This window comes from Streptomyces sp. NPDC055815 (genome assembly GCF_053616475.1).
In genome coordinates this window covers 1-54,857 of the sequence record NZ_JBSHDU010000050.1, presented here as the reverse complement: position 1 = coordinate 54,857, position 54,857 = coordinate 1, and the positions used below count along the sequence as shown (strand labels likewise).

General features: G+C 71.9%; 50 protein-coding genes and 1 pseudogene (1 of these 51 running past the window's edge). 17 read left to right on the top strand and 34 right to left on the bottom strand.

Annotated elements, in window-relative coordinates; translation table 11 throughout:
• Window positions 1-1,468, top strand: partial view of a transporter gene (locus ACWGN5_RS27795; RefSeq protein WP_453520044.1) — the 3' portion only. Its footprint begins 173 nt before the window's first position; only the last 1,468 of its 1,641 coding nucleotides appear in the window; the start codon falls outside the window, past its left edge; it ends in the stop codon at window positions 1,466-1,468.
• Here ACWGN5_RS27795 and ACWGN5_RS27790 read toward each other — a convergent pair.
• Together ACWGN5_RS27790 and ACWGN5_RS27785 are read right to left on the bottom strand one after the other, a co-directional pair.
• Complete coding sequence (locus ACWGN5_RS27790) at window positions 1,455-2,360, bottom strand: aminoglycoside phosphotransferase family protein (RefSeq protein WP_453520042.1); 906 nt, start codon at window positions 2,358-2,360, stop codon at window positions 1,455-1,457. The two genes, ACWGN5_RS27795 and ACWGN5_RS27790, sit on opposite strands and share 14 nt — an antisense overlap.
• 499 nt (window positions 2,361-2,859) lie before the next feature.
• Complete coding sequence (locus ACWGN5_RS27785; RefSeq protein ID WP_453520039.1) at window positions 2,860-3,459, bottom strand: recombinase family protein; 600 nt, start codon at window positions 3,457-3,459, stop codon at window positions 2,860-2,862.
• Between the two features lie 267 nt (window positions 3,460-3,726).
• On the opposite strand from ACWGN5_RS27785, the gene ACWGN5_RS27780 reads away from it, so the two are divergent.
• On the top strand, window positions 3,727-4,206 hold the full coding sequence (locus tag ACWGN5_RS27780; protein ID WP_453520036.1) for an NUDIX hydrolase: 480 nt from the start codon (window positions 3,727-3,729) through the stop codon (window positions 4,204-4,206).
• A 7-nt stretch (window positions 4,207-4,213) separates the two neighbouring features.
• Here the strand turns inward: ACWGN5_RS27780 and ACWGN5_RS27775 are convergent.
• Window positions 4,214-5,090 (bottom strand): annotated as a pseudogene (locus ACWGN5_RS27775) (IS5 family transposase).
• 280 nt (window positions 5,091-5,370) lie between these two features.
• Between ACWGN5_RS27775 and ACWGN5_RS27770 the strand changes: the two are divergent.
• On the top strand, window positions 5,371-5,892 hold the full coding sequence (locus ACWGN5_RS27770) for a hypothetical protein (protein WP_453520033.1): 522 nt from the start codon (window positions 5,371-5,373) through the stop codon (window positions 5,890-5,892).
• A 181-nt stretch (window positions 5,893-6,073) separates the two neighbouring features.
• Here ACWGN5_RS27770 and ACWGN5_RS27765 read toward each other — a convergent pair whose 3' ends face one another.
• From ACWGN5_RS27765 to ACWGN5_RS27755, 3 genes are all read right to left on the bottom strand, one after another.
• Window positions 6,074-7,246 carry an IS701 family transposase gene (locus ACWGN5_RS27765; RefSeq protein ID WP_453520070.1) on the bottom strand — a complete coding sequence of 391 codons (1,173 nt, stop codon included), beginning with the start codon at window positions 7,244-7,246 and terminating at the stop codon, window positions 6,074-6,076.
• A gap of 92 nt (window positions 7,247-7,338) precedes the next feature.
• The gene (locus ACWGN5_RS27760; RefSeq protein ID WP_453520031.1) at window positions 7,339-8,226 is read right to left on the bottom strand and encodes a PhzF family phenazine biosynthesis protein; all 888 of its coding nucleotides are present in this window, start codon (window positions 8,224-8,226) and stop codon (window positions 7,339-7,341) included.
• Window positions 8,227-8,427: 201 nt separating this feature from the next.
• Window positions 8,428-9,156 (bottom strand): SDR family oxidoreductase, encoded by a 729-nt coding sequence (locus ACWGN5_RS27755; protein ID WP_453520067.1) that lies wholly within the window; start codon window positions 9,154-9,156, stop codon window positions 8,428-8,430.
• Window positions 9,157-9,288: 132 nt separating this feature from the next.
• Here ACWGN5_RS27755 and ACWGN5_RS27750 point away from each other — a divergent pair, with 132 nt between their 5' ends.
• The 4 genes from ACWGN5_RS27750 to ACWGN5_RS27735 all read left to right on the top strand — a co-directional run bounded on the left by ACWGN5_RS27750 (window position 9,289) and on the right by ACWGN5_RS27735 (window position 11,386).
• The gene (locus ACWGN5_RS27750) at window positions 9,289-10,170 is read left to right on the top strand and encodes a sigma-70 family RNA polymerase sigma factor (RefSeq protein WP_453520029.1); all 882 of its coding nucleotides are present in this window, start codon (window positions 9,289-9,291) and stop codon (window positions 10,168-10,170) included.
• Between the two features lie 93 nt (window positions 10,171-10,263).
• Window positions 10,264-10,734, top strand: coding sequence for a carboxymuconolactone decarboxylase family protein (locus tag ACWGN5_RS27745; RefSeq protein ID WP_453520027.1), 471 nt, complete (start codon window positions 10,264-10,266; stop codon window positions 10,732-10,734).
• 93 nt (window positions 10,735-10,827) lie between these two features.
• Window positions 10,828-11,214 carry a DoxX family protein gene (locus ACWGN5_RS27740; RefSeq protein WP_453520025.1) on the top strand — a complete coding sequence of 129 codons (387 nt, stop codon included), beginning with the start codon at window positions 10,828-10,830 and terminating at the stop codon, window positions 11,212-11,214.
• Between the two features lie 43 nt (window positions 11,215-11,257).
• A complete protein-coding gene (locus ACWGN5_RS27735) occupies window positions 11,258-11,386 on the top strand; it encodes a hypothetical protein (RefSeq protein WP_453520022.1) in 129 nt (42 codons plus the stop codon).
• 13 nt (window positions 11,387-11,399) lie between these two features.
• Here ACWGN5_RS27735 and ACWGN5_RS27730 read toward each other — a convergent pair whose 3' ends face one another.
• The gene (locus ACWGN5_RS27730) at window positions 11,400-14,612 is read right to left on the bottom strand and encodes a Tn3 family transposase (protein ID WP_453520019.1); all 3,213 of its coding nucleotides are present in this window, start codon (window positions 14,610-14,612) and stop codon (window positions 11,400-11,402) included.
• Window positions 14,613-14,806: 194 nt separating this feature from the next.
• On the opposite strand from ACWGN5_RS27730, the gene ACWGN5_RS27725 reads away from it, so the two are divergent.
• A complete protein-coding gene (locus ACWGN5_RS27725) occupies window positions 14,807-15,376 on the top strand; it encodes a GNAT family N-acetyltransferase (RefSeq protein ID WP_453520016.1) in 570 nt (189 codons plus the stop codon).
• A gap of 29 nt (window positions 15,377-15,405) precedes the next feature.
• Window positions 15,406-15,942 carry a hypothetical protein gene (locus ACWGN5_RS27720; RefSeq protein ID WP_453520013.1) on the top strand — a complete coding sequence of 179 codons (537 nt, stop codon included), beginning with the start codon at window positions 15,406-15,408 and terminating at the stop codon, window positions 15,940-15,942.
• A gap of 59 nt (window positions 15,943-16,001) precedes the next feature.
• On the opposite strand, the gene ACWGN5_RS27715 is transcribed toward ACWGN5_RS27720, so the two are convergent.
• The 3 genes from ACWGN5_RS27715 to ACWGN5_RS27705 form a co-directional block, all read right to left on the bottom strand.
• Window positions 16,002-17,225, bottom strand: coding sequence for an FG-GAP-like repeat-containing protein (locus ACWGN5_RS27715; protein WP_453520010.1), 1,224 nt, complete (start codon window positions 17,223-17,225; stop codon window positions 16,002-16,004).
• Between the two features lie 128 nt (window positions 17,226-17,353).
• Window positions 17,354-18,457: an alpha/beta fold hydrolase gene (locus ACWGN5_RS27710; RefSeq protein WP_453520007.1), complete on the bottom strand. Its 1,104-nt coding sequence runs from the start codon at window positions 18,455-18,457 to the stop codon at window positions 17,354-17,356.
• Window positions 18,458-19,058: 601 nt separating this feature from the next.
• Window positions 19,059-19,748 (bottom strand): metal-dependent transcriptional regulator, encoded by a 690-nt coding sequence (locus tag ACWGN5_RS27705; RefSeq protein ID WP_362570237.1) that lies wholly within the window; start codon window positions 19,746-19,748, stop codon window positions 19,059-19,061.
• A gap of 153 nt (window positions 19,749-19,901) precedes the next feature.
• On the opposite strand from ACWGN5_RS27705, the gene ACWGN5_RS27700 reads away from it, so the two are divergent.
• Window positions 19,902-20,657 carry an SIS domain-containing protein gene (locus ACWGN5_RS27700; protein WP_453520003.1) on the top strand — a complete coding sequence of 252 codons (756 nt, stop codon included), beginning with the start codon at window positions 19,902-19,904 and terminating at the stop codon, window positions 20,655-20,657.
• A gap of 21 nt (window positions 20,658-20,678) precedes the next feature.
• Here ACWGN5_RS27700 and ACWGN5_RS27695 read toward each other — a convergent pair whose 3' ends face one another.
• Together ACWGN5_RS27695 and ACWGN5_RS27690 are read right to left on the bottom strand one after the other, a co-directional pair.
• Window positions 20,679-20,987, bottom strand: coding sequence for a hypothetical protein (locus ACWGN5_RS27695; protein ID WP_453519996.1), 309 nt, complete (start codon window positions 20,985-20,987; stop codon window positions 20,679-20,681).
• Between the two features lie 117 nt (window positions 20,988-21,104).
• Window positions 21,105-21,992 carry an NAD(P)-dependent oxidoreductase gene (locus ACWGN5_RS27690; RefSeq protein WP_453519993.1) on the bottom strand — a complete coding sequence of 296 codons (888 nt, stop codon included), beginning with the start codon at window positions 21,990-21,992 and terminating at the stop codon, window positions 21,105-21,107.
• 63 nt (window positions 21,993-22,055) lie between these two features.
• On the opposite strand from ACWGN5_RS27690, the gene ACWGN5_RS27685 reads away from it, so the two are divergent.
• Window positions 22,056-22,406, top strand: coding sequence for a winged helix-turn-helix transcriptional regulator (locus tag ACWGN5_RS27685; protein WP_453519990.1), 351 nt, complete (start codon window positions 22,056-22,058; stop codon window positions 22,404-22,406).
• Between the two features lie 96 nt (window positions 22,407-22,502).
• On the opposite strand, the gene ACWGN5_RS27680 is transcribed toward ACWGN5_RS27685, so the two are convergent.
• Together ACWGN5_RS27680 and pdxH are read right to left on the bottom strand one after the other, a co-directional pair.
• Entirely contained in the window at window positions 22,503-23,837 is a 1,335-nt protein-coding gene (locus ACWGN5_RS27680) for a PAS domain-containing protein (protein ID WP_453519987.1), read from the bottom strand.
• A 357-nt stretch (window positions 23,838-24,194) separates the two neighbouring features.
• A complete protein-coding gene (pdxH, locus tag ACWGN5_RS27675; RefSeq protein ID WP_453520064.1) occupies window positions 24,195-24,824 on the bottom strand; it encodes a pyridoxamine 5'-phosphate oxidase in 630 nt (209 codons plus the stop codon).
• Between the two features lie 222 nt (window positions 24,825-25,046).
• Between pdxH and ACWGN5_RS27670 the strand changes: the two genes are divergently transcribed.
• Window positions 25,047-26,147 (top strand): citrate synthase 2, encoded by a 1,101-nt coding sequence (locus tag ACWGN5_RS27670; RefSeq protein ID WP_189800525.1) that lies wholly within the window; start codon window positions 25,047-25,049, stop codon window positions 26,145-26,147.
• A gap of 76 nt (window positions 26,148-26,223) precedes the next feature.
• Here the strand turns inward: ACWGN5_RS27670 and ACWGN5_RS27665 are convergent, their stop codons facing one another.
• A complete protein-coding gene (locus ACWGN5_RS27665; protein ID WP_453519984.1) occupies window positions 26,224-27,267 on the bottom strand; it encodes an isopenicillin N synthase family dioxygenase in 1,044 nt (347 codons plus the stop codon).
• Between the two features lie 369 nt (window positions 27,268-27,636).
• Between ACWGN5_RS27665 and ACWGN5_RS27660 the strand changes: the two genes are divergently transcribed.
• Window positions 27,637-28,674: a M4 family metallopeptidase gene (locus tag ACWGN5_RS27660; RefSeq protein ID WP_453519981.1), complete on the top strand. Its 1,038-nt coding sequence runs from the start codon at window positions 27,637-27,639 to the stop codon at window positions 28,672-28,674.
• A gap of 23 nt (window positions 28,675-28,697) precedes the next feature.
• Here the strand turns inward: ACWGN5_RS27660 and ACWGN5_RS27655 are convergent, their stop codons facing one another.
• The 10 genes from ACWGN5_RS27655 to ACWGN5_RS27610 form a co-directional block, all read right to left on the bottom strand.
• Window positions 28,698-29,333 (bottom strand): TetR/AcrR family transcriptional regulator, encoded by a 636-nt coding sequence (locus ACWGN5_RS27655; RefSeq protein ID WP_453519979.1) that lies wholly within the window; start codon window positions 29,331-29,333, stop codon window positions 28,698-28,700.
• Window positions 29,321-30,055 (bottom strand): enoyl-CoA hydratase family protein, encoded by a 735-nt coding sequence (locus ACWGN5_RS27650; protein ID WP_453519976.1) that lies wholly within the window; start codon window positions 30,053-30,055, stop codon window positions 29,321-29,323. Before ACWGN5_RS27650 ends, ACWGN5_RS27655 begins: the two co-directional genes overlap by 13 nt.
• On the bottom strand, window positions 30,052-31,629 hold the full coding sequence (locus ACWGN5_RS27645) for an AMP-binding protein (protein ID WP_453519974.1): 1,578 nt from the start codon (window positions 31,627-31,629) through the stop codon (window positions 30,052-30,054). Before ACWGN5_RS27645 ends, ACWGN5_RS27650 begins: the two co-directional genes overlap by 4 nt.
• Window positions 31,630-31,711: 82 nt before the next feature.
• The gene (locus ACWGN5_RS27640) at window positions 31,712-32,302 is read right to left on the bottom strand and encodes an excalibur calcium-binding domain-containing protein (protein ID WP_453519972.1); all 591 of its coding nucleotides are present in this window, start codon (window positions 32,300-32,302) and stop codon (window positions 31,712-31,714) included.
• 135 nt (window positions 32,303-32,437) lie between these two features.
• On the bottom strand, window positions 32,438-33,571 hold the full coding sequence (locus tag ACWGN5_RS27635) for an acyl-CoA dehydrogenase family protein (protein ID WP_453519970.1): 1,134 nt from the start codon (window positions 33,569-33,571) through the stop codon (window positions 32,438-32,440).
• Complete coding sequence (locus ACWGN5_RS27630) at window positions 33,568-35,454, bottom strand: acetyl/propionyl/methylcrotonyl-CoA carboxylase subunit alpha (protein WP_453519968.1); 1,887 nt, start codon at window positions 35,452-35,454, stop codon at window positions 33,568-33,570. The genes ACWGN5_RS27635 and ACWGN5_RS27630 overlap by 4 nt, the downstream gene beginning before the upstream one ends.
• A gap of 7 nt (window positions 35,455-35,461) precedes the next feature.
• Window positions 35,462-37,060 carry an acyl-CoA carboxylase subunit beta gene (locus tag ACWGN5_RS27625; RefSeq protein ID WP_453519966.1) on the bottom strand — a complete coding sequence of 533 codons (1,599 nt, stop codon included), beginning with the start codon at window positions 37,058-37,060 and terminating at the stop codon, window positions 35,462-35,464.
• A gap of 190 nt (window positions 37,061-37,250) precedes the next feature.
• Window positions 37,251-38,918, bottom strand: coding sequence for an acyclic terpene utilization AtuA family protein (locus ACWGN5_RS27620; protein ID WP_453519963.1), 1,668 nt, complete (start codon window positions 38,916-38,918; stop codon window positions 37,251-37,253).
• Window positions 38,915-39,709: a TIGR03084 family metal-binding protein gene (locus ACWGN5_RS27615; protein WP_453519961.1), complete on the bottom strand. Its 795-nt coding sequence runs from the start codon at window positions 39,707-39,709 to the stop codon at window positions 38,915-38,917. Before ACWGN5_RS27615 ends, ACWGN5_RS27620 begins: the two co-directional genes overlap by 4 nt.
• Window positions 39,710-40,061: 352 nt before the next feature.
• A complete protein-coding gene (locus ACWGN5_RS27610; protein ID WP_453519959.1) occupies window positions 40,062-41,249 on the bottom strand; it encodes an acyl-CoA dehydrogenase family protein in 1,188 nt (395 codons plus the stop codon).
• A gap of 159 nt (window positions 41,250-41,408) precedes the next feature.
• Here ACWGN5_RS27610 and ACWGN5_RS27605 point away from each other — a divergent pair, with 159 nt between their 5' ends.
• On the top strand, window positions 41,409-41,987 hold the full coding sequence (locus ACWGN5_RS27605; RefSeq protein ID WP_453519958.1) for a TetR family transcriptional regulator: 579 nt from the start codon (window positions 41,409-41,411) through the stop codon (window positions 41,985-41,987).
• Window positions 41,988-42,454: 467 nt separating this feature from the next.
• On the opposite strand, the gene ACWGN5_RS27600 is transcribed toward ACWGN5_RS27605, so the two are convergent.
• Genes ACWGN5_RS27600 through ACWGN5_RS27590 form a run of 3 tightly spaced genes read right to left on the bottom strand, consistent with a single transcriptional unit; the run spans window position 42,455 to window position 44,733 of the window.
• A complete protein-coding gene (locus ACWGN5_RS27600) occupies window positions 42,455-43,294 on the bottom strand; it encodes an HAD family hydrolase (protein WP_453519955.1) in 840 nt (279 codons plus the stop codon).
• A complete protein-coding gene (locus tag ACWGN5_RS27595; RefSeq protein WP_453519952.1) occupies window positions 43,291-43,659 on the bottom strand; it encodes a LysR family transcriptional regulator in 369 nt (122 codons plus the stop codon). Before ACWGN5_RS27595 ends, ACWGN5_RS27600 begins: the two co-directional genes overlap by 4 nt.
• Before the next feature lie 42 nt (window positions 43,660-43,701).
• Window positions 43,702-44,733, bottom strand: a complete 1,032-nt coding sequence (locus tag ACWGN5_RS27590) for a ScbA/BarX family gamma-butyrolactone biosynthesis protein (RefSeq protein WP_453519950.1) — start codon at window positions 44,731-44,733, stop codon at window positions 43,702-43,704.
• 121 nt (window positions 44,734-44,854) lie between these two features.
• Between ACWGN5_RS27590 and ACWGN5_RS27585 the strand changes: the two genes are divergently transcribed.
• The gene (locus ACWGN5_RS27585; protein ID WP_453519947.1) at window positions 44,855-45,538 is read left to right on the top strand and encodes a ScbR family autoregulator-binding transcription factor; all 684 of its coding nucleotides are present in this window, start codon (window positions 44,855-44,857) and stop codon (window positions 45,536-45,538) included.
• Between the two features lie 94 nt (window positions 45,539-45,632).
• Here ACWGN5_RS27585 and ACWGN5_RS27580 read toward each other — a convergent pair whose 3' ends face one another.
• The 5 genes from ACWGN5_RS27580 to ACWGN5_RS27560 form a co-directional block, all read right to left on the bottom strand.
• On the bottom strand, window positions 45,633-46,679 hold the full coding sequence (locus tag ACWGN5_RS27580) for a DMT family transporter (protein WP_453519945.1): 1,047 nt from the start codon (window positions 46,677-46,679) through the stop codon (window positions 45,633-45,635).
• Window positions 46,680-46,820: 141 nt separating this feature from the next.
• Entirely contained in the window at window positions 46,821-48,419 is a 1,599-nt protein-coding gene (locus ACWGN5_RS27575) for a class I adenylate-forming enzyme family protein (RefSeq protein ID WP_453519943.1), read from the bottom strand.
• Between the two features lie 32 nt (window positions 48,420-48,451).
• Window positions 48,452-50,275 (bottom strand): arginine decarboxylase, encoded by a 1,824-nt coding sequence (locus tag ACWGN5_RS27570; RefSeq protein WP_453519940.1) that lies wholly within the window; start codon window positions 50,273-50,275, stop codon window positions 48,452-48,454.
• Between the two features lie 173 nt (window positions 50,276-50,448).
• Window positions 50,449-50,631: a DUF1272 domain-containing protein gene (locus tag ACWGN5_RS27565; RefSeq protein WP_453519937.1), complete on the bottom strand. Its 183-nt coding sequence runs from the start codon at window positions 50,629-50,631 to the stop codon at window positions 50,449-50,451.
• 110 nt (window positions 50,632-50,741) lie between these two features.
• Window positions 50,742-51,119: a VOC family protein gene (locus tag ACWGN5_RS27560; RefSeq protein ID WP_453519935.1), complete on the bottom strand. Its 378-nt coding sequence runs from the start codon at window positions 51,117-51,119 to the stop codon at window positions 50,742-50,744.
• 571 nt (window positions 51,120-51,690) lie between these two features.
• Here ACWGN5_RS27560 and ACWGN5_RS27555 point away from each other — a divergent pair.
• Entirely contained in the window at window positions 51,691-52,188 is a 498-nt protein-coding gene (locus ACWGN5_RS27555) for a hypothetical protein (RefSeq protein WP_453519932.1), read from the top strand.
• Window positions 52,189-52,351: 163 nt separating this feature from the next.
• Here the strand turns inward: ACWGN5_RS27555 and ACWGN5_RS27550 are convergent, their stop codons facing one another.
• Entirely contained in the window at window positions 52,352-53,302 is a 951-nt protein-coding gene (locus ACWGN5_RS27550) for an EamA family transporter (RefSeq protein ID WP_453519930.1), read from the bottom strand.
• A 173-nt stretch (window positions 53,303-53,475) separates the two neighbouring features.
• Between ACWGN5_RS27550 and ACWGN5_RS27545 the strand changes: the two genes are divergently transcribed.
• Window positions 53,476-54,333, top strand: coding sequence for a LysR family transcriptional regulator (locus ACWGN5_RS27545; protein WP_453519927.1), 858 nt, complete (start codon window positions 53,476-53,478; stop codon window positions 54,331-54,333).
• Window positions 54,334-54,857: the final 524 nt, after the last annotated feature.

Below are 54,857 nucleotides of genomic sequence, written 5' to 3'. Positions count from 1 at the left end.
CGTCCTCGCCCTCGTCCTCCTGCGGGGCCACCGGGACGCCGACACCGTCGCGATCCTCCTCATCGGCGCGCTCGCGCTGGCGTGGACGGTCATGCCGCTGTTCATCCCGAGCGGCGACGAGACCCTCGACCCCTCGCGGCTCGTGATGCTGCCGCTGCGGCCCCGGCCGCTGGTCCGGGCGCTGCTCGTGGCCTCCCTCGTGGGCGTCGGCCCCGCCCTCACCCTCGTCCTCGCCCTGGGCGCGGTCCTCTCCGTGGCCCACGGCGCCGCCGGCACCGTCCTCGCCGTCCTCGCCGTACCGCTCGCGGCGGTGACGTGCGTGGCGCTGTCCCGGGCCGTGGCCGCCGCCAACGTCCGGCTCCTCACCTCCCGCAAGGGCCGTGACCTGGCGCTGCTGAGCGGCCTGGTCATCGCGGTCGGCATGCAGTTCGTGAACTTCGCCGCCCAGCGGCTGGGGCAGGCGGGCGGCCTGGAGTCCCTCGAACCGGCCACCGCCGTCGTCGGCTGGCTCCCGCCGGCCGCCGCGATCGGCGCGGTCGACGCCGCGAGCCAGGGCGACTACGCGGTGGCCGCGGCCCGGCTGCTGCTCACGGCGGCCGCGCTCGTGGGCCTCCTGTACTGGTGGCGGCGGAGCCTGGTGCGGCTGATGGTCGAGCCGGACGGCTCCACGATCGGCGCGGCCCCGGACGCGGGCACCCAGGACAAGTCCGCCGGTTCGGGGCTGCTCGCGCGGATCCTGCCGGCCGGACGGACCGGCACGGTCATGGAGCGCAGCCTGCGGTACATCTGGCGCGACCCGAAGACGAAGGCCGCGTGGGTGACCTCGCTCGCCATCGGCCTGATCGTCCCCCTCTTCAACGCCTTCCAGGGCGCCGGCTCGGTCTACTTCGCGTGCTTCGCCTCCGGCATGCTCGGCATGCTGATGTACAACCAGTTCGGGCAGGACAACTCGGCGTTCTGGATGGTGGCGCAGACCATCTCGACGGCGGCCGACGCGTACGCCGAACTCCGGGCGCGGGCCATGGCCCTGCTCATGATCACGCTGCCGTTCACGGTCTTCGTGACGGCGCTGACGGCCGGTGTCCTCGGCGACTGGGCGAAGCTCCCCGAGGCCCTCGGCCTCGCGCTCGGCCTGCTCGGGGCGATGATCGGGACGGGCGCGGTGACCTCGGCGAGCTTCCCGTACTCGATCCCCCAGGACAGCGGCTACAAGAACGTCGCGCCGGGGCAGGGCGGACTCGCCTGGATCTCGATCATGGGCGGCATGCTCACGGCCGGTGTGCTGTGCTCCCCGCTCATCGGCGCGACGATCTACCTCCACGTCTCCGACCAGCGGTCCCTGCTGTGGCTCCTGCTCCCCGCGGGCCTGCTCTACGGTGCGCTGCTCGTGTTCGCGGGCCTCAAGCTGGCGGCACCGCGCACGGCGAAGCGGCTGCCGGAGATCCTGGCGTCGGTCAGCAAGGGGTAGCCGCGTCCCTGAGTACGCGCGCGAGGGCGGCGCGGCCGGCCGGGCCCCAGGTCGGCTTCCCGCCCGGGAGACCGCGCTCGCCCGCGCGGCCGATGTCGATGAGACCGGCCGCGCGGAGCAGGGCCCAGCCGCGGGCCCGGCGGACCGTGGCGTCGTCCCCGCGCGCGTACCTCTCGAAAAACCGTCCCGCCGCGCCCTCCGGCAGCAGCAGCCACGCGGCCGAGAGGTCCGTCGCCGAGTCGCCCGCGCAGAGTTCGCCGAAGTCGAGGACGCCCGTGAGGGTGCCGTCGGCGACGACGACGTTCGCGGGGTGCAGGTCCCCGTGCAGCCACACCGGCGGGCCCTGCGGTCCGGGGGCCGCGAGCGCGTCCCCCCACACCGCCCGTACGGCCTCCGGGTCGGCGTGCTCCGCGAGCAGCGGGAAACCCGCCTCGAACCCCGCCACGAACTCCGCGAGCGGCACACCCCGGTCCGGGTTCGCGGGCGCCTCCCCGGGCGCCTCGCGGTGCAGGGCCCGCAGGAAGCCCGCGAGGGCGTCGGCCGCGTGCTCGCCGCGCGTGGCCGGCGCGAGGTCGCCGGGCTCGCCCGGGACCCAGCGGGCGACGGTCCAGGTGCGGGGGAAGCGCGCGGACGGCTCCCCGGTGCGTACGGGGGCGGGCACGGGCAGCGGAAGCAGCGGCGCCAGGTCCGGCAGCCAGCGGTGCTCCTTGCGCAGCAGGCCCGGAGCCCGCTCGGTACGGGGCATCCGTACGGCCAACTCCTCGCCGAGCCGCCACATCTGGTTGTCCCAGCCGCCCGGTACCCGCTGGAGCGGCAGCTCGGCCAGGTCGGGGTGCTGGTCCCGGAGCAGCGCCCGTACGAGGCCCTCGTCGCATTCCACGGCGTCCCCCATGATGGCTCTCCGTCCGATCGTCAACCGGCTTGGAGCGTACGCACGGAGGACACCGCAACGGCAACCGCGACGCGGCGGGGGCAGGGGGTCTGGCGGGGTGTTCCTGGCGACGGCCCGGTATGGGGCATGACCCAGATACGCCAGAAACCCGCCACGGGATGATCTTGGAGTCTGGATGGCCCGCTACGGGGTGTCGCCCGCCAGGGTGCTGACGCGGTTCTCGTACTCGCGGCGGGCCTTGCGCTGGGCCGGACCGCGGGGACGCCTTGACCTCCGTCGAGCGGCTGGCAGCGGGCAAGGAGTCGGTGGTGGATCGCTGGCACGGCCGTGACGCGAAGGGTGTAGCCCTGCCCGCTCCTTACGGTCACGCCGCGGTCGAGCGCGGTGCGTTCGGTGGGTTCCAGCTCGGCGGCGCGGAGGAAGTCGGCGACCTTGCCCGACATGTCGAGGGAGGCCAGCCGGAGTACGTCGGAAACGTGCCCTTGAGGCGACTGATCAGTCAGCCCTCAGGTGAGGCAGGCGTGGATCGTGCGGAGCGCTCCAGGACCCGGTAGACCGTTGCCCGGGAGACTGAGAAGAGCTCGGCGAGGTCGGCGATGGTGTGCTCGCCGGTGGCGTGCTCCTTGACCAGGTGGGCCTGCTGGCGAACTGTCAGCTTCGGCTGCTTGCCCTTCAGCTTCCCCTTCGCCCTGGCCACGGCCATCCCCTCGCGGGTGCGCATACGTAGGAGGTCCACCTCGAACTCGGCGAAGGTGGCCAGGATGTTGAAGAACATCTTGCCCATCGGGTCGGCCGGGTCGTAGAGCGTGCCACCGAGCGACAGTTTGACGCCTCGCGCCACGAGGGAGTCGCCGATGTCCCGGGCGTCGGGGACCGAGCGGGCGAGCCGGTCGAGTTTGGGTACCACCAGGGTGTCGCCGGCGCGGACGGCGGCGAGAGCCTGGCCGAGGCCGGGCCGCTCGCGGTTGGTGCCGGTGAGTCCCTTGTCGAGGTAGATCCGGTCCTCGGGGACGCCGAGACTGATCAGGATCTCCTTTTGGGCGGTGAGGTCCTGCAGGTCGGTCGAGCAGCGGGCGTAGCCCGCCGAGAGTTCGCTCATGCCCGGGGAGTGTACGGATAGCCCCCGCTCACCGTACAGATCACCGGACACCCCAAATGAGACGCCGTCATCGCAGGTCGCTGATCGCGCAGTTCCAAGAACGCGGCTGTTCGCTGAGGGATCCCCTAACGAACAGCCACCGGCCTTCTCAAGCCGCTCCAACACCGCCGCCCCGCACTCCTTGTGCACCTAGCTAGAGCGTGTTTGAGATGTTGATCAACGCAGTCCAGGTCTTGATCGACATTTCGAGCACCGCATAGCGTCAGGATGGTGGAAACAACGCACCGGCCCGCCGCCCGGGTCATCTGTCTGGACGCTGCCCATCGCCTGCTTCTTCTGCACTGGCGTGATCCGTTCGACGGGGCATGGCTCTGGGAGCCGCCCGGTGGCGGTTTCGAGCCGGGCGAGACGCCGCTGATGGCGGCACGACGAGAACTGGCCGAGGAAACCGGACTCGACCCGGCTGCGGTGCTTGATCGGTCTGTGCCAGTCGACCGTGATGTTCAATGGAACGGCAAGCGGTACATCGGGACGGAGCACTTCTTCGTTGCGCAGTTCGCCGACGAGCAACCATCGCTTGTGCGGACCGGCCTGCTCCCCGATGAGCAGGTCAACCTGGACACGCACGTCTGGATCGCATGGTCGGATCTGAGCTCGCTGCCAGACCCGGTTGAGCCGCCACAGTTGCTGGCCGTGCTCGGCGCCCTGGTGCCAGACGGCCCGTGGCGTGATCGTGATCGTGCATGACGGGCGGTCACAGCGCCTGCCGTATGAGCGTGAGTTGGACGGTCGACTCGTAGCGGACAGCGAGCTTGTCGTACCTGGTCGCGACGCCTCGTGCCTGTTTCAGAAGGCCGATCCGGCACTCGACTTTGTGTCTGCGCTTGTACATTTCGCGGTCGAATCCGGGTGGACGGCCGCCGACGGAACCACGCCGGACCCGGTGTCCGGCCTGGTCCCGCTTCTCCGGGATGGTGTGCGCGATCCCGCGTTTGCGCAGGTAGGAGCGGATCTGGCGGGAGGAGTACGCCCGGTCGGCAAGTACATGCTCCGGCCGGGTGCGGGGGCGTCCACCACCGATCCGGGGGACACGGATTCGGTCCATCACCTGCTCGAAGATGGGTGCGTCGCCCCGCTGGCCGGCGGTGATGACGGCTGCGAGGACGTGGAAGGAGGCGTCGACGGCGAGGTGAATCTTGGTGGTCAGCCCGCCGCGCGAGCGCCCCAAACCGTGGTCGTCCGGCTCGGCCGCGAGGCCGTTCGGACGCGTCCAGCCCGGACCGTCAGCCCCTTTTTGCGGGCCCCGGCGGCATGCTGGTGAGCCCGGCAGACAGTGGAGTCGACCGAGACTTCCCACTCTATGACCCCCTCGGTATCCGCCTTGACCTGCAACTTCTTCAGGACGCGGGCCCAGGTCCCGTCGATCTGCCAGCGGCGGAACACCGCATACGCAGTCTCCCAGGGGCCGTATCGCTCGGGCACGTCCCGCCAAGGCGAGCCGGTCCGGGCCCGCCACCAGATCCCGTCGAACACCTGCCGCCGATCCCTCGGAGGCCGGCCCATCTTCGGTATCGGCGGCAAGACTGCTTCCAGCCGTCCCACTGTGCATCCGTCAGATCACCACGAGACATCTGAAGATCGTTTCACGACCTTGATCAACATCTCAAACACGCCCTAGTACTGCAACCGCGTCTGGAGGGTGTGGCTGTGACTGCTTCATATGGCGGATGAGTTCTTGACTTGGCGGACCTGAGCGTCGGAGTTGGAAGGCGTAGCGGCCGTGGGGTGCCAGCGTTGTTGCCGCGCTCTCCTCTTGCCTCGCCGGTTGTACGCGCAAGTACGCCGCTGGGCTGAGGAGGATGCGACCGCAGGCCGACGTGTGGGGTGCCCTCACGCGTCAGTGTGGATCACATGATGAAAGTGAATACGCTGCCGAACGTGCCGCGCTGGGCGAAACGTGCGGCCGTGGGCGCCGCGTTGACCAATGTGCCCTCGGGGCTGTGGCGCCTGGCCATCGCCGTGGGCCTTCCGGTCGGACTTGCCCAGTCCGAGTACGACCAGATGCACGCCCCTGGCTGGGGATCGTTCTCTCTCGTCGCCCTCAGCCTGGTCGCCGAGCTCTTAGCGTTCCTCACCCTCGGGCTCGTACAGAACTGGGGCGAGACCTGGCCGCGCTGGATCCCGTATCTGCACGGGCATCGAGTACCCGTCCTGCCGACCACCATCCTGGCGGGGCTCGGCACGCTGGCCACGACGGCCTTCGGGGCAATGTTCGTCTACACGTCGGTGAACGCGGACATGGATGCCTCCCCCTGGGGCACCTGGCTACTCAACATCGCCTACGCCCCGCTGCTCCTGTGGGGTCCGCTGCTGGGCGCGGTCACGGTGCACTACTACCGTCGCCGGACGGCCGTCTCGCTCGTACAGGTGTGAGTGTCCGGTGGCGGGGCAGCCATCGAGCGCTTCAGTAGGCGAACCCCGCCACATGAATCACAGTGGCCTCGGCGTTTGTAGTGGGATCTGCGGGCTCGGGCCTGGCTGCGTCGTCGATAGCGTGACCAGTGCAGACGGTACTCGTTGCTGTGGCAGTGGCGCGCGACGACGGCGTGGCCCATCAACCGGCGGATCTCCGGGGCGCTGAGGGGTATGAGGTCTTGCTCGTCGTCAGAGGTGCCCCTTTTATGGCTTCTGCGGCGCGGATGGCAGTCAGATACGCGTGGGCGGCCATGGCCAGGGTGATGTGGCGATACCAGGCCCGGTAGAGGCGGACTTGATAGTGGTCCAGGCCGCACTCGCCCTTGGCGCTCTGGAAGCATTCCTCGACCGCCCACCGCTCGGCAGCCACCCTGACCAGGTCTTTCAACCGCGAGGGAACCGGGCCGAAACAGACGTAGTAGGCGATCTCGCTCGGGTCATCGACGGAGCGCCGGGCCAGGACCCAGTGCCCGAACCCGTTCTCCCAGGCGTAGCGGATCGGGACGCGGGCCCAGTCGTAGATCCTCTCGCCGTGGGCGCCGGCGCCGCCCGACAGGCGCTTCCAGCGCTGGCGAGGCTGGGCGGCGACGAGGGCGTCGACACGGGACTCCCCGCCCCGGGCGGTGATCACGGTGTCGTTGACCTTGGTGGCCAACACATAGGCGACGCCGCGTTCCTCCAGCCAGAACCGTGTGTGCTTGACCTGCCCGTACGCCTCGTCCGCGGCGACCCAGGCGAACGGGAAGCCGGCATCGATGGCGCGTTGCAGCATACAGCGGAAGTGGTCGTTCTTGGTCGCGAAGGCGATCTCGTCGCCGATCCCGGCGGCGCGACAGCGTTCGCGGTCCCCGGTCCAGGAGGCCGGGATGTAGAGCTCACGGTCGATCAAGGCCCGGCCCTTGGGCGAGGCGTAGGCCAGGAACGTGCCGATCTGGCAGTTCTCGGTACGTCCGGCGGTTCCGCTGTACTGCCGCTGGACGCCGGCGGACTTGGTGCCCTTCTTCAGGAAGCCGGTGTCATCCCCGATCAGGACGGCGTTCTTGTCACCGATGGTCTCCACGACATAGTCGCGCAGATCGTCACGGACGGCGTTCTCGTCCCACTCGGAGTGGTTCAGCAGACGCTGGACGCCGTCCGGCCGCAGCTGGCCGACCTGCTCGGCCATGGTCCAGGCGTTCTTCTTCTCCAACGGGGCGAGCAGGCCGGTCAGATAGTCCAAAGCCCGCTCCCGAGGCTCCGACCTGCCGAAACGGTGGGCGAAGCGGGCATGGAACCCGGCTATCCCCTCGGACCACGACTCGACCTGCTCCATCGTCAACGCGTCAGCACACAGTCATACCAACGACTGCACTATGCACCGGTCACGCCAGATGCGGTTGCAGTACTAGGGGCCTGTCGTTTGGATCAGGCCGGGATGCGGGTCCCTGCGCCGCCAACCCTGATCCGCCGGTCGCCCGCCCGCAGTTCCACCGTTAGGACGCCGGGGCGTCCCATGTCCTCCCCTTGGTGGAGAGTGAGGACCGTCGCCTCGGGCACGAGTCCGAGCTCACGGGCGTACGCGCCGAAGGCGGCGGCCGCCGCCCCGGTCGCCGGGTCCTCGACCACACCGCCCACCGGGAACGGGGCGCGGACGTGGAAGACCTCCGCAGAGGCGCGCCAGACCAACTCCAGCGTCACCAGGTCGAGCCGGTGCATGAGGGCCTCCAGGCGGGGGAAGTCGTACGCCAGGTGGGCCAGGCGCTCTCGGCTCGCGGCGGCCAGGATCAGATGGCGGGCGCCCGCGAAGGCGATGCGGGGAGGCAGGGCGGGATCGAGGTCGCCGGCCGGCCAGTCGAGCGCGGCGAGTGCCTCTGCCAGGTCATCGGCCGCGACGTCCTCGATGTGCGGCTCGACGCTCGTGAGTGTGGCCCGCAGCGCCCCGCCCTCGCGCGTCACGGTGACCGGCACGGTCCCGGCCTTCGTGGTGAATACCAGGTCGCCGGGGCCGATGCGCTCGCCGAGGGCCACGGCCGTCGCGACGGTGGCGTGACCGCAGAAGGGCACTTCCGCCTTGGGGCTGAAGTAGCGGATGGTGTACGCGCGCCCGGCGTCCGACGCGCCGGAGCCCGCTCCTTCGGACGGCGCTGTCAGGAACGCGCTCTCGCTGTATCCGACTTCGGCGGCGATCGCCAGCATCTCCTCGTCGCTGAGGCCCGTGGCGTCGAGAACGATTCCGGCGGGATTGCCTCCCTCGGGATCGTCGGAGAAGGCGGTGTAACGCAGGACGTCGGGGGTTTCCCGTATGGAGTTCATGCCCGGGGCAACGGCGGGGATCCCCGGGTTGGTTCCCCAGGTAGGGACCGTCTCGGAGCTCCGCTCCGCGGTCACGATCTCGGCAAATCGGCTTCTGCGCTCATGGCATACGCCCCCTCGTGTCGATCTGCTCCCGCCCTCGACGATGCTCACCGCGCGCGATGAGCATCTGCACTGGTGGTGCTGACTCCGCGCGGGTGCTTACAACTGCTCGAAGTGGAAGGAGCGGATGAAGCAGTCTCGCGATTGGCCGATCGCGAAAAGGACGCAGTCGAGCACGGATTGGGCGGTCAGCGGGTCGCCTGCGGTCCGGGAGGCGTGCTCCCAGGTGGAGTCGAGTGGGTCGCCGTCCGTGAAGTCCGGCGGGTAGAGCGAGATGACACGGATGCCCTCGGGGCGGAGCCGGTGGGAGAGGACGTCGGCGAAGCCGGCCTGGGCGGCTTTGGCCGCGTAGAACGCGGGGTGTGCCTGAGAGCGGTGGTCCCGGGCTTCCGCAGCCGAGGAGACCAGGTTGACCACATCGGCACCGATAGAAGCGCGCAGCAGCGGGAGGAAGTGCTTGACCATGAGCAGGGTGCCGGTGGCTCCGGATGCGATGGTGTCGGTGATCGCGTCGTCGTCGGCATCCCACAGACCGGGGCCTTCCAGGTAGCGGGCACCGTTGTTAATCAGCACGTCCACCCGGTCGGTGCGGGCGGTAACCCCATCCGCGAACGCCCGTACGGAGACCGGGTCGGCCAGATCACAGTCGAACGCGTCAGCTCTCGCGCCGCTGTCGGCCGCCACCTCCTCGACAACCCTCTGTGCCGCAGCCAGAGAGCGCGCGGAAACGAACACGCGCGCACCCAACCGGCCTGCGCTCAAGGCCAACGCCCGCCCGAACCCACGCCCGGCCCCGGTGACTACCACCGTGTTCCCTGTGAGATCCATGCGCATGCCTCCTCTGTGTTTGATCACCGGTCGCTGCCGCTGTGCTTCCGTCAGGCTGTACGCCGAACGGTTACCTCGGCGCCTTCGGGCCCGTCATGATCATGACGGAATTCGCGCGAGGAAGGTAACGACATGACCGGATCAGGTCCGCACGAAGTACTGGCGGGAGCCTTCGAAGAGCAGCGTGAGCGCCTGGTGGCGGTCGCCTACCGGATGCTCGGGTCGCGGGGGGACGCCGAGGACGCGGTGCAGGAGGCGTGGATCCGGTTGGCGCGACAGGACGCGGCCGCGATCGACAACCTGGCCGGCTGGCTGACCACCGTGGTCGGCCGGGTCTGCATCGACGTGCTGCGCTCGCGCAAGACCCGGGCCGAGCTGTCGTACGAGGAGCGGCTGCCCGAGCTGGTGGTGACCGTGGACGGCGGGGCGGCACCCGAGGACGACGCGATGCTCGCGGAATCGGTCGGGCTGGCACTGCTGGTGGTGCTCGACACCCTCACGCCCACCGAGCGGCTGGCGTTCGTCCTGCATGACATGTTCGCGGTGCCCTTCGCCGAGATCGGCGAGATCATCGGGCGGTCCACCGACGCGACCAAGATGCTCGCCAGCCGGGCCCGCCGGAAGGTGCAGGGCACACCGCTGCCGGAGGAGGAGCCGCGGCGGCAGCGCGCCGTGGTCGACGCATTTCTCGCCGCGGCGCGGAACGGGGACTTCGAAGGGCTCGTACAGCTGCTCGATCCGAAGGTGACCTGGCGCACGTACCACCCGCAGGGCGTGATGACCACGGTCGGGGCGGCAGAGGTGGCCGGTCCGGTCCTGCGCGGCATCCGGTCGATGACCTCGGTGCTCCCGGTCCTGGTCAACGGCGAGCCCGGGTTCGTGGCCTGGGGTGCGAAGGGCAAGGTGCTCGGCGTGGTGGCGTGCACCGTGGTCGACGGCCGGATCGTCGAACTCCTGACCGTCAGCGACCGCAAGCGCCTCGACACCATGGGGCTGCCCGAGCGACCCGAGTAGCGCACGTTAAGACGTCGGGCGCATGGGGTTGTTACGTCTTGGCGGGGCGCTTCGTCGTAGTGGTGCAAGCATCCGAAGACGAAGGAGATCGAGATGGAATCCCGGATCAACCCCATGCGCAACGAGGTCGGGTCGAAGTGGGCCAAGCACATCATCGCGTCGAACAAGGCCATCACCGACTCGGCGCTGCCGAAGGCGGTGCAGGAGCTGGTGAAGATCCGCGCCAGCCAGATCAACGGCTGCGGCGGCTGCCTCGACATGCACACCAAGGACGCCGCGGCCGCCGGCGAGAGCCTGGTGCGGATCAACCTGGTCGGGGCATGGCGGGAGACAACCGTCTACACCGAGGCTGAGCGGGCGGCACTGGAACTCACCGAGCAGGGCACCCGCCTCGCCGACTCCGGCGGCGTCACCGATGAGGCGTGGGCGAACGCGGCGAAGCACTTCGACGAGGACCAGCTCATGGCCCTGGTGGCCCTGATCTGCGTGATCAACGCCTTCAACCGGCTGAACGTGATCACCCGGACGCCCGGCGGCGAGTACCAGCCCGGTCAGTTCGGCTGACGCGGACATTCCCCCTCAGGCTCTCAGGCGGACCCGGGACCCCGGGTCCGCCGGCGGCCGCCACCCCCAGACATTGCGCCAAGGACAGGACTCATGAACATCGCACTGTGGATCATCACCGGACTGCTGACCGCCGTCTTCCTGTTCTCCGGCTTCGGGAAGCTGTTCGTCCCACGGGAGAAGATGGCCGGCATGGCCGACGCCGCGCGCTGGGTCCTCGACTTCAAGCCCGGCACCCTCAAGGCCATCGGAGCACTGGAGATCCTCGGTGCCGTGGGCCTGATCCTGCCCGCCTTGCTCGGCATCGCGCCGATACTGGTACCGCTGGCGGCCAGCGGCCTGGCGCTGATCATGACCGGCGCCATGATCTTGCGGATCCGACGTGGCGAGACCAAAGCCGCGCTGGGGGACGGGGCCTACCTTGCCCTGACCGCCTTCGTGGCGATCGGCCGCTTCGCGCTGGAACCCTTCACCGGCTGACCGGCCGGTCACCCGGGCGGAATGCGGGCCGCGATCCGCCCGCATGTCTGGCACCGACTGCGGCGCCGGCAGCCAACGAACGTCAGCCGCCGTGATCGCCGGACTGATCGAGAACGGCGAGTTATCCGAGATCTTCCAGCGGCTGATCGGTGTGCCCGACAAGACGACGTGATCCGGGCCCAGGGTCACGCAGCCTGGCCGTAGCCGTCCGGCGCGGGCGGGGCGCCACCGCGCAGCGGGCTGAAGTCGACGTCCAGGTGTGGGTCGTACGCCTCGGGCACGAGGCCGAGCTCATGGGTGGAGTATTCGCCGAAGCGGCGGATGTGCTCGGTCAGGTACGGCGAGATGTGGGCCAGGTCCTCGGGGTCGATGGCGTGGCCCTCCTCCTGGAGCTGGCGCACGATCTCGGCGATGTCCAGGGCGTTGTGGAAGATCACCGCGTTCGTGAGCAGCGCGTTGAATTTCGCGGTCTTCTCCTGCTCGACGGGGTCGTTGTCGGTGATGACGCCGCCGTTGCCGAAGCCGATCCACTGGGAGAAGCCGTTGAACGCCTCGACCTTGTTCGTCGCGGCGGTCACCCGCCGGCGCAGCGGGGCGTCCGAGAGGTAGCGCAGCAGCTGGACGGTGCGGATGACGCGGCCGACCTCGCGGAAGGCGGTGTAGGTGGCGTTCCTGCGCGAGCCGGCGCGCAGCCGTCGCAGCAGCAGGGTGGAAGAGATGGCGCCCTCTCGGACGGAGACGGCCACCCGCATCAGGTGCCGGAACTGGGACTCGATCAGGTCGAAGTCGATGACGTTGCGGCCGCTCTCCCCGAACAGCGCGTCGATGTGCACGTACTCGGTCTGCTTCGTGGGCCGGTAGAAGGTCAGGTCCTTCCAGTTCCTGATCCTGGGCATCAGGTCGAAGCCCAGCAGGTGGGCGAGCGCGAAGACAGGGAACGACTGGCCCTGCGTATCCGCGTGCACCGTGGTCGGTCTCACCTCGGACGAGTTCTTCAGCAGGCCCTCGATGATGTAGACGGCCTCCCACACCCCGCACGGGATGAAGTGCGTGAACAGCGCGATGTAGGTATCAGAGATGTGGTGGTAGGCGATGCCGCCCGGCTTGCCGTACCGCACGGACGTCTCGGACAGCAGGTTGTTGAGGTAGGTGTCCATGTGGGTGCCGTCCGCGGCGACCGCGGAGCCGTCGCCCCAGGCCTGCGAGATGTCCAGGCGGGCGTGCGCGTTGACCAGGTCGGCGATGGCCTCGTTCAGTGTCGGAATGGAGAAGTGCCGGTTCGCGGCCAGCGACAGCTCGTGCCCGCTCACACCGGGGATGTGCCGGGCGGCCTCGTAGGGGCCCATGTTGGTGCCCTTCACGAACGTGGTGATCACGTACCGGCCGAAGGGATCCTTCAGCTTCGGCTCGTTGCCTGAGGCCGGGCCGAAGCGGCGCCACCACTCCACCCAGTACGCCGTGCGGGAGATGATCCCGAGCAGGGAGCGCTCCGGCATCCGTGCCTTGATCTCCTGCTCCAGCGCCTTCGCCGAGGCCCGCTGACCCTCGGAACGGTGGGCCTTGAGGGAAGGGATGCCGGTCTCCGGGTCGATGACCAGGCCCTCGTTGTCCGGGTACCCGGCATCCGCCGTCGCGGCCGCCGCGGTGAGCTTGTCCTCCAGCTGCCGCCTGAACGTCACCGCGTCGTACGCCGTCGCCTCGCCGGGCTCGGCGAGGCCGACCTCCACCAGGTAGTCGCCCAGCTTCGTCTCGACGTCCTCCCACGGCAGGAGCTGCTCACTCCAGTCGGCGTACTCCTCGGAGCCGGCCACCGCGACGTCACCGGTGCGCAGTTCCTCGGCGAGCGCGGCGAACACCATGGCCTCGAAGTGCTTGCGCACCAAGGCGCCGGGACGGTTCTTGTCCCGTACGGCCTTCTGCCAGTTCAGCGTGGCGAACGAGATGTCGACCGGGCGGCCGTCCTCGTGCCGTTCGGGGATGAAGTCGCGCAGGTTCTTGTGGCGGCGGGCGTGCGCGAGCGCGTCCAGGACACGGTTGTCCTCGGAGGTCGCCCGCAGCTCCAGACGGCTGGTCAGGTCGTACATCGTGGAGCGGTCCTTGAGCAGGTGCCCGTACAGCAGCACCTCCCAGTAGTTGCCGTGGTGGGCGGCGACCTTCTCGATCTGCTCGTACTGCCCCTCGAACCCTCCAAAGCCGTCCACCGCCGCCGCAGGCACTCCCAGGGCGCCGGCCTGCACACGCAGCGCCTTCGCCATGGTGTGCAGCGCGGGTGCGAGCCCCTCGCCGAGCCGGGCCGCGACAGTGTCAGGCGCGGCGTCCCGGTCGAGTTCCCCGACCGCCGCCAGGACCTCGGCGGTCAAGGCCGCCGCCTCCTCCCGGGCGGCCTGGACGGGACTGTCCGTGTCGATGTGCTGGAGCACCGTGCGGTAGTTCCCGATCAACGCCTCGACGATGGCCTGCTGCCGCTCCCGGATCTCTTCCAGCTCCGCCTTGGCCCGCTTGACCTGCAACGCGATCCGCTTACAGAACATCGTCGTCAGGTCGTCCCGGGCCCGCATCCGCGCCTTGTGGACCAGGCACGCCAGCAGCGCGAGCCGCTTCACCAGGCTGTAGTCCCGCAGCCCCGGCGCGTCCGCTGCGTCCGCCTCACCGGCGAAGTCCGTGATCTTCCCCGAGGCGACGCCGGCCAGCCACACCCGGGTCTCGCCCAGCTCGTCCACCCACCCAAGGTGCTCGGCCTGGGCACGGAAGTGCGACCACGTCGGGGCCTTCGCGGACTGCTTCAGCCGGTTGTACTTCGTGGTGCCGGAGGTGTCCTTCTCCGACAGCAGCGCCAGCAGCCGCTCCCGGTGGGCCTCGCTGAGCTGGTCGTAGACGCCCGTGCAGATCGAGGCGTTCACCTCGGTGCGGACCTTCGCCGCGAGCGCGTCCAGCGTGGTGAAGCCCGGCAGCTCCAGCCCTGCCTCCACGACCTTCTCCAGCGCGATGTTGATGAGATCGGCCGGGCGGTTCTTCGACACGGCCTCGCTCCGCATCACCGCCTCGGCGATCTTTCGGGCCTTCGCCTTGTCGTACGACAGGCCCGTCCGCTGGCGTACGGCGGTTCGCTGCCGTTCCGCCGTACGGTTCGCGGCCTTCGGCACCGTGCCCTCCGGCAGGTCCACCGCGCGGCGGACGAAGTCGACCACGGTCTCCGGGATCTCGTCCAGCTTCGGGAAGCACCCCATCCGCTGGTACGACTTCAGCGCGAGCAGCTGGGCCAGGAGGTGCTCGTCGCAGTCGGCACGGGCCGCTGCCCACTCGACCTCGTCACGGCTCGGCGCGAAGAACAGATGCAGCTCATGCGCGGTGATCAACCGCTTGAACCGCGGATACGCGGTCCTCTCGATCGAGGTCACAGCCCACCCCGCCCCAGCCGGAATCCAACATCACCACCAACGACACTGGGCTGTACGGGTGACGGGGCAAGGCACTCAACAACGCAAGATCATCCCGTGGCGGGTTTCTGGCGTATCTGGGTCATGCCCCGGTATCTGCCCCGGCACACCGAAATCCCTTTGCCGAGGTGATCGGGGCGGACGATCCTCGCGGCATGAACCTTCCGAACCTTCCCAACCTTTCGAACCGTTCACCGGAGACGGTCATCGAGCTCGACGGCGGGCTCGTGCTCCGCGCGTTCGAGGGCGAGGCGGACCTGCCGGAGTTCTGCCGGGTCGTCGACGAGTCGGTGGAGCACCTGCGCCCGTGGATGCCGTGGGTCGCCGAGCACCCCGGCGGGACGGCCCGCTTCCTGGCGTCCCGGGCGGAACAGTGGGCGAGCGGCGAGGCGTACAGCTACGCGATCGTGCTCGACGGGGCGATCGTCGGCTCCTGCGGGCTGCACCGGCACGACGACACCCCCGACGGCACGGTCGAGGTCGGCTACTGGCTGCACCCGACCGCGACCGGCAAGGGCCTCGCGACGCGCGCCGCCCGGGCGCTCGTCGAGCAGGCGTTCCGCCTGCCCGGCGTCACGGGCGTCGAGATCGTCCACGACGTCGCCAACCACGCCAGCGGCGCCGTCCCCTCCCGCCTCGGCTTCACCGCCCACCTCCGCCGCCCCCACGAACCCACGGCCCCGGCGGAAACGGGCGAGGACCAGATCTGGCGCCTGACCCGGTGAAGTCGACGAGAGAGAGCTGAGGGGGCGCCGTGGGGAGCAGTTTTCAGGCCGTTGCCGATCTGGAGGTGACGGCCTCGGAGGCCGGGGGGCTCGGGGATCGGGTGGGGGCGTGGCTCGTCGCCGAGGGGATCGTGGCGGCGGAGCACGCGCCGGCCCAGGACGGCAGGACCTTGTACCTGCCCGGGCCGGGCTGGGCCCGTGCGACGGACGCGCGGCCCTATCCGGGAACCGAATGGGCCGTCGTCACCGGACGCACCGTGTTCTTCGGGTCCCCGGGCAGCGACGGCTCACCGATCTGCCCGCACTGCGCGACGGTCGTCACCGGCCGGCGGTCCGCCTTCTCCACGGCCATCGATATTTGGTGGGAGACGGGCACGGCCGACGTTCCCTGCCCGGCGTGCGGGCGCACGGTCCCGCTGCCCGCCTGGGAGTGGGAGAACGACTTCTTCGCCTTCGCCCACGTCGGCGTCGAGCACTGGAACGGCCCTCCGCTCCGGGCCGGGTTCATCGCCGAACGGACCCGGCTCCTCGGGCACCGCACCCGCCTGCTCGCGGGGAAGATCTGACAGCGGCGAAGAGGGCCTCCACCCGTCCGGGTGGAGGCCCTCCTTCGGTGCTCAGGGGGTCAGAACGCGCCGTTCAGGCCCCACCAGTTGCCGTCCTCCGGGACGCCCGTGTTGAACGCGCCCGTGCCCTTGCCCGTGTACAGGACCAGGCAGCCCACTCCGCGGCACTCCGGGGAGACGTAGGAGGAGCCGGCGATCGTCGCGAGGTCGTTGCGGCCGTCGGCGTTGTAGTCGCCGACCGCGAGGAACGACGCCATGACGTTCCAGCCGCCCGAGCCGATCAGGACGCGCGGGCCGAAGGTGCCCGTGGCCGTGACCGGGTAGAACCACAGCTTGCCCGTGGACGCCTCGCGGCCGACCAGGTCGGCCCGGAGGTCGCCGTTCAGGTCACCGGTGGCGACGAGGGCGTTCATGCCGTTCCAGCCGCCCGTGCCGAGGAGCTTGCGCGCGCCGACGCCCGTGGCGGTGCCCGGGTACAGCCACAGCTTGCCGGTGGACTTCTCGACGGCGAGCAGGTCCGAGCGGCCGTCGCCGGTCATGTCCCCGTACGCCGTGAGCTTGTCCATGGCGTTCCAGCCGCCGCTGCCGATCAGCACGCGCGTGCCGACCGCGCCGGTCCCCGTCCCCGGGTACAGCCACAGCTTGCCGGTGGACGCCTCGCGGGCGATGACGTCCTCGCGGCCGTCGCCGCTGAAGTCACCGTGCCGCGTCAGGGCGTTCATGGTGTTCCAGCCGCCGCTGCCGACCAGCTTGCCCGTGCCGTCGCCGGGCAGGAACCACATGCGGCCGGCCTTGTCGCGGACCAGGACGTCCGACTTCTTGTCGGCGTTCAGGTCGCCGAAGCCCGCCGCCTGCGTGGCGGTCGACGCGTACCACTCGGGGTACGCCGGCAGGACGCACTCCCGCTCGGTCGGTACGAGCTTCAGCGAGCTGACCGAGTTGGTGCCCGGGCCGCCCCACTCGGTGCCCGCCGGGTCCGCGGGCTGCGCGTAGACGGCCCCCGAGGTGCCGTAGTTGGCGTCCTCGTACAGGCAGGCGAACTTGTTCGTGCGGTTGACGACCGAGCGGAACGTGTTGTCCCAGCCGCCGAGCGTCGCCACGTTCACGTTCGTCTTGTACATCGTGCCGGTGCCGTTGTCGGTCTTCCAGGCACAGAAGTAGCCGGACGGGCAGTCGCTGATCGCCGCCTGCGCCGGCGCCACGCCCGCGCCGAAGAGGCCGAGCGTGGTGAGCCCCAGCGTCGTGGCCACCGTGGCCACGCGCCGCAGCATGGATATGCGCATCGATTTCCCTCCAACCGGCGCGGAGGCGTGCTGCTCGACGCGCCGTGACAGGGACCGTACCGCGCCGGTCCTCCCGCGTCACCGCAGGGGCCCCGTTTCCGGAATGACTGCTTCCCGGGGCCTGCGCGTCAGGGCGTGAGCACCCCGTTCAGGAAGGGCTCCACGGCCTCGCTCCAGGCCTCCGGGTGCGTGTAGTGGAGCAGGTGACCGGCGTCCGGGATCTCCGCGTACGCCCCGTGGGGCAGGACCCTGACCATCTCCTGGGCCTCCGCGCGGCCCAGCTCGCCGTCGAGGCCGCGGACGACGAGGGTGGGGCAGCGGACCTGGGCGAGCGAGTCCCAGTGGGCGTCGTGGACCCAGGTCTCGCGGGAGGTCAGCATCTGCTCCGGGTCGAAGACCGGCCGCCAGCCGTCGGGGCGCTCGGTCATCACCTCGGCGAAGAACGCGCCCCGCGCCGGGTTCGGGGTCTCCACCCAGGGATCCTCGTCGCCGAACCAGCGGTGGACGGCCTCAAGCGACGGGAACGGCGCGGGCCAGCCGCGGAACCAGTCCTGCCAGGCGCGCTGCGAGGCCGCGCCGAGGGCCGAGGCGCGCATGTCGCAGATGACGAGGGCGCGGACGAGGTCGGGGCGCTCGGCGGCCAGCTGCCAGGCGGTCAGGGCGCCCATGGAGTGGCCGACGAGGGTGACGGGGCCGAGGCCGAGCTGCTCGACGACGGCGGCGGCGTCCGCCACGTACGCCTCGCGCGTGAAGGGGCCGCCGGCGGGCTTCTCGCTCGCACCGTGCCCGCGCTGGTCGAGGGCGACGATCCGATGCCCGCCGGTGAGCCGGCGGACGGCGGGCGCCCAGTGCCCGGCGTGCCCCATCAGGCCGTGGAGGAGTAACACCCCGGGGGCGGGAGCGCCCGAGGGCCGCGCCTGCGGGACCCGTACGGGGCGGGGGACGGCGGCGGCGGCCCGGCCGCCGGGCCGCGCAACGGCATCCGGCCCGGGCTGCGGGACGATCCCCCGACTCTCGCCCCCGGGCGCGTACCCCCAGTCCCCACGACCGGGCACCGCCTGATCGGGGACGGGGCGGCCAGGGCCCGGGGGGCCCGCGGCCCCGTAGTCCGTGGCCGTTCGGCCAGGGCCCGTATGACCCGCATGACCCGCGGCAGCGGGGTCCGCGGCCGTGTGGTCCCAGGCCGCCAGCCGGACGCCGTCGGCCCCGGTGACGTCGAGTCGTCGCGCCATGGATCCGGCACCCCCTCTTTTCCGTCGAACCTCGCCAGACTATCGAACTCGCATTCGAAAATGCGCTCCTGCCACACAACACCCCTCGTTCGAGTGACAGGGCTCAAGGATTGACGCGCGCTGCCGAGGGGAGATCTTGAGCGGGAGGCGGACCGCTCGGGGAAAAACGGTCCGAGGGGACTGACCTTGAGAGCTCGGGGCTCCAGGTCAGCACAGGGGAGGACAGGCCCCGGCGCCGGAAGGCGCCGGGGCCCTCTGTCGCCCGCGGTCCGCGATCCTCCGCCGTCCGTAGCCCTCATGGCCCCACCCCCTCCACGCCCGGCTCCCACCAGCGTGGCACGGCAAGGGCGCGGGCGTGGCGATTCCGGCGTAAAACGGGGCGCACGACGTTTCGTTGGCCCCCCGAGGCCGAGCCGATACGGCTTCGTGACCCCGTCCCGCACAACCCACGTCCACACCCACACCCACACCCACACCCACACCCACGCCCACGTCCACGTCCACGTCCACGTCCACGCCCACGCCCCAAAGAGACAAGGGCGCCCCGCCGGTCGCTCACAGGACCGGCGGGGCGCCCCCCGTCACGTACGACCGCGCGAACTCAGCGCTTCGCGACGAACACGTGCGCCGCGACCTCCGCGTCCAGCTCCGCCGCCTCGCCGCTGCTGCCCACCAGGACACCGCCCGGCGACTCCGACACCGACACCACCGAGCCGGGCTGCACGCCCGCCCTCCGCAGCGTGTACATCAGCTGGGCGTCCGTCTGGATCGGCTCGCCGATCCGCCGCACGATCACCGTCTTGCCGCCCGACGCGTCCAGGTCGGCGAGGGACACCATCGAGTCGTCGAGGAAGGCCTCGGCCTCCGCCTTCTCGCCCAGCTCCTCCAGGCCCGGGATCGGGTTCCCGTACGGCGACTCCGTCGGGTGCCGCAGCAGCTCCAGCACCCGCCGCTCCACGGCCTCGCTCATCACGTGCTCCCAGCGGCAGGCCTCGGCGTGGACCTGCTCCCACTCCAGGCCGATCACGTCCACGAGCAGGCACTCGGCGAGACGGTGCTTCCGCATCACCCGGGTGGCGAGGCGACGCCCCTCGTCCGTGAGCTCCAGGTGGCGGTCGCTCGCCACGGCCACCAGACCGTCGCGCTCCATCCGGGCCACCGTCTGGCTCACCGTCGGGCCGCTCTGGTCGAGCCGCTCGGCGATGCGGGCACGCATGGGGACCACACCCTCCTCCTCGAGCTCGAGGATGGTGCGGAGATACATCTCCGTTGTGTCGATCAGTCCGGACATACGTGCCCCTCGATGAGTCGTGCGCTGGCCCTGCACCAATTCTTGCGCATCGGACGGACAACCGGGCCGCGCCGGGGCGAGGCGGTATTGACAGAGCAATGGTCCAGACCGCACCGTGATCGGCGACCACGAGGACGAGAAGGAGCCGCCGCCATGGCCGAGAGCAAGCTGGCCGGACAGTTCTTCGACGCCGCGATCGGCCTGCTCCAGCAGGTCCGCGACGGAGACTCCGCCGAGATCGCCGCCGCGGGCAAGGCCATCGCCGAGGCCGTCGCGAACGGCAACCGGCTCTTCGCCTTCGGCGCCGGACACTCCTCGCTCGCCGCCCAGGACGTCGTCTACCGGGCCGGCGGCCTCGCCCTGATGAACCTGCTCGCCGTCCCCGGCGTCGTCGGCGTCGACGTCATGCCGGCCACCCTCGGCTCCGCCCTGGAGCGCGTCGACGGCCTCGCCGGAGCGGTCCTCGACTCCTCCCCCGCGAAGGCCGGCGACGTCCTGATCATCATCTCCCTCTCCGGGCGCAACGCCCTGCCCGTGGAGATGGCCATGAACGCCCGCGCGCTCGGCCTCACCGTCATCGGCGTCACCTCGGTGGCGTACGCGACGGAGACGAAGTCACGGCACGTCTCGGGGACGTACCTCAAGGACCACTGCGACGTCGTCCTCGACTCGAAGATCGCCATCGGGGACGCGGAGCTCACCCACGAGGGCATCGAGGCGCCCTTCGCCCCCGCCTCCACCGTCGTCACCAGCGCCCTCATGCAGGCCACGATGGCCGCCGCCGCCGAGGAACTCGTACGCCTCGGCATCGAACCGCCACTGCTGCGCTCGGGCAACGTCGACGGCGGGCACGAGTGGAACGGGCGCGTGATGAGCGAGTACGGGGACCGGATCTTCTTCCGGCACTAGGGTCACGGACGCCCCGGCTCCCTAGGCCACCGGGTGCGGCGCCCGCCCGCGCCGCGGGCTCCGGCGGCTCGACGCGATCAGGGCGATGCCCATGAGCTCCAGGAAGTACCCGACGAAGGGGAGCCACGGTTCGCGCGAAGCGACGTCGACCGGAAGCGTGAAGTACGTGACCACCGAGGTGAGGAGGCCCAGGCCCGCCAGCGCGAGCCCGAGGCCGTAGACCCGGGGCTGCCGGACGCTCCGGCGCGCCGGAGCGATCATCCGGCCCGTACGGAACGCGACCACGCCCATCGCGATCGCCACCACGCCGAAAGGCACGGTCGCTCCCATGAACCACGCCATCATGAAGGCCCCCCTGTTTTCCCGAACGTGAGCACATCGTCGTCCCGCTCACCGGGGGCCGTCCATGCCGGAACCCGGCAGGATCCGGCCCCCCTTCCCTGCCCGCTACGGACGGTCGAGCACCTGCGTCACGCGCGTGAAGCCGTCCGCGCCGTACCCCCGGTCCACCGCCCGCAGCGCCAGCGCCTCCGCCGCGCGCATGACGCTCGCGTCGATGCCGTGCGCCTCGGCGGCGTGCACGACGTGGGTCATCGTCGACACGGCGGAGGTCAGCGGATTGCCCTCGCCCGAGTACGAGCCGCCGTCCACGTCCTCCGCCCACTCCTGGAACAGCGGCGGCAGGATCGCCCCGATGCCCTGGGCGAACGGCGCCAGCTCCCGCGCCGAGATCCCCTCCGCGCGCGCCACCGCGAGCGCGTGCACGTACCCCGTCATCGACGTCCAGAAGATGTCGAGCAACGCGATGTCGTACGCCGCCGCCCGGCCCACGTCCTCGCCGAGATGGGTGTGGGAGCCGCCGAGCGCGTCGAGGACCCGCCGGTGCTCCTCGTACAGCGCCTGCGGGCCGCTGTGCAGGAACACCCCGGCGGGCGTCCCGATGCTCGGCGTCGGGGTCATGATCGCGCCGTCCAGATACCCGATGCCGTGCTCCGCCGCCCAACGGCCGGTGTCCCGGGACCGACCCGGCACGTCGGCGCTCAGGTTCACCACGGTCCGGCCCTTCAGCGCGTCCGTGACGGCCGGCTGCCGCAGCACGGAGTCCGTGGCGTCGTAGTTGACCAGGCAGATCACCGTCAGCGGGCTCGCCGCGACCGCGTCCTCGGCACTCCCGGCCAGGACCGCGCCCCGCGCACCGAGGTCGCCCTCCCTGCCCGGGGTCCGGTTCCACACCGTCGTCCGCACCCCGGCGTCCAGGAACGCGCCGGCCAGCGCCCGGCCCATCGGCCCGAGCCCGAGAACGGTGACGGAAAGCTGCTCGTCGGAAGAAGACATGACGGAACTCCCTTGTACATACGTGGGTGACACAGAGACGACTGACGACGGAGAGGGACGCGCATGACACGCCTCCGGGCCCAGGACACGAACGTCTGCGGAGTGACCGCCGCGATCGCCGTCATCGACGGCAAGTGGAAGACGTCGCTGCTGTGGCTGCTCGAATCCGGCCCGCACCGGCCCGGCGAACTGCGCCGCAGGCTCCCCGAGATCAGCGAGAAGGTGCTGACGCAGGCGCTGCGGGAGATGGAGACGGACGGTCTCGTGCACCGCGAGGTGCACGACGTGCGGCCGCCGAAGACCGTCTACTCGCTGACGGAGTTCGGGCGCGAACTCTCCGGACTGCTCGGCCCGTTGTCCGACTGGGGCCATCGCCGGATCGACCGGCTGACGGCGGCACGAGCCGCCTCCTGAGGCCCTGTCACTCCCTCTCCGTCCCGGGCCGTGACCAGGTTCTCCCGGGCCCGGGACGGCGGACAAGTACCCACAAAAAAGTGGGTGTACGGGGGGCTAGCGGGTGCCCGCGTCGGCGAGGGCCAGTTCCGCCGCCACCCGGGACGCCACCGCCTCCGCGTACACCACGTCCTCCCGCTCGAAGGGCGCCCGGCAGGCGGCCCGCAGGAACGTCAGGACGCCGAGGGTCCGGCCCCGGGACCGCAGCACCACGCACAGGGCGTGCGCCGCGTCCCCCGGCCACTGGTGGGCCTCCGCCCACACCTCGGCGGTACGGCCCGCGCTCGCCCGCACCGTGCCCACCCGGTCCCAGGCCTGCAGGGCGGGGTGCCTCGGCCCGTACCGCAGCGGGATGCCGCCGCCCACGACGGGCGACGACGGGCCCGGGACGGCACCCGCCGGGGTGGCCAGGGCCCGGGTGAGACGCCGCTCCCCCGCGGGCCGGTCCACCAGGGCGTGATCGGCGAACCCGGCCAGGGCGAAGTCCAGCAGGACCGTCGCCGCCTCCACCGGGTCCTCGCACTCCGCGACCGCCGCGCCCGCCCGGTGCAGCTGACTCCACCGGAACCGCAGCCGGTCCGCCTCACGCGCCGCGAGCCGCTCCTCCGTGACGTCCTGGAACAGCCAGGCGACACCCAGCGGCACGGGCTCCTCCGCCATCGGCGACGACAGCCGCAGGAAGCCGCTGCGCCAGCACCGGCGCTGCTCCCCCGAGGAGGTCCTGAGCGTCACCCACACCTCGGCGGGCGCGGGCGGCGTGCCCTCCGCGAGAACGTGCTGGAGGGCCCCCTCCAGCTCCTCCACACCGTGCAGGACGACGTCCCCGAGGGGCCGCCCGAGCAGGGCCGTACGACCGGTCCCGAAGGCGCGGGCGGCGTGCCCGTTGATGACGGCGGGCCGCAGATCGGCGTCGACGAGGACGACACCCCAGGACGCGTCCTCGAACAGCGCCTCGCTCAGGGCGACCGACCGCTCCAGGTCGAGCTGGACGTGGACCTCGCTGAACGCGCAGTACACCCCGGCGGCGCTGCCGTCGGCGCCGCGCACCCCGGCGGCCTGGCTCCGCACGAGAACCCGCCCGCCGTCCTTCCGCAGCAACACGAACTCGTGCACCTGCCGGCCGGGCCCCTTCATGGCCCCCATCAGCCGCCCCAGGGTCTCCTCGGCGTCCGCGCTCCGCGCCGCCCACCCCTCGAAGCCGCGCCGCCCGACGGCCTCCCCGGCGGACCAGCCGAGGATCCGCTCGGCCTCCCGGTTCCAGTGCGTGACCGTCCCGTCGGCGTCGAACGCGCAGAGCGCCGCGTCCATCCCGTCGAGCAACGCGGCCAACAGATCGGCCCCCGCCCCCGGGACGGAGACGTCGTCGCTCGTGGCCCCCGTGAATGCACTCATCCAGGCACCCCCCATGCTGGGACCATTCAACTGGAACGTGACGTGGAGCACACCACCTTCGCCCAAATCATTCGTTCCGAATCACCCGCATAAATAGCTTGAGCGGGCGACGGACCGTTCGTAGTGTGTGGGTACACGCGAAAGGAGGTGATCCGAAAAAATGGTTTCTTTTCGGACTCGTGAGGTGACTGCGGGCTAAGGCCTGCCAGTCGCACTCTGTGCACCTCGGCAGGCCTTCTGCCGAACACCACCGCAGTCACCCGACCCGTGAGTCGCCGGCAGTCCGGCCGGCAGGCGTCCGTCCGAACCTAGGCGGACGGCGCCAAGACTCACGGGTCGCCTGCGTTTCCGGCCCCCTCAGGGCGCCAGGCGCTCCACTCGCCAGTTTCCGTCCTGTTCGTGGACGTAGAGGAGGCGGTCGTGGAGGCGGTTTTCGTGGCCCTGCCAGAATTCGACCGTCTCGGGGACGACGCGGATGCCGCCCCAGGACGGGGGGACCGGGACCTGTTCCTGGTCCGGGTAGCGGGCTGCGAGTTCGTCGTAGCGGGCCAGGAGGTCCGCGCGGGAGGCGATGACCTGGGACTGGGGGCTCGCCCAGGCGCCGAGCTGGGAGCCGTGCGGGCGGGTGCGGAAGTAGGCCACCGTCTCGTCGCGGCCGACGTGCACCGCGCGGCCGGTGACGATGACCTGGCGGGCCAGCGGGTGCCAGGGGAAGAGCAGCGAGGCGTACGGGTTCTCCGCCAGCTCCCGGCCCTTGCGGGACTCGTAGTTGGTGAAGAAGACGAAGCCGGCCTCGTCGTAGTGCTTCAGGAGGACCGTGCGGGAGGACGGGCGGCCTTCGGCGGTCGCCGTCGAGACGATCATCGCGTTCGGCTCGTGGATCGCCGGATTCGCGGCGGTCTCCTTGAACCAGCGGGCGAACTGGCCGATGGGTTCGGGCGCGAGGTCGGCCGCGGACAGCTCCGTGGTGCGGTACTGCTCGCGCATGTCGGCGGGATCCAGGGCGTCGGTCACAGGGTCATCCTGCCGCAGCGGCCCAGTCTGCCCGGCACCGCCGGGCGCTAATCCTCTCTGCCCGAATCGGCGCAGTGTGCCGGATGTCACGCTTCCCCGCATCATCGGAACCGTACAGACTCTTCGGCTGGATGACTGTTGATTCTCCACGATCGCCTCGCACGGTTGATCGATCATCGATAGAGGAGCCGCCTGATGTCCGACTTCGTACCCGGGCTCGAAGGAGTCGTCGCGTTCGAGACGGAGATCGCCGAACCCGACAAGGAGGGCGGTGCCCTCCGCTACCGCGGGGTCGACATCGAGGACCTCGTGGGTCATGTCTCCTTCGGCAACGTCTGGGGACTGCTCGTCGACGGTGCCTTCAACCCCGGCCTCCCGGCCGCCGAGCCCTTCCCGATCCCCGTGCACTCCGGTGACATCCGGGTCGACGTGCAGTCCGCGCTCGCGATGCTCGCGCCCGTGTGGGGCCTCAAACCGCTCCTCGACATCTCCGCCGAGCAGGCCCGCGACGACCTCGCCCGCGCGGCCGTCATGGCCCTCTCCTACGTCGCGCAGTCGGCGCGCGGCCAGGGCCTCCCGATGGTCCCGCAGAGCGAGATCGACAAGGCCGAGTCCGTCGTCGAGCGCTTCATGATCCGCTGGCGCGGCGAGCCCGACCCGAAGCACGTCAAGGCCGTCGACGCCTACTGGACCTCCGCCGCCGAGCACGGCATGAACGCGTCCACGTTCACCGCGCGCGTCATCGCCTCCACCGGTGCCGATGTGGCCGCTTCCCTGTCCGGTGCCGTCGGCGCCATGTCCGGGCCGCTGCACGGCGGCGCGCCCTCCCGCGTCCTCGGCATGATCGAGGAGATCGAGCGGACCGGCGACGCCACCGCGTACGTGAAGCAGGCCCTCGACAAGGGCGAGCGCCTCATGGGCTTCGGCCACCGCGTCTACCGCGCCGAGGACCCCCGCGCGCGCGTGCTCCGCCGTACGGCCAAGGAGCTGGCCGCGCCGCGCTTCGAGGTCGCCGAGGCCCTGGAGAAGGCGGCCCTGGAGGAGCTGCACAACCGCCGCCCCGACCGCGTCCTCGCGACCAACGTGGAGTTCTGGGCGGCGATCGTCCTGGACTTCGCCGAGGTCCCGGCGCACATGTTCACGTCGATGTTCACGTGCGCGCGTACGGCCGGCTGGTCGGCGCACATCCTGGAGCAGAAGCGCACGGGCCGCCTCGTGCGCCCCTCGGCCCGCTACACGGGCCCCGGTCAGCGGAACCCGCGCGAGATCGAGGGTTACGAGGACATCGCCGGCTGAGACCCCGGCAGCCGGAGCCGGTGGTGCCTGGCGGGCCCGCACAGCCCCGCCAGGACCTCCGGCCTCTCCGGCACCCCTACACCAGCTCCGCCGGCTGTTCCTGCGGGTGCAGCAGCAGGTCCGCGTGGTGGCGGGCCGTCGTCAGCGGGTGGGCGCGGAGCTTGCCCTTGAGTTCGTTGCGGCCGTACTCGGCGAACAGCGGGTTCGCCGGGTCGGCCGTGACGCCGGGGGCCCGGTCCGCGAACGGGAACTCCAGCGGCGCGATCCGGGCGTCGAGCCGCGGGTTGTAGAAGAACGGCACGGAGAATCGTTCCGTCGCCCCGGGCGGCGAGACCACGCGGTGGTTCGTCGCGATCAGGTAGCCGTTGGTGGCCACCTCGAGCAGCTCGCCCAGGTTCACGACGAACGCGCCCGGCAGCGGCGGCACGTCGTGGAAGTTCCCGTCCTCGCGCTGCACCTGGAGCCCGCCGACCTGGTCCTGGAGCAGCAGGGTGAGGAAGCCGTAGTCCTTGTGCGCGCCGACGCCCTGGTCGTCGCCCTCGCCGCTGCTGCCCGGGTAGCGCACCAGCTTGAGGTGCGGGTGGGCGCGCGGGCCGAAGATGTCGTCGTAGAAGTCCTCGGGCGCGCCGATGGAGGCGAGCAGCTCGTGGAGGAGCCGCTCGGCGACGCCGCTGAGGCGGTCGATCCAGTGCAGGGCCGCCGTCCGGAGCTCGGGGAGCGCGGCGGGCCACTGGTTGGGGCCTTCGAGCCACCAGTACGGGGCTTCCCAGGGTCCGGGGTCGCGCGCGGGCCGTTCGGCGCCGATGTCGAGCTGGTCGCGCCAGTCGCGGGCGCCGGCGGTGCGCTCGTCGCCGATGCGCGTGTAGCCGCGGAAGTGCGGCGAGTTGATGTTGTCGAGGGCGAGCCGGTCGGCCTCGGGCAGGGCGAAGAAGGCGTGCATGGCGTCGGTCAGGGCCTTGGTCTCGGCCTCGGTGATGCCGTGCCCGATGAGCTGGAAGAAACCCACGTCGTGGGCGGCCGAGTGGAGCTGTGCGTGGAGCAGCTTCCTGGCCTGGGGGTCTCGGTCTGCGGCCGAGAGGTCGACGATGGGGAGCTGCGAGGGGTACGAGCTGTTCGTCATGTATGCATCCGCGGGGTATACGGGTGCCCGGGGCGGCCGCCAAGGGTGGGGCGGGGGCCACGGGTGCCGGTCGGCTTGGGGCTCGGACGAGGGACCGCAGGGGTGTGGAGTGGTACCCCGGAAGGTCAGGCGGAGCGGCGACAGCCCATGCTCGTGACGCGGACGTAGTCCACGTGGCGACGGCGTACGAGCAAAAGCATGGAGTCAGCGTACTGCGGGCGGCTGCGGGCGACTGTGGTCCGCGTCACGTCCGGCCCCTCGATGGCTCAAAGTCTGTTCAAAGTGGCGGGTCTACGCGAAGATCGCCGCCACGCATGTTGCGTACACGCCATGCTTCCCGTCGCAGCATCCCATCGCAGGAGGATGTCCATGACCCGCCGCACCTCTCGTGGCCTGGTCGCCGCGGCCGCCGTCACCGTGGCCACCGCCACGGCGGCGCTGCTCCCGTCCGCGGGAGCCTCCGCGGCCACCGCGCCGCAGGCCCGCGTCTTCATGGTGAACCCGGTCCAGTCCTCGGGCGACCAGTCCCTCACCGACCACAAGGACGCGGTGGGCGACGTCCCCGCCTCCGCGTACGCCACGGTCGCGCTCCGCAACCTCGACGCGAGCGGCGCCCTGTCGGGCAAGTGGGCCGCGGTCCGCTCGGAGACCGGCAACCCGGCGAAGGCCGCCGACGCCGCCTCGTACGACCGCTCGGACGACGAGTTCGAGCAGGTCATGGCGTACTTCTGGGTCAACGAGGCGCAGGAGTACCTGCAGGGCCTCGGCTTCGGCACCGAGCTGCGCGGGGCGAACGACCGGGTGCAGCCGGTCCGCCTCAACCAGTGGGGCGCCGACAACTCCTTCTTCACCGACAAGAAGGCCGAGATCCGCTTCGGCAAGGGCGGCGTGGACGACGCCGAGGACGCCGAGGTGATCGTCCACGAGTACGGCCACGCGGTGCACAACGCCCAGGTCCCCGGCTTCGGCACCTCGGCGGAGGCCGGCGCGATCGGCGAGGCCTTCGGCGACTACCTGGCCGTCGAGGTCGGCTCGAACGCGGTCGCCAAGTACAACTGGCCGCTGAAGGCCGACCTGGCGTGCGTCGCCGACTGGGACTCCACCGGCTACAGCGCGGCCCCGCACTGCCTGCGCCGGATCGACGGCACCAAGACCTACGCGGACTGGGCGGGCGAGGTGCACGCGGACGGCGAGATCTGGTCCCGCGCGCTCTTCGACATCCGGAACAAGCTCGGCGCCCGCACGGCCGACCGGATCATCATCAACGCGCAGTTCGGCTTCGCCGCCGACACCAGCTTCAAGGACGCGGCCCTGACGACGGTCGCGACGGCGCAGAAGATGTACGGCACGGCGGCGGCGGACGCGGTCCGTGACGCCTTCCGGGCCCGCGCGATCCCGGGGGTCTGAGAAATCCCGGGGGTCTGACCGCTCTAGTCGCTCAGCGCCTCGCTCACCAGCCGCGCCCACTGGGACACCACTCGTTCCCGGCGGGCGCGGTCGTCCGTCAGGAGGGTGGCGAGGCCCAGGCCGCGGGCCATGTCCAGGAGGCCCTGGACGGTCTCGCGGACGCCGGGCCGTGACTCGTCGGCGCCCAGGACCTCGACGGCGATGCGGTGGGACTCGCGGCCGACGCGGGCCTCCAGCTCGGTGACCCGCTCGCGGAGCTGTTCCTCGCCGGAGGCGGCGACCCACAGGTGCAGCGCGGCCCGGAAGAGGGGTCCGGTGTAGAGGCCGACGAGGGCGGCGACCGCCTGTTCGCGGTCGTCCGTACGGACCGCCCGCAGGGCCTGCGAGCGTTCCTCCGCGACGTACTCGACCGCCGCCGTGAACAGGTCCTCCCGGGTGGGGAAGTGGTGCTGGGCGGCGCCCCGGGAGACGCCGGCGCGTTCGGCGACGACGGCGACCGTGGAGCCGGCCCAGCCGTGCTCGGCGAGGCAGGACACGGCGGCTTCGAGCAGCCGCTGCCGGGTGGCGCGGCTGCGGTCCTGCTTGGGGTTCCGGTCGGGCTTGGCGGTCCGGCCCGGCCCGTCCGGCTTCGGCTGGTTCTGTGCGGTCAGAGCCGCCATGCGGGGTCCCGTCGTTCGAGGAAGGCCGTCATCCCCTCGCGCGCCTCGGCGGAGGCGAAGAGCGTGGCCGACCTCTGCACGAGGTCCTCCGCGTCGCGTTCGAAGGTCTCCAGGACTCTAGCGGTGACCAGTCGTTTCGCCTCCCGCAGGCCCTGCGGGGAGCCGGCGCGCAGGGAGTCGAGGATGGTGTCGAGTTCCTCCGCGCCGGCCGTCACCAGACCCATCGCGACGGCCTCAGGGACCCCGAACCGCTCGCCCGTCAGGTAGTGCCGGGCGGCCGCGCGCGGTTCCAGCCGGGGGAGCAGGGTGAGCGAGATGACGGCGGGCGCGACCCCGATCCGTACCTCCGTGAGCGCGAAGTCCGCCCCCTCCCCCGCCAGCACGATGTCCGCCGCGCCGAGCAGGCCGAGGCCGCCGGCGCGGGTGTGGCTGCCGGCGGTGACGTGGGCGACGACCGGTTTCGGGAGCTCGACGATCTGCCGGAGCAGGTCGACGAAGGCGTACGGGCTGGGCGGGGCCTTGAGGTCGGCGCCGGCGCTGAACGTGGAGCCGGTGTGGGTGAGGACCACCGCCCGTACGGCCGGGTCCTTGGCGCAGGTGGTGAGCGCGTCGGCGAGCTCGGCGACGAGCGGGGCGGAGAGCGCGTTGCGGGTGTGCGGGGAGTCCAGGGCGAGGGTGGTGATGCCCCGCTCCTCGGTGACGTCGATCAGCGGCAGGCTCATGCGCGGTCCCTCAGTTCCCTTCGGAGGATCTTCCCGGACGCTGCCCGGGGCACGGTGTCGATGAACTCCACGGCGCGGACCTTCTTGTACGGGGAGACCCGGGCGGCGACGTGGGCGATGACGTCCTCGGCGGTGAGGCCGGGTGCGGCGGGCTGGCGGACGACGAAGGCCTTGGGGATCTCGGTGCCGTCGGCGTCGGTGACACCGATGACGGCGGCGTCGGCGACGCCCTCGTGGGTGAGGAGGAGCGCTTCGAGCTCGGCGGGGGCGACCTGGAAGCCCTTGTACTTGATCAGCTCCTTCACCCGGTCCACGACGAAGAGCCAGCCGTCCTCGTCGACGCGTCCGATGTCGCCGGTGTGCACCCAGCCGTCGGCGTCGATCATGGCGGCGGTGGCGTCGGGGCGGCCGAGGTAGCCCTTCATGACCTGGGGGCCGCGGATGGCGATCTCGCCCTCCTCGCCGGGCGCGGCGTCCTTGGCGGGGTCGTCGAGGGAGAGGATCCGCATCTCGGTGGAGGGCAGCAGCCTGCCGACGGTGCCGGGCGGGGGCGCCGGGGCGTCGAGCGGGACGACGTGGGTGCCGGGCGACAGCTCCGTCATCCCGTAGGCCTGGCTGACCGGCGGGAGCCCGAGCCGGGCGGAGCAGGCCTCGGCGAGGGCGGCGTCGAGGGGGGCGGCGGCGCTGACGATGTACTCCAGGGAGGACAGGTCGTAGTCGGCGACGGCCGGGTGCTTGGCGAGGGCGAGGACGATCGGCGGGGCGACGTACAGCCCGTTGATGCGGTGCTTCTGGATGGCGCCGAGGAAGCTGTCGAGGTCGAAGCGGGGCAGGACGACGACGGTGGCGCCGGAGCGGAGGGGCGCGTTCATGAGGGCGGTGAGCCCGTAGATGTGGAAGAAGGGGAGGACGGCGAGGATCCGGTCGCCCGGGCCCATCGGGATGACGGGCTCCAGCTGCGCCAGGTTGGTGGCGATGGAGGCGTGCGTGAGCATCACGCCCTTGGGGACGCCGGTGGTCCCCGAGGAGTACGGCAGCGCCGCCACGTCCTGCTCGGGGTCGACGTCGACCTCGGGTACGGCCCCGGTGGAGCCGAGGAAGTCCTGGAGCGAGCGCGCCCCCTCCCCTTCCTCGGCCCGGTCGCAGACGAAGATCTCCTCGATCCCGCCGGCGAGTTCGGCGGCCGCGCGGGCGGCGCCGAGCAGCGGGGACACGGTCACGATCCACCGCGCCGACGCGTCGCGGAGCTGCTTGGCGAACTCCTCGGGCGTGGCGAGCGGATGCACCGTGGTGACGGAGGCACCCGCGCGCGTGGCGGCGTAGAACGCGATGGGGAACAGCACGGTGTTCGGGCTGTGCAGGGCGAGCACGTCGCCCTTCCGCACCCCGGCCTCGGCGAGCCCGGCGGCGACCTTCCGGTGGAAGGCGTCGACCTGCCCGTACGTGAGGCTGAGCTCCCCGGCTCCGTCGATCAGCGCGGGCGCGTCCGCCCATGCGGCGGCGCGCCCGAGGACGGCGTCGTGGATGGGGAGGGAGACGGTGGGAACGGGCTCGTACGCGCTGTGGAACACCATGCTGGCCCCCTGGGAGAGGTGGAAGGTGATCGCCAGGATCGCTGCTGCGGGCGAACTTGGGGAGAGAGCGCGTCGATGTGCCTCAGCCCTCGCAGGCCACGCCGTCGCCGTCGCGGTCCAGCTTCCTGCTGTAGCCCGGGTCGCCCACGTGGATCGGGGCGGCGCCGGCGGCGCGGACGGCCGCGCAGTTCTCGTAGTAGACGTTCGACTCCTCGGTGGTCCTGGCGGGTTCGGGTTCGGCGGTCTCGGGCTGCTGGGTCGACGGGCGCGGCGCCGGGGCGCGCGTGGGCGTCGGGGTGGGCTTCGGCGCCTCGGTCGTCGGCTCGGGCGTCGCGGACGTGGGCTCGGGCGTCGGCTCCGTCGTGGCAGGCGTCGTCGGGGTCGGCTCGGTGGTGGCCCCGGGCGTGGGGGTCGCCGTGGCCGAGGTGGCGGGCTTCGGATCGGTCCCGCCGTCCTCCTTCGGCGGGTCGCTCAGCGCGAACAGCAGGAACCACAGGCCCGAGACGACGGTCGCGACGATCTTCGTCGTCCGGGTCCACCGGCTCGTCCAGGTCAGGGCTATGCCTGCCGGCGGGAGGATCACCAACAGGGTGATGACCAGGGCGGGATGCTGCCACCAGCGCCGCCGGACGGGCATCGGGGCGGGCTGGTACGGGTGGGGAGGCGGGTACACGAGTGGCTCCTGAGCGGTAGTCAAGTGACCCGGATCGTACACAGGATGTTCACAACTGGTACCCCTGTGTACGGAATCGACTCCGCACTGTGTCAGGAACGTGCGGGACGGGGCTCCCCCGTCCCGCAGGTCCCGTCAGTACGACTTGGGCAGCCCCAGCGTCTGGTGGGAGACGAAGTTGAGGATCATCTCCCGGCTGACCGGGGCGATCCTGGCCACACGGGCCGCCGTGACCAGACGGGCCAGGCCGAACTCCTTGGTGAGGCCGTTCCCGCCGAGGGTGTGGACGGCGGTGTCGACCGCCTTCACACACGCCTCCGCCGCCGCGTACTTCGCCATGTTCGCCGCCTCGCCCGCGCCCATGTCCTCCCCCGCGTCGTAGAGGTGCGCGGCCTTCGCCATCATCAGGCGGGCCAGTTCGAGCTCGATGTGGGCCTGGGCGAGCGGGTGGGCGACGGCCTGGTGAGCGCCGATCGGGGCCTTCCAGACCTGGCGTTCCTTCGCGTACCTGACCGCCTGCGCGAGGGCGTACCGGCCCATCCCGATCGCGAAGGCCGCCGTCATGATCCGCTCCGGGTTCAGGCCCGCGAAGAGCTGCAGCAGGCCCGCGTCCTCGTCGCCCACCAGCGCCTCGAAGGGAAGGTGCACCTCGTCGAGGGTGAGTTCGAACTGCTTCTCGTTCGCGTCCAGTTCCATCTCGATGTGCCGGCGGCCGAAGCCGGGGGCGTCGCGCGGGACGACGAAGAGGCAGGGCTTCAGGCTGCCCGTGCGGGCGTCCGAGGTGCGGCCCACGATCAGCGTCGCATCCGCGATGTCCACCCCGGAGACGAAGACCTTCCGCCCGTTCAGGACCCAGCCCTCCTCGGTGCGCGTGGCCGTGGTCGTGATGCGGTGCGAGTTCGAGCCCGCGTCGGGCTCCGTGATCCCGAACGCCATCGTCTTCGACCCGTCCGCGAGCCCCGGCAGCCACGCCCGCTTCTGCTCCTCGGTCCCGAAGCGGGCGATGACCGTGCCGCAGATCGCGGGCGAGACGACCATCATGAGCAGCGGCGCGCCGGCCGCGCCCGCCTCCTCCAGCACGATCGACAGCTCGGCCATGCCGCCGCCCCCGCCGCCGTACTCCTCGGGGAGGTTCACGCCCAGGTAGCCGAGCTTGCCCGCCTCGGCCCACAGCTCGGCCCGGTCGAAGCCGGGACCGTGGCGGTGACCGAGCGCGGAGACGGCGGCGCGCAGTGCGGTGTGCTCGGGGGAATCGATGAGGGTGCTCATGCGGGGTCTTCCTCCTGTGCTTCGGACGGGGCGTGTTCCTGTACGACGGCGAGCAGGGCGCCGACCTCGACCTGGCGGCCGGGGGCGGCGTGGAGTGCGGTGAGCGTGCCGGAGGCGGGGGCGATGACCCGGTGCTCCATCTTCATGGCCTCCAGCCAGAGCAGCGGCTGCCCGGCGGTGACCCGGTCGCCGACCGCGAGACCGTCCGCGACCCGGACGACGGTGCCGGGCATCGGGGCGAGCAGGGAGCCGGGCGCCGACTGGTCGCGCGGGTCGGTGAAGCGGGGGCGGACGGTGAGGCGGTGGCCGCCCGCGTGGACGGTGTCCCCGTACGCGGCGACCTCGAAGTGCCGGACGACTCCCGCCACTTCCAGGCTCACAGAGCCGGGCCCGGCCTCGACCACGCGTACGCCCGCCGGGGACGTGACCTCGTAGCCTCCGTCCCTCGTCGGCCGGTAGCGGACCTCGTGGTCCCCGTACGTCCTCGTCTCGTCCTGCGAGCGGACGTTGCGCCACCCGCCGCCGAAGCGGCTCGGGCCGGTCGACGCCTGGGCGAGGGCCGCCGCCACCGCCGCGTACTCCCCGCCCCGGGCCGGGCTGGTCAGCTCGGGCAGGTTCCGGTCGTAGAAGCCCGTGTCGAGGGCGCCCTCCGCCGCGTACTCCGGGTGCCTGAGCGAGGCGACCAGCAGGTCCCTGTTGGTGACCGGGCCGTGGACCACGGCCCGCTCCAGGGTGTGGGCGAGCTTGCGGAGGGCGGCCTCCCGGGTCGGGGCGTGGACGATCACCTTCGCGAGCATCGGGTCGTAGTGGACGCCGATCGTGTCCCCCGAGGCGTATCCGGTGTCGACGCGCACGCCTCCCGTGACCTCGAAGCGGTGCAGGACGCCCGTCTGCGGGGCCCAGCCCACCGCCGGGTCCTCGGCGTAGAGCCGGGCCTCGACCGCGTGGCCGCGCGGGGCCGGGGGCTCGGGGGGAAGCGGGTGGCCCTCGGCGACGGCCAGCTGGAGGGCGACCAGGTCGACCCCGTACACCTCCTCCGTCACCGGGTGCTCGACCTGGAGGCGGGTGTTCATCTCCAGGAAGTGCGCCCGCCCTCCCTCGACGAGGAACTCGACCGTCCCCGCGCCCACGTACCCGACGGCCTTCGCCGCACGGACAGCCGTGTCGAGGAGCTGCGCTTCGAGCGCGGCGGGCAGGCCGGGCGCGGGCGCCTCCTCGATCACCTTCTGGTGCCGGCGCTGGAGGGAGCAGTCGCGGGTGCCGAGCGCCCAGACCGTGCCGTGGGTGTCGCAGAGGAGCTGTACCTCGACGTGCCGGCCGTTCTCCACGTACGGCTCGACGAACACCTCGCCGTCCCCGAAGGCGCTCGCCGCCTCGGCCGACGCGGCCCGCAACTCCCCTTCGAGGGAGGCGAGTTCTCGTACGATCCGCATGCCCCGCCCGCCGCCGCCCGCCGCCGCCTTCACGAGGACGGGCAGGTCGGCCTCCTTCACCTCGCGCAGGGGCTCGATCCCGAGGAGTTCCTTCGCCCGGGTCTTCGACGCCATCGCCTCGATGGCCTCCGGCGGCGGGCCGATCCAGATCAGCCCGGCGTCGGTCACGGCGCGGGCGAAGTCGGCGTTCTCGGAGAGGAAGCCGTACCCGGGGTGGACGGCGTCGGCGCCCGCCGCGAGCGCGGCCTTCACCACCAGGTCGCCGCGCAGGTACGTCTCCGAGGGCGTGGCCCCCGGGAGTCGTACCGCCGCGTCGGCCTCGCGGACGTGCAGGGCGCCCGCGTCCGCGTCGGAGTACACGGCGACGGTGGAGATGCCGAGGTCACGGCAGGTACGGAAGACCCGGCAGGCGATCTCGCCCCGGTTCGCGACCAGTACGGTCTGCATCATCAGTGCCTCACATTCGGAAGACGCCGAAGCCGCCGCGCGCGCCCTCGACCGGTGCCGTGTGGATCGCGGAGAGGCACAGTCCGAGGACCGTGCGGGTGTCGCGGGGGTCGATGACCCCGTCGTCGTAGAGCCGGCCGGAGAGGAACATCGGCAGTGACTCGGACTCGATCTGCGCCTCCACCAGGGCGCGCAGCCCGGCGTCGGCCTCGTCGTCGTACGGCTGCCCCTTCGCGGCGGCGGAGGCCCGCGCCACGAGGGAGAGGACGCCGGCGAGCTGCTGCGGGCCCATGACGGCGGACTTCGCGCTGGGCCAGGCGAAGAGGAAGCGCGGGTCGTAGGCGCGACCGCACATGCCGTAGTGCCCGGCGCCGTACGACGCCCCCATGAGGACGGAGAGATGGGGGACGCGGGAGTTCGACACCGCGTTGATCATCATGGCGCCGTGCTTGATGATGCCGCCCTGCTCGTACTCCTTGCCGACCATGTAGCCGGTGGTGTTGTGGAGGAAGACGAGCGGGATGTCGCGCTGGTTGGCGAGCTGGATGAACTGGGCGGCCTTCTGCGACTCGGCGGAGAACAGGACGCCCTGCGCGTTGGCGAGGATGCCGACCGGGTAGCCGTGGAGCCGCGCCCAGCCCGTCGTGAGCGACGTCCCGTACAGCGGCTTGAACTCGTCGAAGTCCGAGCCGTCGACGATCCGGGCGATCACCTCGCGCGGGTCGAAGGGCGTCTTGAGGTCGCCGGGGACGATCCCGAGGAGCTCCTCCGGGTCGTACTTCGGCGGCTCCGCCGGGCCCGGATCCGCGTGGTGCTTGCGGTGGTTGAGGCGGGCGACGATCCGGCGGGCCTGGCGGATCGCGTCGGCCTCGTCGACGGCGTAGTGGTCGGCGAGCCCGGAGGTGCGGGCGTGCATCTCGGCGCCGCCGAGCGACTCGTCGTCGCTCTCCTCGCCCGTCGCCATCTTCACCAGCGGCGGCCCGCCGAGGAACACCTTCGACCGCTCCCTGATCATCACGGCGTGGTCGGACATGCCGGGGACGTACGCGCCGCCCGCCGTCGAGTTCCCGAAGACGACCGCGACGGTCGGGATGCCGGCGGCGGAGAGGCGGGTGAGGTCGCGGAAGAGCGCCCCGCCCGGGATGAAGATCTCCTTCTGGGAGGGCAGGTCGGCGCCGCCGGACTCGACGAGCGAGATGACGGGCAGCCGGTTGGCGTACGCGATCTCGTTGGCCCGCAGGGCCTTCTTCAGCGTCCACGGGTTGGAGGCGCCGCCGCGCACGGTCGGGTCGTTGGCGGTGATCAGGCACTCGACGCCCTCGACGACCCCGATGCCGGTGACCAGGGAGGCCCCCACGGTGTAGTCGCTGCCCCAGGCGGCGAGCGGGGACAGCTCCAGGAAGGGGCTGTCCGGGTCGACGAGCAGCTCGATCCGCTCGCGGGCCTGGAGCTTGCCGCGCTCGCGGTGGCGGGCGGTGTACTTCTCGCCGCCGCCGGCGAGGGCCTTGGCGTGCTCGGCGTCGAGGGCGGCGAGCTTGTCCAGCATGGCCGCGCGATGGGCGGCGTGGTCGGGCCCGCCGGTGTCGAGGGCGGAAGTGATGAAGGTCACTGAACCCCCTGCGCCCGGTGGTAAAGTCGCGTTGTGCTTCGCGAGAACCAAGCTGGCACAACAACCTCCTCGTTTGGGGAAATCGGGCTGGTTCCAACCCGACTGGCACTGATCGCGTCAGACTCGGATGCTTGCTGAGCAACCGAGCAGCGTGAGCCAGGAATCTCCCTCGCTCGCCGAGGGAGAGGGTTCAAAGCAGTTCCTCCGGTACGTCCAAGCGCCGGGAACGAAGCCATTCGCCCAAGGCCTTGGCTTGAGGATCGAAGCGGGACTGCGAGGCGACGCCATCGCCGAGCAGTCCGGCAATCGTGAAGTTGAGGGCCCGCAGGTTCGGCAGCAAATGCCTCACGACTTCCAAGTCACGTGTCTCCGGGAGGAGTTCTTTCACCTTCTCCACCGTCAGGGCGTGGGCCAGCCAGCGCCACTCCTCCTCCGTCCGCACCCACACGCCGACGTTCGCGTCGCCGCCCTTGTCGCCGCTGCGGGCCCCGGCGATCCGGCCGAGGGGCGCTCTCCGGGTCGGCCCCTCGGGGAGCGGCGGCGGAAGGTCCGGGTCGGGTACGGGTTCCAGGTCGAGGGTCCTCGGGGGTACGGGGAGCTCCCGGCGGCTCCCGTCGGGGAGGACCGCCGTGTGCGGGACCTCGTCCCGGGGCACGTACGCGCTCTCGAAGACCCCGTAGGGGGCGCCCTTGCCGGGCGGGGCGGTGACGTGGAAGCCCGGGTAGCTCGCGAGGGCCAGTTCGACGGCGGCCCCGGTGACGGCGCGGCCGACCTTCTCGGGGTTCCGGTCGCGGACGACGAGCCGGAGCAGGGCGCTCGCGGTCTCCTCGGTCTCCGCGTCCGGGCGGTCGGTGCGGGCGAGTTCCCAGCGGACCTCGGCGGGCGGGTTCTTCGCGAGGGCGTCGGCGAGCTGCTCCCGGAGCAGGGCCGCCTTGGCCTCGATGTCGAGGCCGGTGAGGACGAAGACGACCTCGTTGCGGAAGCCGCCGAGCCGGCTGAGCCCGGCCTTGAGGGTGGGGGGCGGCGCCTCTCCCCGTACGCCCTCGATGCGGACCCGGTCGGGGCCGTCCTGGGTGAGGCGTACGGAGTCGAGGCGGGCGGTCGCGTCGGGGCCCGCGTAGCGGGCGCCGGCGGTCTCGTAGAGGAGCTGGGCGGTGACCGTACCGACGTCGACGAGGCCTCCGGTGCCGGGGTGTTTGGTGATGACGGAGGACCCGTCGGCGTGGAGTTCGGCGACGGGGAAGCCGGGGCGGCGCACGTCATGGCCGCGGAAGAACGCGTAGTTGCCGCCGGTGGCCTGGGTGCCGCACTCCAGGACGTGCCCGGCGACGACCGCGCCCGCGAGCTCGTCGTACGCCTCCGGGCCCCAGCCGAAGTGCCACTGCGCGGGCCCGGTGACGAGCGCGGCGTCGGTGACGCGGCCGGTGACGACGACGTCGGCGCCCGCGGCGAGGCAGGCGGCGATGCCGGCGCCGCCGAGGTAGGCGTTGGCGGTCAGCGCGCCGTCGGGGGCGGGCAGCCGGTCGCCCTCGACGTGGGCGATCCGGGTCGGCAGGCCGAGCTTCGCGGCGAGGGCCCGCAGGGCGTCGGCGAGGCCGGTGGGGTTGAGGCCGCCCGCGTTGGCGACGATCCGGACGCCGCGCTCGTGGGCGAGGCCGAGGCCCTCCTCCATCTGGCGCAGGAAGGTCTTCGCGTACCCGGTGGTGGGGTCCTTGAGCTGGTCGCGGCCGAGGATGAGCATGGTGAGTTCGGCGAGGTAGTCGCCGGTGAGGACGTCGAGTTCGCCACCGGTGAGCATCTCGCGGACGGCGTCGAAGCGGTCGCCGTAGAAGCCGGAGGCGTTGCCGATACGGATCATTCCGGGGCTCCGTGCGGTGCGCGGCCGCCGCCCGCCGGGCCCGCGAAGGCCTGCGCGAGGGAGAGCCAGCGTGCGGCGTCCGCGCCCTCGGCGACCAGGGCGGTGTCGTCGCGGTGGAGGCGCTGGGTGACGAGGAGGCAGAAGTCGAGGGCCGGCCCGGTGACGCGCTGGGCGGCGGCCTCGGGCCCGTACGTCCACGACTCCCCGCCAGGCCCCTGCAGTTCGACCCGGAACGGCTCACCGGGTGCCGGAATGCCCCGCACCAGGAAGGCGTAGTCGCGGGCCCGGTGACCGATCCAGGCGACGTGCCGGAGCCGGGCGGTGGGCGTACGGACGACGTCCAGCGTGTCGGCGACGTCCTGGCCGTGCGCCCAGGTCTCCATCAGCCGGGCGGTGGCCATGGCGGGGGCGCTCATCGGCGGCCCGTACCAGGGGAACCTGCCCCCGTTCGGGACGGCGCGCAGGGCCTCCTGGAGCTGCTCGCGGCCGGCGCGCCAGCGGGCGAGGAGCTCGGCGGGCGGCACCTTGGCGCCCTCCTCGGCGCCCTCGTCGACGAAGCGGTCGGGGGTGGCGAGGGCCTTCTCGGTCTCGACGGCGAAGGCGTCGGCGTCGGTGACGGCGAGGAGGGCGGCGCGGTCGGTCCAGGCGAGGTGGGCGATCTGATGGGCGATCGTCCAGCCGGGGGCGGGGGTCTGGGCGGCCCACTGCTCCTCGCGCAACTCCGCGACGAGAGAGTCGAGTTCCTCGCTCTCGTCGCGCAGGTCGTCGAGGACGTCGACGGGGTCGGACACGGTGCGCTCCCCTCGGGGGACGGGCGGTCACGGGCCTTCGCGCAGGAGCATGCCAGCGGGACCAGAAACAATCAAGCGTGCTTGCTTTAGTTTTCGCCCCGTTGTGGGCCGTCGCTCCGTGGGGGGGGGTGCCCACACCCCGTTGTGGGCAGGCGTTCCGCCGGGGCGATGGGGGTCCCCCCTGCGCGAACGAAGCCGAGAGCTCGGGGGAGGGTGGGCCCAACGGAACGGCGCCCATGCCGGCGCCAGAGGCTCCGCCGCCTGAACCCGCACCCCTGGTGACGGCACCTACGCCGCCGTGCGCGGCAACGGCGGACCCCCACAGCCACCGGCCACCAGGGGCGGGCGGCGGTCAGCCCGCCGGCGGAAACACCGTCGCCGCGTAGGCGGCGGCCGCCGGGGCGGGCTGGAGGGCGGCGTGGGCGGCGATCGCGTGGATGTCCCGCCAGGCACGCTCCAGACCGCCGCCGGCGTGGAGACCGCGGGCACCACCGGTCCGCATCAGCCGCTCGACGGCCCCGGTGAGCAGATCGACGGCGAGGGCCACGTCCCGCTGGTTGAGGGCGGCGGCGAGGGCCGGGTCGCGTTCGTCGAACGCGGAGCCGCCCGCGTCGCGCCCACCGAAGACCGCGCCGCCCACCCCCCGGCCGTCGGCTCTCGTCGCCGCCGTCTCCAGGAGCAGGCGCGCCGCCTCGATCTCCGCCGAGCAGCGGGCCAGCGTCTGCTGGACCGTCGGGTCGTCGGCGAGCGGCCGCCCGCCGGGGAGGCGGCGGGAGCCGACGAGCCCGGTCCAGGCGTCCAGGGCCCCGCGTGCCGCGCCGAGCGCGGGCAGCGCGAAGAGGAGGGCGGCGACCAGCTGGTACGGCACCCGATGGCACGGCGCCGCGTCGGCGTCGGCGACGCCGGCCACGAGGGCTTCGCGGAGGAAGCTGCGGTGCTCGGGCACGTACACCCCGTCGACCGTGACGCTGTGGCTGCCGGTGGCCCGCAGCCCGACCGCGTCCCAGGTCTCCCGGATCCCGACCTCCGCGCGCGGCACCGCGAGCACCCGGTACGCGGGGGCCCCGCCCCCCGAGTGGTCCAGGGAGGCGAGGAGCACCCAGTCGGCGTGCTCGATCCCGCTGGCGAAGGCCCACTCCCCCGACAGGTTCCAGCCGCCGGGCGCCCGGACGAGCCGGCCGGCCGGGGGCACGATCGCCGCCGCGACGCGCACGTCGGGCGAGTCGCCCCACACCTCGCGCTGCCCCTCAAGCGGAAGGTGCGCGGCGAGGCGGCCGTGTGCGGCGAGCAGCACCGCGCACCAGGCGGTCGAGGCGCAGGCGGCACCGGCTCCGGCGACGGTGTCGAGCAGTTCGACGAAGCCTCCGGCCGTACCGCCCCAGCGGTGGGGCACGAAGTGCCGGGCGAGACCGACGGCGGTCATCGCCCCGACGACCTCGGGGTGGAGCCGCCCGGTCCGTTCCGCCTCCTCGGCGTGGCGCGCGGCGGCGGCCCGGAGGTGGTCGGCCGTGACGAGGACGGGGGCGTCGACGACTGTCATGACGCGTACTCCTTACGTGGAGGTTCAGTGGTGGTAGTGATGCGAGTAGAAAAAGATTCGGTCCGGAAGGTATTTTCTGAGAGGCCGTCATGAAAGCCATGGAGGGCCACTACGGCAGAAGGAGGCGGACGCTCGGTGAGGCAACAGGACAGGGCCCGCATGACCTATGACCTGGTGCTCGGCGCGGCAGCCGCCGAGTTCGCCCTGCACGGATTCGCGGGGACGAACCTGGCCGACATCACGGCCCGCACCGGACTGACCAAGGGAGCCCTCTACGGGCACTTCTCCTCGAAGGCCGATCTCGCGGGCGAACTGACCCGCTCCTTCGAGGCCGCCTGGGCCGACGCCCTCTCCACCGCCACCGGCGAGGCGGAGGAGAGCGGCGCGGCACTGCCCACCCTGCGGAGACTGCTCGTCGACCTCGCCCGCCGGGTGCAGGAGGACGTGCCCTTCGCCGCCGGACTGCGCCTGGTCATGGACGCCGCCCTCGCCGAAGGGACCTCGCCCGCCCCGCTCGGCGAGCTCTGTCGTGTCGTGGCTCTCCTGATCCGCAAGGGCCAGGAGGAAGGTTCCGTACGCACCGCCCACCCGGCCGACCTGCCGGCCCGGCTCGTCGTGGCCCTCCTCGTCGGGGCCCCCGCCGTGGTGACGGCGACGGACGCGACGGGTCCCGCCGAGCTGGTGAGCGAGGTGTGGGACCTTCTGGAGCCCGCGTTGTCGGGATCCCGCAGCGGCTGAGAGGGAGTTACGAGTTACGGGAGGTACGCGGGCGCTGCGGCGGGGATCCGTGGCGTGGGGGTCCACGGGTCACGCAGCTCGCGCGGGCTCCGACGCCGACGGAGGCGTACGGGTCCCCTCCGGAGCCACCGTGGCGGCGGGGCTCTCGAACGAGCGGGGCTTGGGTGACGGGCACGGCACCCCTGACGGGCACGGCGTCCGCGACGGGCATAACACCCCTGACGGGCACACCATCCCTGACGGGCAAGGTCGCGTCCGTGGCGAGCAAGACGTCCAAGACGGGCTGCGGCGGCGGAAAGGTCCGCATCCCGGTCTGGTGCCTGAAGCCCGGATCCTGAAGGCCCGAAGCTCAAAGGCCCCGGATCCTGAAGGCCCAAGCCTGAAGGCCCAAGCCTGAAGTCCGGATCCTGAAGTCCGGCTCCTGAAGGCTCAGAGCGCGAAAGCCCGGATCCTGAAGGTCCTGACCCTCAAGCCGCCCGTGGCGCCAGCGTGCGCGCGGGCCGCGCGGCCGCTGGGGAGGCGGCGGAGGAAGCCGTCGGGGATGCGGCGGAGGAAGCCGTCGGGGATGCGGCGGAGGAAGCCGTCGGGGAAGCCTCCGACGAAGCAACAGGGGCCGCCGGCGAAGCAACAGGGGTCCCCGGGCCCGGCAGCCAGGACCACGACGACGTTTCCGACGGCGGTGCGGAGATCGGCCCGTCGCCGACCAGGACCGGATGGCCGACGGAGCGCAGCAGCGGCAGGTCGCTCTCGTCGTCGGCGTACACGAAACACTCCTCGGCGGCGAGGCCGAAGGTCGTCATGATGCGGCGGGCGGCCTCCGCCTTGGGCTCGCCGATCATCGGCGGTCCCGACAGCTCCCCGGTGAGCACGCCTTCCGAGGTCACCTCGGGCACGGTGCACACGACGAGATCGGCGCCGACCTCCCGGGCCAGCGGGTCGAGGCAGGCGGAGAAGGCTCCGGAGACGAGGACGATCAGGTCGCCGGCGTCCCGGTGGCAGCGCAGCGCCTCGTACACGGGGGTGTGCAACAGCCCGCCGGCGCGGGCCTTCTCGTACCACTCCCGGCCGGAGGCCTCCAGGTCGTCGAGGTGACTGCCGGCGAGGAAGCGGAAGAAGGAACGGTTCACCTGTTCGCGGGGCACGCCCTCGCGGATCTGGCGCTGGAGCGAGGCGCGCGCCGCGGCGAGCCTGCGGGCGGCGACCTCGCCGTGCCCCCAGTACCGGGCGAGGACGCAGGCCATGCTCTTGCAGGTGATCAGGGTCTCGTCGACGTCGAAGAAGGCGGCCCGGGCGGGAGCGAGGCTCATGCTCTGCCCCCTCTGTCGAGGAGGCGGCGGTCGGCGGGGCGGGTGTCGCCGAAGCGGCCGGTCACGCCGCTCTGCGGGGCCATCCGCCGGTCCACCACGGCGGGGGCGGGGTCGGCGATCTCGTACTGCGCCGTCTCGACGAGTTCGAGGATCCGTTCCGCCAGCGGGCGCAGCCGCGCACCGGCCGGGGTGAGCTCGACGGAGCGGTTGCCGCGGCGCTGGAAGAGCGAGGCTCCCATGTCCTCTTCCAGGCCCTTGATCTGCGCGGTCACCGCGGGCTGTGAGTAGTGCAGGTTGTGGGCCGCGCGGGTGAAGCTGAGTTCCCGGGCCACTTCGCGGAAGGCCCGTAAGTGCTGGAGTTCCATCCTTCTGCCTTTCTACGCTCGTCCGTCACGGAGCCTTGCTCGTCACGCACACCGGGCCACGGCGGTGGCGAGGACGCGTCCTCCCTGGGTCGCGGAGAGCCGCACCCGGCCGTCCTCCAGCGGCGCGGCCTCGACGGCCACGGCCTCGGCGAGCTCGCCGAAGACGGCGAAGTCGGCGTCCAGGGAGGTCAGCGTGGTCGGCGCCGCTCCCCCCGCCGTCCGCCGGTCCGGCCACGGGCCCAGCTGCCCGGCCGCCTGCCGGAAGGCCTCCAGGAGCAGCATCCCGGGCACGTGGTCCGAGGGGTGCTCGAAGTAGCCGGGGTGGGTGGGGTCGACGTGCAGCCGCCATTCCCGCGTGCCGGCCGGCCCGGCCAGGGCTTCCTCGGCGGGTACGGGGCGCAGGACGGCCCGGTCGTCGGCGGCGCGCTGGGACGTCCCGTGGCCGGAGCCCTGCGGGTTCGCGGTCTCCGCGATCCGGCCGCGCTGCCGCAGCCGCCCGTAGCGCACGCCGTCGATGACGACGACGCCGGCGGAGGCGCGGGCGCACTCCCGGCCGCCGACCTCGATCACCATGTCGAAGCGGGCGTCGAAGCGGCGCGGGTTGCGGGCTCCGGCGGGCGTCACGACCTTGACGTCGAGGACGGCCGCGAGCGGGCCGCAGCCGACCCGGAGGGCGGCGGGGTCGCTGATGTGCAGCGACAGGGCCTTGAAGATGAAGTGGTGGCCGAGCGGCACGTCGTGGTAGCGGTGGCTCAGGAAGATGCCGGCCTGCCGGACCGTCTCGACGAGGAGCATGAAGTCGGCCTGCCCGGTCTGCTCCGGGCGGTACAGCGCGTGGTTGCGGGGCAGTTGCGCGCCGACCAGGAAGCGGTCGGCCCCGGCGACGACGGCGTCGGTGAGGAAGACCTCCGTCACCGAGGCGCGGTGCACGAACCGGCGGGAGATCGTGCGGTCGAAGCTCAGCCCTTCCTTGGCCTCCCGGACGAGCGACTCCAGGGACTCGACGGGCGCGAGCGGCTCGACGGGCGCGAGCGGCTCGACGGGTAACGCGGTCGGCAGCACACCGATGGACATCCTTATCCCCCTCAAGGTGAAGCATCGTGGCGACGAGGGACCTCGGTGGCCCCTCGGCAGCAAGAAATATACCTTCGGGAATGTATATTGCAAGGCGTAGGAACGAGAGAGGCGGACAGACATGGCGACCCCCCAAGGCGAACCCAAGCAACGGGCCACCGACCCGAAACGGCCGAGCACCGAACCGAGGCCACGGAGCACCGAACCCAAGCAGCGCAGCGAACCGAAGCAGGAGCGCGCCCGGCGCACGAAGGTGCACATCCTCCAGTCGGCCGCCGAGCTCTTCGCCGAGCGCGGCTACGCGACCGTGACCCTTCAGGACGTGGCCGAACGCGCGGAGATGACCAAGGGAGCGGTGTACTTCCACTACACGAACAAGGAGGCCCTGGCCGTCGCGGTCGTGCAGGAGCACTACGCGCGCTGGCCCGAGATCCTCAAGGGCGCCGAGGGCAACCACGAGGAGCCCTTCGACACGCTCGCCGCCGTCCTCGACACGGTCACCCGGGCGTTCGCGACGGACATCGTCGTCCAGGCCGGCGCACGGCTCCAGATCGAGCGGGCACTGATCGACGCCGAGCTGCCCGAGCCGTACGTCGGCTGGGAGGACTACCTCACCCGGCTGATCGCGGAGGCCCGGGACGCGGGACAACTGCGGGCCGGAGTGGAACCGCGCGCGGCCGCCCGCGTCCTGGTCTCCGCCTTCTTCGGCATGCAGCACATCTCGGACGTCCTCAGCAGGCGCAAAGACCTCACCGAGCGGCACGCCGAGCTGCGGGCCGTCCTCCTCGATGGGCTGCGCGGCTGATCAGCCGCGTGCCCGCCGTGAGAAACCGGAAAACGGCGTGGCCCCCCACGGATGTGGGAGGCCACGCCGTACGCGTGCGGCGACTCGGGGACGGTCAGGACCTGCTGCCCGAGGCGACCGGCGCCGGAGCGGAAGCGGAGCCCGTACCGGAGCCCGTACCGGAAGCCGTACCGGAACCGGAAGCCGCCACGGGGGACGGGGCCGGGGCGGCCTTCGCGGCGACCCGGCGCAGGTACAGGTTGTTGAAGACCAGCGCCGCCGCCGTGAGCGTGGCGCCGACGATCTGCATCCCGGCCGGGACGACACCGGTCAGGGCGGAGATCACGAACGCGGTGATCGGCACCACGTCCATGAAGAGGACGCCGTTGAGCGGGCCGAGGTACCGGTTGCCGAAGTTCCAGCCGAGGACACCGACGAAGCCGGCGATGACGCTCATGTAGGCCAGCTGGGGCAGGATCGTTCCCACGGCGCCCGCCGTCGGGACCGGGACGCCGCCGGCGGCCAGGATGATCGCCGTGATCACGGCGGCGCTGGCGAGACCGAGGGCCGTGGTGATGGCGGTGTACTTGATCGGGGACCAGGTCGGGAAGTAGCTCGCGCCCGAGGTGTAGACGACCCAGCACAGCGCGGCGAAGAGCAGCAGGGCGTCGGCGCCGGCCGTCTTCGGGTCGGCGATCAGCGAGCCGATGTCACCGTCGGAGACGACGAGGATGGTGCCGACGAAGGACATCGCGATGAAGACGAGCGAGAACTTCGGCGGAACGACCTTCTTCAGCACCCAGTTCACCAGGAAGCCCATCATGGGCATGGTCGCCATCATGATCGAGGCGTTGAGGGCGCCGCGCGCGCCGATCAGGTCCTGGCCGAAGAAGACGAGGAACTGGAAGCCCGCGAAGCCGGCCGTGCCGAACAGCCAGGCCAGACCGATGCGTTCGCCCTTGAGGCGCAGCCCCGCCTTCCCCTCGCGGATCCGGAGGAAGACAAGGAACATCGCACCGGCGATGGTGTAGCGCATCACGGTGAAGGTGAAGGGGTCGATGTAATTCAGGGTGGAGTCCATGAGGGGGAACATCGCGCCCCAGGACACCGTGGCCAGGAGGCAGAGGAGAACGCCTCGCGTGTACGTGTTCTGACTGTTCATGAGTCTTCCTGTCGGGCCTGAGCCGGCTGGGAGTGGGAGGTGGGGGGTTTCTCGCGGGGAGGGGCCGGGTCCTGCGGAGGGGGTGCGGAACCCGGCCCCCGGACGGGGATGGGGACAGGCGGCGGGCGCGGAGCTACGGGGTCAGACCCCGGCCGGCTCCGGCGTACGGGACTCCGCCGGCCGGATGTCGAGCAGCGGCAGGACCGACTCCAGGAGCTGGGCGGCCCGGACCTTGCCGGTCGGGCTGTACGGGATGGCGTCGACGGGCACGACGTACGCCGGGAGGCAGGGCACCCGGCGGGCGCAGGCGGCGCTGACCGCCCGGTAGCCGCTCTCCTGCCGCTCGGGCGCGACGGGCGTGAAGGGCACGACGAGCACCTCGCCCACGCCGGGCAGGCTCGTCCGCAGGACGGCCGTCTCGCGGACGCAGGGCAGGTCCATCAGATCGGCCTCCAGGCCGAAGATGTTGACGTCGAGCGGCTTGCCCGCCTCGGCCTTGGCGACGCCGTCGTTGCGGCCGGTGAGTTCGAGCCGGCCCGCCTCGTCGACGAGCCCGCTGTCGCCGGTGAGCAGGAAACGCTGCGTACGGCCGCCGTAGTCCAGCGTCATGAAGTCGGGCTCGCTCGTCGCGTAACTGTCCATCAGCTGGTAGCTGGCGATGGCGACCCGGCCCCGACTGCCCTTCGGGAGCGGCTTGTTGTCGGCGTCGAGGACGACGACCGTGTTGCCCGGCATGGGGCGGCCCGAGCGGCAGGGCGCCACGTGCAGCTCCTCGGGGCCGATCATGACGTTCACGCCGGTCTCGGTCGTCCCGTAGTAGAGGTGCAGCACCGGGCCGAGGCGGTCCCAGGCGTTGTTGATGACCCACCGGTTGAGGTGCCGGCCGCCGGAGAGCACGAAGTGCAGGCGGGAGGTCTTGTGCAGGTGCTCCGAGTTCGGGTGGGCGACCACCCGGGCAAGCACGGGCGGCACCATGAGGGTGGTGGAGACGCCCTCGTCCTGGATGATCCGGATGAGCTCCTCGGCATCGTCGTGCGGGCCGAGAACGACGGTGCCGCCCAGGGTGAGGAAGATCCGCGCCCAGCCGGGACCGGAGGCGTGGTACAGCGGCACGGTGACGAGGTGGACGTCCTCTTCGTCGAAGGCGTACTGGTCGACGAGGTCGGCGAAGCGGCGGGCCTCGAAGGAGGTGCGCCGGACGACCATCTTGGGGACGCCGCTGGTGCCGGAGGTGAAGGAGAAGGCCTCGAACGGCTGCTCCACCGGCTGCGGTTCACCCGGCGCCGACACGAGGAGGTCGGTGAAGCTGACCGAGACGGTCTGGCCGTCGGGCAGGCCCACGGGCTCGCTGTCGATGAATATGTCGAGTATGTCTCTGCCGTTCGGCCAGCCGCACTCCTCGACGAGACCCCGGTGGGCCCGGGAGGTGATGACGACGGTCGGCTCCAGCTGGTCGAGCGCGGCGCTGGTCGCGACGGGCCCGGCGGTGTAGTCGAGGCCGACGCAGGGGATGCCGAGGGAGCTGACGGCGGCCATGGAGACCACCAGCTCCCAGCTGTTCTCGGCGAGGAAGACCGCGCGGGCCGGCCGGGCCTCGGGCAGCAGGTCCTGGATGGCGCAGGCCACCCGGCTGACCTTGTCGGCGAAGTTCGCCCAGGTCATGCGGGTCTCGCCGTCGACGACGGCGACGCGCTGGGGCCAGCGGGCGGCGTGCTTGCGGATGTCCGCGATCTTGATCATGGAGTGCTCTCCTCGGGATCTGGGCGGGCGGATCAGCTGGTGGCGACGGCGGTCGCGGCGGCGGTCGCGGCGGCCGAGACGGTGGCCGCGGTGGTGCCGGTGGCCGAGACGGCGGCGGCGACCCCGGCGAGCTGCTCGGTGGTGACGCTCTCGACGGTGAGGTGACCGGAGGTCAGGCGATCGGAGGTCAGGCCATCGGGCGCCAGGTGATCGGCGGTCAGGCGATCGGGCGCCAGGTGGTCAGAGGTCAGGTGGTCCGCGGTCAGGTGATCGGCCGCCGGGTGGTCGGCGGTCAGGTGGTCCGCGGTCAGGTGATCGGCCGTGGCCGGTACGGAACCGGTGACGGCGGCCTGGACGGCGAGCTCGCGCGCGGAGACGGTCGGGTTCCGCAGCGTGTAGATCTCGCAGCCGCTGGAGCGCAGCTCGTCGATCTGACTGAGCGTCCGCTCGCAGAGCTTCTCGCCGGGCACCGTGATGGGGATGCCGGGCGGGTAGGCGATGATGAAGTGCTCGGAGGTGCCCGTGGCCAGGGCCGCGGAGGCGCTCCGATACGTGCGCTGGATGGTGCGCAGGGCGTCGAGGAGCCGCAGCAGGGTGGCCTCGTCCACACCGATGTGGATGTGGAAGAGGACGGCGTCGCCGCTCTCCCGGGCCACGTACAGCGCGTACTCGTCGAAGAGGATCCGGCGGAAGTCGGCGGCCGTGATGCCGAGGGCGCTGATGTCGACGAGGACCCGGGTGGGGTCGTCGCTGACGAGCTGCGCGGCGTCGGTGAGGTGGCCGTCGGGGCCGAGCGGGCGGTACGCGGAGAGCCGCGGGTCCGTGGCGAGCTCGACGCGCAGGGTGCGGGCCAGCCCGAGGGAGCGGCCGAGGAGCGACTCGCCCTCGGTCTCGGCCTGGAGCCGGGCCAGGTCCAGGCTGGCGAGGACGGGCCAGCTGGGCGAGGTGGTGTGGTGCTGGAAGAGGGCCTGGGCGGTGCGCTCCTGGGCCTCGCCGTCGCCGATGAGGTGCAGGTAGGAGCCCTGGCGGAGCGCGGACATCGACTTGTGCGCGGAGTGGGTGACGGCCACGTTCAGGGCGAGCCGGGGGTTGTCGGCGCGCAGCGCCTCGACGGCGTGGAGCGCGGTGAGCGGGCGCAGCCGGGGGTGGAAGCGGTGGGCGGCGCCCCAGGCCTCGTCGACGAGGACGGAGACGGTGGGGTGGACGGCGGCGAGTTCGGCGAGGACGGTCGGCAGGTCGTACCGGACGCCGTCGTAGGAGACGGCGGAGAGGACGACGGTGTCGAAGGGCCGGCCCTCGGCGGCGGCGGCCCGGAACATCTCCAGGAGCCGGGGCAGGTCGGCGTACGTCCGGGGGCAGCCGTCGCAGCAGCGCTGCATGGGGGCGTACGCGACCTGGACGCCGAGCGAGTTGAGGGCGAAGTGCACCGACTGGTGGCAGGACCGGTCCGCGAGGACGCGGGAGCCGGGCTGGGTCAGCGCGGTCAGGGCGACCCGGTTGGCGGTGCTGGTGCCGGCGGACAGGAAGAAGGTGGCGTCGGCGCCGAAGCTGCGGGCCGCGAGGCGCTGGGCCTCGCGGAGCGGGCCACGGGGCCGGAAGAAGGAGTCGAGCATCGTGCCGCTGTAGGACACGTCGGCCGCGAGCTGCGCGGCGCCGAAGAGCGCCTCGTAGGTCTCCCGCATGTGGGAGTCGCGGATAGACCGGCCGTGCGAGAGCGGCAGCGCGTGGAACGTGGCGATGTCCCGTCGGGCGACTGCGAGCACGGCGTCGGCGAGGGGGGTCCTGCCGTCCGGGTAGGCCCCGGGGCGAGCCGGCAGTGTCGCCGGCTCCGGAGTGGAGCTGGTGGATGCGGTCATGCACCCATGAAATAAAAACCTTCGCGAAGGTATCAACTATCATCAGCGACGCTGATGGACGACCGGGAGGACCCCCCGGCCGACCAGCGAGGATGACAGCTCGTGGCGGTCAGGCCCGGGGGAGGCCTGCCCGACGACTCGGAGCCGAACGGCCGGCCGGGCCCCGGCCCCGGCTAGGCGGCGGCCCGGCGCGGGCGGGCGACGAGCTCGCCGCCGCAGTTGGGGCAGACGTCGGCCATGGCGTCGGCGCAGGGCACGCAGAAGGTGCACTCGTACGTACAGATCCGCGCGGGTCCGTCGACCGTCAGGACCGCCGTCTCGCAGCGCTCGCACCGGTCTCGCATCTCCAGGGCCATGGCCGGCTCCCCCTCTTCGTACGGCTGAGAACGACTCCATGATCCACACGGGCCCCGGCCGCCGGAAACAGCCCGGCGGCCAAGGATCGAAGGGATCGGGTCACCTCGGGTCAATCCCTGACCAGGCAGAACGGGTGCCCCGCCGGATCCGCGTACACCCGCCAGCTCCGCGTGCCCGCCCCGTCGTCGAGCAGCTTCGCGCCCTGCGCGAGGACCTGCTCCTGGGCCGCGTCCAGATCCGCGACACCGAAGTCGAGGTGGAACTGCTGGGGGCGCTCCGGGTCCGGCCACGTCGGCGGACGGTGGTCGGCGACGCCCTGGAAACAGAGGACGAGCCCACCGGGGGTGTGCAGCGTGGACCAGTCCTCGCCGAGGGACCAGCGAGGATCGGGCCGGTCGACGTCCCCACCGACCACCGCCCGGTAGAAGGAGGCGAGTTGGCGGGGCGCGGGGCAGTCGATGACGACGCACTGGAGGTTGGCGATCACGGGCGGAGTCTAGGGTCGACCCTGCCGACCGGGACCGGAACGGGGCGAACACGCCTCGCCGGCCGGGGGCGGGGGCGGGGGGAATGCGCACTGCCAGCCGGGACCGGGGGCCCGGGTGAGCACGCATCGCCGACCAGGACCGGGGCCCGAGCGAGCACGCATCGCCGACCAGGACCGGGGGCCCGGGTGAGCACGCATCGCCGACCAGGACCGGGGGCCCGGGTGAGCACGCATCGCCGACCAGGACCGGGGGCCCGGGTGAGCACGCATCGCCGACCAGGACCGGGGGCCCGGGTGAGCGCGCATCGCCGACCAGGACCGGAACGGGCCACGGCGCACGCCCCGACCCGGTCTGCGCCGGTGCGCATCCGGTGCCTTGTCGTACCGGGTGATCGCTTCCGCCGGCCCGTTCCACGAGCGCCTGGGGGGCTGCGCCGAAAGTGCCCGCCTGACTACATTCGGTGACGTTCCGCCACCTTCGGCGACCGCAGCCCGCGGCGCCTCGACGGTGTGGCGGTCGCCGCCGTGCGCCGTCCCCCGCGCACGGAGTCCCACGAGAAAGGACCCTTCCTTGCGCAGGTCACGAAGGCTCGCCGTCACCCTGGCCGCGGCCACCTCGCTCCTCCCGCTCCTCTTCGTTCCGTCCGCGTCGGCGAAGCCCCCGGTCCAGGTGCGCGTCGACCACGTGTGCGGTCAGCCGACCACCGCGGCGCGCAACGCGCTCGCGTGCATCACCAACAACACCGACGAGGACCTGGAACTCGTCTCGACCGAGCTCGTGCACGGCGTGTGGACCTGGTACCCGCCACAGACGATCCACGCCCACACCAACGGCACCTGGGCCGGCCATTCCCGCGCGGAATCCACGGGCTCCCAGATCCGCGCGAAGTACCGCACGGCCAGCGGCTGGGTCGGCAACTTCGAGGTCGGCATCGAGTGGTGGTCCCACAACTGCTGGGCCGGCTTCTGGACCGACGGAGGCTCCCCCGACATCTACACCGTGACCGATCAACGCGAAGAGAGCTGCGCGTCGATGATCCAGACGCGGTTCACCATCGACAAGAAGTAACCGGCGGCCACGGAACCGGCAGAAGGAAACAGCTACCGGCACCGGCGGAAGGGAACGGCTACCGGCACCGGCGGCAGGGAACGGCTACCGGCACCGACGCAATGAAACGGCCCCACCCGCGGCGCGGGTGGGGCCGTTTCCGGCGCGCAAGCACCTCACCCGTTCATCCGTCCCGCCGCGCCTTCCGCGACTGGGTGCGGACCGCCCCCATGCTCGCGCCGATCACCAGGGCGATCGCCAGCGCGTCGGTGGCGGACAGGGCCTGGCTCAGGACGAGGAAGCCCGCCGTCGCCGCGATGGCCGGTTCCAGGCTCATCAGGATCGCGAACGTGGGCGCGGGCAGGCGGCGCAGGGCGAGGAGTTCCAGGGTGTACGGGAGGACCGAGGACATCAGCGCGACCGCGAGGCCCAGGCCGATCGTCGACGGTACGAGGAGCTTGTCGCCCGCCTCCGCGATGCCGAGCGGCAGGCTGAGGACCGCACCGACGGCCATCGCGAGGGCCAGGCCGTCGGCCTGCGGGAAACGACGGCCCGTACGGGCGCTGAACACGATGTACGCCGCCCACATCACCCCCGCCGCCAGTGCGAAGCCCGCACCGAGCGGATCGAGGCGGTCGAAGCCGCCGCCCCCGAGGAGCACGACGCCACCGAGGGCGAGCCCCGCCCAGAGGAGGTTGACGAGACGGCGCGAGGCGACGACCGAGAGGATCAGCGGGCCGAGGACCTCCAGGGTCACGGCCGCACCCAGCGGTATCCGGTCGGCCGCCTGGTAGAAGAGGATGTTCATGCCGGCCATGGCGGTGCCGAACGCGACGATCGTCCCCCAGTCGCCCCGACCGTACCCCCGGACCTTCGGCCGGCACACGATCAGCAGCACGGCGGCGGCGAGCACCAGCCGCAGGGTGACGACCCCGAGCGCTCCCGCCCGGGGCATCAGCAGCACGGCGACGGCCGAACCGAACTGCACGGACAGCCCACCGGCGACCACGAGCGCGACGGGCCCGAGCCGATGACCGGCCGCGGCGGACCGAGCCGCACCCGCCTGCACCGCCGGCGCCACCGGCGCCGCGGCCGCAGCCGCAGCCGGGGCCGCATCCTTGACCGGACTGTCCACCGAGGCTCCTCATCCACACACGCGACTAGTTCACTGCATTAGACCCCTGGTCCAGAATAGTGCACCCTCGTTTGGGCCGCAGCCGGGATGCCCCCTCCCCCGTCACCCACCACGCTACGAGCCCCCGCGCGGCACCGGAAATGCCGATTGCGCTGCGGTTATGCTCCGGACGCATGAGCATCGAGCTGCGCCACCTCCGCTGCTTCCTCGCCATCGCCGAGGAATCCAGCCTCACCAGGGCCGCCGCCCGGCTCCACCTCACCCAGCCCGCCGTCTCCCGCACCCTCGCCGCCCTGGAACACCACCTCGGCGCCCGGCTCGTCGACCGCTCCACCCACCACCTCGCCCTCACCGCCGAAGGCCGCGCCTTCCAGGACCGGGCCGCCGCAGCCCTCGCCGCCTTCGACGCCGCCGTCGACCCGGCCCGACTGCGCCACCGCCCCCTCCGCCTCGGGCACGCCTGGTCGGCCTTCGGCCCGTACACCACCCCCCTGCTCCGACGCTGGCAGCGCGCCCACCCCGAGACACCGCTCGAACTCCTCCGCATCGACGACCGCACCGCCGGCCTCGCCCGCGGCGAGGTCGACGCGGCCCTGCTCCGCGGGGCCGTCGAGGCACCGGGCCTGGTCACCGCGGAGCTCACCACCGAGAGCCGCGTGGCCGCCTTCCCCGCCGACCATCCGCTCGCGGACCGCCCCCGGCTCACCCTCGGCGACCTCACCGGGGAGACCGTCGTCCTCAACACCGTCTCCGGCACGACCACGCTCTCCCTCTGGCCGGCCACCGCCCGCCCGGCCGCAACCCTGACCGTCGCCAACACCGACGACTGGCTCACCGCGATCGCCGCCGGCCGGGGCATCGGCGTCTCCTCCGCCTCCACCGCAGCCCTCCACCCGCACCCGGGCGTCGCCTACCGCCCCCTCCCCGACGCACCCCCGCTCCCGGTCGTCCTGGCCTGGCGCGACGCGTTCCCGCACCCGGCGACGCAGGCGCTGGTGGCGATGGCCCGGGAGATCGTCAGCGGGGGCTGAGGCCCATGGAGGGAACTGGCTCCACACGACCAGGCCGAGCAGGCTCATAAAACCCAAGCCCGGCCGCACCGGCGCGTCCGGCTTCGTGGGCTTCTGGTGCGGCCGCCCTCTTTCCGAGAGTCGCGCCTTCCGACACCGCGTCAAGGGCGCTCCTCCGTCGCGTCGGCTTCGCCGATTCCGCTTCGCTCCACCCTTGACCCGGCGCCGGAAGGCGCGAAAAACCTCTCGGAGGGCGGCCGGGGGTGCGGGTCCGCGCGGAGGCCCGGGCAGCGTCCGGGCCCGGAGGGCGACCAGCGGCCCGGTGGGTGGGGGCTGGGTTCGTGGCCGGGGTGGATGGGACCGTTTCGCTCGGCTCGGGGTGCGCGGCAGTTGCATGGGGCGGCCCGGGTCGGCTTAGCGAGTTGCGACCGTCCTGTAGTCGGGATTCAAGCCCCGCTGGTCACTCCCGGTGGGTTGGGGGGAGTGGTTTCTGCGGGTAACTCGGCGCTGCGGACCCCATGGGTGTGATTTCGCGGGCACTTGGG

Bases quoted from the DNA above. Each gene is read 5' to 3' on its own strand.
- ACWGN5_RS27665 (WP_453519984.1), bottom strand. From the start codon at position 27,267: ATGACGAACAGCTCGTACCCCTCGCAGCTCCCCATCGTCGACCTCTCG.
- ACWGN5_RS27785 (WP_453520039.1), bottom strand. From the start codon at position 3,459: ATGAGCGAACTCTCGGCGGGCTACGCCCGCTGCTCGACCGACCTGCAG.
- ACWGN5_RS27660 (WP_453519981.1), top strand. From the start codon at position 27,637: ATGACCCGCCGCACCTCTCGTGGCCTGGTCGCCGCGGCCGCCGTCACC.
- ACWGN5_RS27645 (WP_453519974.1), bottom strand. From the start codon at position 31,629: ATGGTGTTCCACAGCGCGTACGAGCCCGTTCCCACCGTCTCCCTCCCC.
- ACWGN5_RS27715 (WP_453520010.1), bottom strand. From the start codon at position 17,225: ATGCGCATATCCATGCTGCGGCGCGTGGCCACGGTGGCCACGACGCTG.
- ACWGN5_RS27600 (WP_453519955.1), bottom strand. From the start codon at position 43,294: ATGAGCCTCGCTCCCGCCCGGGCCGCCTTCTTCGACGTCGACGAGACC.
- ACWGN5_RS27630 (WP_453519968.1), bottom strand. From the start codon at position 35,454: ATGATGCAGACCGTACTGGTCGCGAACCGGGGCGAGATCGCCTGCCGG.
- ACWGN5_RS27610 (WP_453519959.1), bottom strand. From the start codon at position 41,249: ATGACAGTCGTCGACGCCCCCGTCCTCGTCACGGCCGACCACCTCCGG.
- ACWGN5_RS27590 (WP_453519950.1), bottom strand. From the start codon at position 44,733: ATGTCCATCGGTGTGCTGCCGACCGCGTTACCCGTCGAGCCGCTCGCG.
- ACWGN5_RS27780 (WP_453520036.1), top strand. From the start codon at position 3,727: ATGGTGGAAACAACGCACCGGCCCGCCGCCCGGGTCATCTGTCTGGAC.
- ACWGN5_RS27690 (WP_453519993.1), bottom strand. From the start codon at position 21,992: ATGTCTTCTTCCGACGAGCAGCTTTCCGTCACCGTTCTCGGGCTCGGG.
- ACWGN5_RS27685 (WP_453519990.1), top strand. From the start codon at position 22,056: ATGACACGCCTCCGGGCCCAGGACACGAACGTCTGCGGAGTGACCGCC.
- ACWGN5_RS27710 (WP_453520007.1), bottom strand. From the start codon at position 18,457: ATGGCGCGACGACTCGACGTCACCGGGGCCGACGGCGTCCGGCTGGCG.
- ACWGN5_RS27760 (WP_453520031.1), bottom strand. From the start codon at position 8,226: ATGAACTCCATACGGGAAACCCCCGACGTCCTGCGTTACACCGCCTTC.
- ACWGN5_RS27580 (WP_453519945.1), bottom strand. From the start codon at position 46,679: ATGAACAGTCAGAACACGTACACGCGAGGCGTTCTCCTCTGCCTCCTG.
- ACWGN5_RS27585 (WP_453519947.1), top strand. From the start codon at position 44,855: ATGGCGACCCCCCAAGGCGAACCCAAGCAACGGGCCACCGACCCGAAA.
- ACWGN5_RS27680 (WP_453519987.1), bottom strand. From the start codon at position 23,837: ATGAGTGCATTCACGGGGGCCACGAGCGACGACGTCTCCGTCCCGGGG.
- ACWGN5_RS27750 (WP_453520029.1), top strand. From the start codon at position 9,289: ATGACCGGATCAGGTCCGCACGAAGTACTGGCGGGAGCCTTCGAAGAG.
- ACWGN5_RS27620 (WP_453519963.1), bottom strand. From the start codon at position 38,918: ATGATCCGTATCGGCAACGCCTCCGGCTTCTACGGCGACCGCTTCGAC.
- pdxH (WP_453520064.1), bottom strand. From the start codon at position 24,824: ATGCGCGAGCAGTACCGCACCACGGAGCTGTCCGCGGCCGACCTCGCG.
- ACWGN5_RS27770 (WP_453520033.1), top strand. From the start codon at position 5,371: ATGATGAAAGTGAATACGCTGCCGAACGTGCCGCGCTGGGCGAAACGT.
- ACWGN5_RS27635 (WP_453519970.1), bottom strand. From the start codon at position 33,571: ATGAGCACCCTCATCGATTCCCCCGAGCACACCGCACTGCGCGCCGCC.
- ACWGN5_RS27595 (WP_453519952.1), bottom strand. From the start codon at position 43,659: ATGGAACTCCAGCACTTACGGGCCTTCCGCGAAGTGGCCCGGGAACTC.
- ACWGN5_RS27735 (WP_453520022.1), top strand. From the start codon at position 11,258: ATGTCTGGCACCGACTGCGGCGCCGGCAGCCAACGAACGTCAGCCGCC.
- ACWGN5_RS27565 (WP_453519937.1), bottom strand. From the start codon at position 50,631: ATGGCCCTGGAGATGCGAGACCGGTGCGAGCGCTGCGAGACGGCGGTC.
- ACWGN5_RS27650 (WP_453519976.1), bottom strand. From the start codon at position 30,055: ATGAGCCTGCCGCTGATCGACGTCACCGAGGAGCGGGGCATCACCACC.
- ACWGN5_RS27655 (WP_453519979.1), bottom strand. From the start codon at position 29,333: ATGGCGGCTCTGACCGCACAGAACCAGCCGAAGCCGGACGGGCCGGGC.
- ACWGN5_RS27670 (WP_189800525.1), top strand. From the start codon at position 25,047: ATGTCCGACTTCGTACCCGGGCTCGAAGGAGTCGTCGCGTTCGAGACG.
- ACWGN5_RS27790 (WP_453520042.1), bottom strand. From the start codon at position 2,360: ATGGGGGACGCCGTGGAATGCGACGAGGGCCTCGTACGGGCGCTGCTC.
- ACWGN5_RS27755 (WP_453520067.1), bottom strand. From the start codon at position 9,156: ATGGATCTCACAGGGAACACGGTGGTAGTCACCGGGGCCGGGCGTGGG.
- ACWGN5_RS27725 (WP_453520016.1), top strand. From the start codon at position 14,807: ATGAACCTTCCGAACCTTCCCAACCTTTCGAACCGTTCACCGGAGACG.
- ACWGN5_RS27745 (WP_453520027.1), top strand. From the start codon at position 10,264: ATGGAATCCCGGATCAACCCCATGCGCAACGAGGTCGGGTCGAAGTGG.
- ACWGN5_RS27575 (WP_453519943.1), bottom strand. From the start codon at position 48,419: ATGATCAAGATCGCGGACATCCGCAAGCACGCCGCCCGCTGGCCCCAG.
- ACWGN5_RS27605 (WP_453519958.1), top strand. From the start codon at position 41,409: ATGACCTATGACCTGGTGCTCGGCGCGGCAGCCGCCGAGTTCGCCCTG.
- ACWGN5_RS27695 (WP_453519996.1), bottom strand. From the start codon at position 20,987: ATGGGAGCGACCGTGCCTTTCGGCGTGGTGGCGATCGCGATGGGCGTG.
- ACWGN5_RS27700 (WP_453520003.1), top strand. From the start codon at position 19,902: ATGGCCGAGAGCAAGCTGGCCGGACAGTTCTTCGACGCCGCGATCGGC.
- ACWGN5_RS27740 (WP_453520025.1), top strand. From the start codon at position 10,828: ATGAACATCGCACTGTGGATCATCACCGGACTGCTGACCGCCGTCTTC.
- ACWGN5_RS27570 (WP_453519940.1), bottom strand. From the start codon at position 50,275: ATGACCGCATCCACCAGCTCCACTCCGGAGCCGGCGACACTGCCGGCT.
- ACWGN5_RS27705 (WP_362570237.1), bottom strand. From the start codon at position 19,748: ATGTCCGGACTGATCGACACAACGGAGATGTATCTCCGCACCATCCTC.
- ACWGN5_RS27765 (WP_453520070.1), bottom strand. From the start codon at position 7,246: ATGGAGCAGGTCGAGTCGTGGTCCGAGGGGATAGCCGGGTTCCATGCC.
- ACWGN5_RS27545 (WP_453519927.1), top strand. From the start codon at position 53,476: ATGAGCATCGAGCTGCGCCACCTCCGCTGCTTCCTCGCCATCGCCGAG.